This is a genomic window from Bacteroides sp. D55t1_190419_B8, from assembly GCF_015558905.1.
Lineage (GTDB): Bacteria > Bacteroidota > Bacteroidia > Bacteroidales > Bacteroidaceae > Bacteroides > Bacteroides vicugnae.
The window spans coordinates 57,672-115,342 of the sequence record NZ_JADMOU010000020.1; the positions used below are offsets into that span (position 1 = coordinate 57,672).

The following is a 57,671-nucleotide window of genomic DNA, read 5'->3' on the forward strand; positions in this document are numbered from 1 at the left end:
CAATCTGTTTAATGAAAAATATGAAAACAACGGCTGGGCGTCAAGTGACTACACCGATACGCTGGAAAATCGGGGAAACTATGCCGGATATGCCGCACAAGCAGGGACAAACGTTATGGGACATGTTTCTTTCCGCTTTTAATCAAACAGAGTTATGGAATTGAATTTTCTGGAAATATTCGGTACGATTGTCGGACTGGTCTACCTTTGGTTAGAGTACCGGGCAAGTATCTACCTTTGGATAGCGGGCATCGTGATGCCTGCCATCTACATCTTCGTATATTACAAAGCCGGATTGTATGCTGACTTTGGCATCAATATCTACTACCTGATAGCTGCCATCTACGGCTGGGTATTCTGGATGTGGGGAGGGGAAAAATCCAAAGATCTTCCTATCATACATACTCCGGGAAAATGTTACTTACCTCTTTTTCTGGTATTCGTCGTTTCTTTCCTCGGTATTGCATGGATACTGATAGCATATACGGATAGCAACGTTCCCTGGCTGGACAGTTTTACTACTGCATTAAGTATTGTCGGCATGTGGATGCTGGCGCGCAAATACATCGAACAATGGTTTGCCTGGATTCTTGTGGATATTGTCTGCTGCGGACTTTATATCTACAAAGACCTTTATTTTACTTCCGCCTTGTACGGACTTTACTCCATTATAGCTATCTTTGGCTACTTTAAGTGGAAAAAATTAATGAGCATACAATGATAAACGAACACTATACTCCCGAAGCCGTGATACTAGCCAATGGCGAATATCCCAGCCATCCTCTTCCCCTGCAAATACTGGAAGAAGCTAAATTCGTGATTTGCTGCGATGGAGCAGCCGATGAATATATCTTACGTGGACATACTCCCAATATTATTATTGGCGACGGAGATTCTCTTTCGCCGGAAAACAAAACACGCTTTTCAGAAATTATTCACCATATAGCCGATCAGGAAACGAATGACCAAACCAAGGCCGTCCACTTCTTACAAGAAAAAGGCTACCGGAAAATAGCCATCGTCGGTGCTACCGGAAAACGGGAAGACCACACATTAGGAAATATCAGTTTGTTGCTAGATTATATGAAAAGCGGTATGGAAGTACGAACCGTTACCGATTATGGTATGTTTATTCCCGCCAAAGACACGCAAGCTTTCGCCTCTCATCCGGGACAGCAAGTTTCTATTTTCAATTTCGGAGCGAAAGGATTGCAAGGAGATGGACTGGTTTATCCTCTTAGTGATTTTACGAATTGGTGGCAAGGAACGCTTAATGAAGCAACAGCTAATGAGTTTACTGTTCATTGTACGGGAGAATATTTAGTGTTCCTAGCTTCTATATAAACGATATGGCAATTACCCGGTTTATGCCACCCTATTGTCACAACTGTGCCACCTTGTTGGCACGACCGTGACACTTCGATGGCACAACCGTGCCAACAAGGTGGCACAAATTCATTCATAGGAAGAAAAGGATTAAAGCGTCAACAAGTACTTCTTGAAGTCCGCAAAGTCTTTTGTCATTTGCAAACTTTTCTTCTCGCCTTTCATAAATTCCTGCAATTTGGCAGGGATTTCTACCGCTTCTCCAATAATACTTTCCACTGTTTCGAGGAATTTGGCAGGATGAGCCGTTTCAAGGAATACACCTGTTTCTCCCTCTTTCAAACCTTCTACCAACGCACGATACCCACAAGCACCATGAGGATCAAGGAGATAATGATGTTCTTTCCAAGTTTCTTTCACCGTTTCACGGATTTGCTCATCGGTATAAGTTGTTCCTGAAATCTCGGCAGAGATATCAGCATGTGAACCGCTATATAAATCAAGTACGCGGGCAAAGTTACTCGGATCGCCTACGTCCATAGCATTAGCAATTGTTGCGACAGACGGACGGGGATTGTACTTACCTGTTTGCAGGTATTGATAGAAAATATCGTTGCGGTTATTGGCAGCAATGAAACGCTTCACAGGCAATCCCATCTTCTTACCAAACAATCCGGCGGTGATATTTCCGAAGTTTCCACTAGGCACACAGATCACGGCATTATCGGCTTTTCCGGCACGTTTCAACTGTGCATAAGCATAGAAATAATAGAATGCCTGCGGCAGGAAACGGGCTACGTTGATGGAGTTGGCAGAAGTCAATGATAGATGTTCATTCAATTCTTTATCCATGAAAGCAGATTTCACCAATGCCTGGCAATCATCAAACGTTCCGTCCACTTCGAGCGCAGTGATATTCTGTCCGAGCGTAGTGAATTGCTTCTCCTGTATTTCGCTCACTTTTCCTTTCGGATAAAGCACATATACATGAATACCTTCCACACCGAGGAAGCCGTTGGCAACAGCACTTCCCGTATCACCGGAAGTAGCTACCAATACATTGACATTCTTCTGTCCTTCTTTCTTAATGAAGTATCCCAAGAGACGTGCCATGAAACGACCGCCTACATCTTTAAATGCTAACGTCGGTCCGTGGAACAGTTCAAGTGAGTAGATGTTATCTGCCACCTTAACCAAAGGTACATCGAAACTTAATGTATCATATACAATCTGTTTCAGCGTATCGGCAGGAATATCCTCACCGAAGAAAGCATCGGCTACGCGATAAGCAATTTCCTGAAAGGATAAACTATCAATCGTATCGTAAAAGTCCTGTGGAAGAGGTTTGATAGACATAGGCATAAACAGCCCTTTGTCGGCAGCAAGCCCTTTTACCACCGCTTCTTGCAGTGAGGCAACAGGTGCTTGTTTATTCGTACTATAATATTTCATAATCTGTGGTGACTTATTTCATGAATTCTTTTATAAACTCGTCTTCTTTCAGAAGTCCGTAACTACCGTTGCAAGCGGCTACTTCATCATACGTCTGCACTTCGTCCGGCTCGATACCCGGATACCAGATAAGGAACGGAATGGGATCGGATGTATGGGTACGAAGCTCACAGGGAGTAGGATGATCGGGCAATACAGCGATGGCTACCGGTTCGTCCCAATCTTTCACTGCTTCGTAGATAGGACCTACGGCACGTTTATCGAGATTCTCGATAGTGAGAAGTTTCAAGTCGATGTCTCCCTCGTGTCCGGCCTCATCACTGGCTTCGATATGCAGATAAACAAAATCATCCGTCTTCAATGCTTCCAAGGCAGCGGCCACTTTGTTTTCGTAGTTCGTATTATAAAGTCCGGTGGCTCCCTCTACTGCGATGCGACGTAAATCAGCATAGTAACCGATTCCGTTTATCAGATCGACAGCCGAGATAACCGCTCCTTTTTTTACCTGCGGGAAAGTCTCGGAGAAAGTAGGCATCTGCGGACGGTAACCGGGGCTCCAAGGCCAAATACTGTTGGCAGGATCTTTACCTTCTGCCATACGTTTCAGGTTCAACGGATGATCTTTCAGCAGTTCCTGTGATTTCAGAATCAGGTCGTTAATCAGATCTGCTGTTTCTTGCGCTTCCGGAACCAATGGTTTTACCATTAACGGACGGAAAGGTTTCAAAGGTACATCATGCGGAGGTGTACAATCCAGTTCTTTATTACCTCCCTTGATAACCAACAGATGGCGGTACTGAACTCCTGTGTGGAAACGTACGCGGTCATTGCCCAGTTTTTCTTGCAGATATTGAATCAATACATCCGCTTCTTCCGTAGATATATGTCCGGAGGAGTGATTCTTCAGAATTTCTCCTTCCACACAAATCAAATTACAGCGCATTGCCATCTCGCCCGGTTTCAGATCCACACCGATACTGGCAGCTTCCAGCGGTCCGCGACCTTCATATACCTTTGGCAAATTATATCCCAACACGGACATATTGGCAACTTCACTACCCGGATGGAAACCTTCCGCCACAGTAATCAGGCGGCCGTTACGTCCCATGCGGGCTAGCTTATCCATATAAGGCGTCTTTGCATATTGCAGGAGCGTCTTGTCCCCTAATGACTTCACAGGCCAATCGGCCATTCCGTCTCCCAATATGATGATATGCTTCATAAATTGAAAATTGAGAATTGAGAATTAAAAAATGAAAGAAAGCCTAAGATCCGTTTCGGAATGGTATTTCTCAATTTTTAATTCTCAATTTTTAATTTATTAAACGTTTGCGATGCTCATGATGTCGGCAAATACTCCGGCAGCCGTTACGCCGGCACCGGCACCGTATCCTTGAATCATCATCGGATATTCTTTATAGCGTTCCGTAGTGAGCAGGATAATATTGTTACTGCCTTCCAGTCCGTAGAACGGATGGTTGGCTCCTACTTCCTGCAGGCCGACAGAGGCTTTTCCATTCTCCAGTTTGGCAACGAAGCGCCAGTGTTTGTTTTCTTTTTCCAATACCTGGCGACGGGCTTCAAAGTCTGCATCGAGACTTGGAACACGTTTCCAGAAATCTTCGAGAGAACCTTCGAAGAAGTCATTCGGTACAAAGAGGTTCTTTTCAACATCTTCCTGTTCCAGACGGTATCCGGCTTCACGTGCCAGAATCACTAGTTTACGGATCACATCTTTTCCACTCAAGTCAATGCGTGGGTCCGGTTCAGAGTAGCGTTCTTCCTGTGCCATTTTGATGGTACGGCTGAAAGGAATATCGGCACTGATTTTATTAAATATATAGTTCAGCGTACCGGAAAGCACCGCTTCAATCTTCAGAATCTTGTCACCGCTATGAATCAGGTCATTAATTGTATTGATGATCGGAAGACCTGCACCTACGTTGGTTTCGAACAGATACTTCACACCACGTTGGCGGGCAATCGTTTTCAGTTCACGGTAGTTTTCATAAGCGGAAGAAGCCGCAATCTTGTTGGCTGCTACCACAGAGATATTGTGTTGCAGGAAATCTTTGTAAAGCGATGCTATGTCAGCACTGGCCGTACAGTCTACAAATACGGAATTAAAGATATTCATTCCGATAATCTCGTCGCGGATGGTTTGCAGGCTGCTGTCCTTGCCCTTTTCCAGCAGTTCTTCACGGAAGTTGGCAAGGTCGAAACCTTCACGGCTGAACATTGCCTTGGAGGCATCAATGATACCTACCACATGAAGTTTCAGTCCGTTTTCCATCATCAGCTTCTGTTGCTGGCAACGAATCTGTTCTACCAAGCTGCCACCTACCGTACCGACACCACAGATAAAGAGGTTCAATACCTGATATTCGGAGAGGAAGAAAGAGTCGTGGATTACGTTCAATGATTTACGCAAGGATTTGAAATCGACAACAAAAGAGATATTGGTTTCCGAAGCTCCCTGTGCGCAAGCGATAACGTTGATACCATTACGTCCCAGTGTACCGAAAAGTTTACCTGCGATACCCGGTGTATGTTTCATGTTCTCACCTACGATAGCCACTGTTGCCAGATTTCTTTCCGCCAGAATCGGAGAAATCTCGCCCATCTCTATCTCTTTCGCAAATTCCTCGTTCAGCACTTCACAAGCCAGGTCGGCATCGGCATTACGCACACCGATAGAGGTACTGTTTTCCGAGGAAGCCTGTGACACGAGGAATACGCTGATTCCGTTCTTTGCCAATGCTTTAAAGATACGGTAGTTCACACCGATCACACCTACCATGCCAAGCCCTTGAACAGTAATCAGGCTTGTGTCGTTGATGGAGGAAATACCCTTGATAGCCTTGCTCTGCGGATTGGAAACTTCTTGTTTGATAACCGTTCCCACTCCATCCGGGTTGAATGTATTCTTTATTAGAATAGGGATATTCTTGTGACATACGGGATAGATAGTCGGCGGATAAACCACCTTTGCGCCGAAGTTACAAAGTTCGGTCGCTTCTACGTAACTCAATTCCGTAATGGTATAAGCAGTCGAAATGACACGTGGATCAGCCGTCATAAATCCGTCTACGTCTGTCCAGATTTCCAAGCTTGCCGCATCCAGCGCCGCAGCAATAATGGCAGCCGTATAGTCCGAGCCACCGCGTCCGAGGTTTGTTACATCCCCTGTTGTTTTATCCGAAGAGATGAATCCCGGTACCAGTGCTACTTTAGGAATAGAATGGAAAGCCTCTTTCACCAGTTTATTAGTCAATTCTGTATCCAGCGTGTGCTTGCTATGTTTTCTTTCCGTCTTGATAAAAGTGCGCGAATCAAACCATTTTGCTCCCTCAATCAGTTCGGTGACGATGATCGATGAAAGGCGTTCACCATAGCTGACGATTGTATCCGAAGTCTTCGGGGAAAGGTCTTTAATCAGGTAAATTCCCTGAAAGATATCCTTCAATTCGTTCAGCAGCTCGCCAACCTGACGTTGCAACGATACTTGCTTTTCTCCGGCAGGAATTACCTCCTTAATCATCTCCACATGACGGTAAACGATTTCGCGGAACTCACCCTCATAGGCTGAATCTCCCACTGCCGCCATCTTCGATGTATTTATCAATTTGTCAGTGATGCCTCCCAATGCGGAAACAACTACGATTACCGGCTCATTTGCCGACTCTACAATTCTCTTTACGCTTAAAATGCTGTTCACGGAACCTACGGATGTTCCGCCGAATTTCATTACTTTCATGAAGATACTTATTTAAATGCAATGTCCTGCAGTTTGCTTTTTACAGAACGATTGGTTGTTTACGAATAAAATTGAATTTGAATTTTGCCTGCTTATACAAGCGTGAATCACGTAGATACACAAAAACTATCCATTAACCCCTAAGGGTCATGGTACACATGGATGTGACTGTATGCGGATAGTACTTCATCATAGTCCTTGTTTCTACTCTTGTTTTTGATAAGTGTCGCAAAAGTAATAATAAAAACGTTCAATCTATCACTTTTTTCGGTTTTTTTCTGATAAAAAGAATCTTCCGCCTTTTCTTTATCCGGTCATTCGCCTTTACTTTTATGACATTTTGTTACTTATTTATCAAATCTATTCTTATATTTGCGAAAACAATCGCACAAAATCAGCTTATGAACCCATTAAATACTTCCGTATTGTTAATATACACCGGTGGAACAATTGGTATGATTGAGAATGCCGCGACAGGTGCTCTGGAGAACTTTAACTTCGAGCAACTGCAAAAGTATATCCCCGAACTGCAAAAGTTCAATTTCCCAATTGACACCTATCAGTTTGATCCTCCGATGGATTCGTCGGACATGGAACCGGATATGTGGCGGAAGCTGGTACGCATTATTCATGACAACTACAATCGTTACCACGGCTTCGTCATCCTGCACGGAACGGACACGATGGCTTATACCGCTTCCGCACTAAGTTTTATGCTGGAAGGACTGGACAAACCTGTTATCCTCACAGGCTCACAGCTTCCCATCGGCGTACTCCGCACGGACGGAAAGGAAAATCTGATGACCAGTATCGAGATTGCCATCGCACAAAACAAGGAAGGAAGGGCGCTAGTGCCGGAAGTATGCATCTTCTTTGAAAATCACCTGATGCGGGGAAACCGTACGACAAAGATGAATGCGGAAAACTTCAACGCGTTCCGTTCTTTCAATTATCCGGTATTGGCGGAAGCGGGAATCCATATTAAATATAATAATGTGCAGATTCACGGAAATGGGGAAGAGCGGGAATTGAAACCGCACTATTTGCTGGATACCAATATAGTAGTACTGAAGCTCTTTCCGGGCATCCAGGAAAATGTAATTGCCACCATTCTGGGGATTGAAGGTTTAAAGGCGGTGGTGCTCGAAACATACGGCTCGGGGAATGCTCCCCGGAAGGAATGGTTTATACGCCGGCTCTGTCAGGCGAGTGAGCGTGGAATTGTGATTGTCAACGTGACACAATGCAGCGCAGGAATGGTAGAAATGGAACGTTACGAAACGGGATATCAGTTGTTGCAGGCAGGCGTTGTCTCCGGATATGACAGTACAACGGAATCGGCAGTCACCAAATTAATGTTCTTACTGGGACATGGATATACCCCGGATGAGGTACGCGACCGGATGAACCGTTCGATAGCAGGAGAGATAACGCTGTAAATCTTCTATTTGTTTTATGCGTTGAACAGATTTAATCTGAATTTGTTTTGCACGTTGAACAAATTATGTCTATTTTTGTCTTCCATAGAAAACATATTAAGATATGGATACACTCATCAGAAGATACAAAAGGCTATTAACGGCTACTTCTACCGCATATATCAGGAGCTTGATGGATACAATCAACTGGGATAACCGCCTGATTGCTATCCGAGGAGCCCGTGGAGTCGGAAAAACTACTTTAATGCTTCAATACTTAAAACTTCATTATGCGAATGATAGCCAAAGTGCCTTATATACGAGTTTGGACAGTCTATATTTCACGCAACATTCTCTTAGCGAACTTGCCGAACAGTTTTACCTGAAAGGAGGAAAGTGCCTCTTTCTGGACGAAGTACACAAATATCCGTCGTGGAGCAAAGAAATCAAAAACATATATGATGAGTTTCCTGAACTGAAAATAGTATTTACCGGTTCATCCTTACTACAACTTCTGAATGCGGAAGCCGACTTATCCCGCCGATGCATATCATATAATATGCAGGGGCTATCCTACCGTGAATATCTGCACTTATTCCATCAGATTCAAATCCGCCCTTATACACTGGAAGAGATACTGGACAACAGTGATGGAATCTGTAATGCAGTAAATTCCCAATGCCGCCCTCTTGCCTATTTTGAAGATTATTTGAAACATGGATACTATCCTTTTTATCTGGAAGGAAATGCGGAATACTATACACGCATCGAAAATATAGCAAACCTGATACTTGAAATCGAACTTCCACAGCAATGTGGAGTGGATATCAGTAACGTACGTAAACTAAAAAGCCTGCTGGGAATCCTCTCCTCCGAAGTGCCCTTTATGGTGGATATCACCAAACTTTCCGCCATGGCGGAACTTTCACGGACTACTATTCTGGCTTATCTACAATATCTGGACAGGGCTAAATTAATCCACCTTCTTTATTCGGATAATGATTCTATCAAGAAACTACAAAAGCCGGATAAGATTTATATGGAAAATACCAACCTGCTTTATGCATTGACCTTTAAGGATGTAAACAAAAGTACATTGAGAGAAGTGTTCATGGTAAACCAACTCTCCTATCAACATCGTGTGGAATATTGCACACGCAGTGCAGACTATACAATAGACAGCAAATATACGATAGAAGTCGGAGGAAAAAGTAAAGACGGGAAACAGATAGCCAATAGTCAGCAGGGATTTATCGCTGCAGATGATATTGAATATTCCGCCGGAAACAAGATTCCACTTTGGACATTCGGATTTTTATATTGAAGGAGTAAGAATATGGCAAAAGAGAAAACCGTATATGTATGCAGTAATTGCGGACAGGATTCACCGAAATGGGTGGGTAAATGTCCGTCGTGTGGAGAATGGAATACGTATGTTGAGGAAATCGTACGGAAAGAACCCACTAACCGCCGTCCGGTGTCGGGCATTGAAACACAGAAGCCCAAGCCACTGGCGCTTAGCGACATAGAGGCAGACGACGAACCACGCATCAATATGCACGATGATGAACTGAATCGTGTATTGGGGGGCGGACTTGTACAGGGTTCTCTTGTCTTGATAGGCGGCGAACCGGGAATCGGTAAATCGACGCTCGTCATGCAGACCGTACTGCACATGCCGGAAAAGAAGATTCTTTATGTATCCGGTGAAGAGAGTGCACGACAGCTGAAACTTCGTGCAGACCGTCTCTCTGACACTTCCAGCGATTGCCTGATCGTTTGCGAGACTTCACTCGAACAGATTTATGTGCATATCAAGAATACGAATCCCGATTTAGTGATTATCGACTCTATACAGACTATTTCCACCGAAAGTATCGAATCGTCTCCCGGAAGTATAGCGCAAGTCAGAGAGTGTTCGGCGTCCATTCTTCGTTTTGCGAAAGAAACGCATACGCCTGTATTGCTGATCGGACACATTAATAAGGAAGGAAGTATTGCAGGACCTAAAGTGCTGGAACATATCGTAGATACCGTTCTTCAATTTGAGGGCGACCAACATTATATGTATCGTATTCTACGCAGTATCAAGAATCGTTTCGGTAGTACGGCAGAATTAGGTATTTATGAAATGCGTCAGGATGGGTTGCGCCAAGTGAGTAATCCTTCCGAACTTTTGCTAAGTCAGGATCATGAAGGGATGAGCGGGGTAGCCATTGCCTCCGCCATTGAGGGGATTCGCCCATTCTTGATTGAGACACAGGCTTTGGTAAGCTCTGCAGTCTACGGAAATCCGCAACGTTCGGCAACCGGTTTCGATTTGAGAAGAATGAATATGCTGCTGGCTGTTCTCGAAAAGCGCGTGGGATTTAAGTTGGCACAGAAAGATGTGTTTCTGAATATTGCCGGAGGACTGAAAGTGAATGATCCGGCTATCGACCTGCCGGTGATCAGTGCGATCCTTTCTTCCAATATGGATGCAGCCATTGAACCGGAAGTTTGCATGGCGGGAGAAATCGGTCTGTCGGGAGAGATACGTCCTGTGAATCGGATTGAGCAGCGTATCGGTGAGGCTGAAAAGTTAGGTTTCAAACGTTTCTTGTTGCCGAAATATAATCTGCAGGGGATTGATACTCAAAAGCTTAAGATTGAATTAGTGCCGGTGAGGAAAGTGGAAGAGGCGTTCAGGGCTTTATTCGGTTAGATTCACCACAGAGGACACTGAGGACACAGAGGAGTGATTAATCAAGTAAGTAAATGATGATAGAAGATATTAATAATTTAACGAGTAGAGTGCTGGGATTAGCTTTTGAGGTGCATACTCAATTGGGAGCAGGTTTGCTTGAAAGTACATACGAGAGCTGCTTATTTTATGAATTGAGAGCAAACGCCATAGATGTAGAAAGGCAAAAGAAATTACCTATAATCTATAAAGGAACCCAATTAGATACAGATTACAGAATAGATTTGTTGATAGATAATCAACTCATTATAGAACTGAAAAGCGTGGAAACACTGCAACCGGTACATTCTGCCCAATTACTAACGTACATGAAACTTAGTAACCTGAAATATGGATTATTACTAAATTTCAATGTACCCCATTTAAAACAAGGAATCAAACGTTTTATTATCTAAAAAATTAAACTCTGTGACCTCTGTGTCCTCTGTGGTAAAAAATATATGATACAAGAATACCAACTCCGTATACTTCCCGAAATTGCTGCAAACGAACAGAAATTAAAGGAATATCTTTCTAAAGAAAAAGGTCTGAATCTGCGTGACATCACCGCTACCCGAATTTTGAAACGGAGTATTGACGCACGCCAGCGGACTATCTTCGTCAATCTGAAGGTGAGGGCATACATCAAGGAAATGCCGCAAGAAGATGAGTACGAACATACTATATATAATAATGTAGAGGGAAAACCGCAAGTGATTGTCGTTGGCGCAGGTCCCGGCGGGCTATTCGCTGCCTTACGCCTCGTTGAACTCGGATTACGTCCTATTGTCATCGAACGTGGAAAAGACGTGCGCGAACGTAAGAAAGATCTGGCACAAATCAGCAGGGAACACACTGTTGATCCGGAATCGAATTACAGTTTCGGAGAAGGAGGTGCAGGAGCTTATTCGGATGGGAAACTCTATACCCGGAGCAAGAAGAGAGGAAATGTAGATAAGATTCTGAATGTATTTTGCCAGCATGGAGCTTCGACTTCGATATTGATGGATGCGCATCCGCATATCGGAACAGACAAATTGCCACGTGTCATTGAAAATATGCGGAATACCATTATCGAATGCGGTGGAGAAGTACATTTCCAGACACGAATGGATGCATTGATTATTGAGAACGGTGAAGTCAAAGGTATCGAAACAAATACAGGAAAGACCTTTCTCGGACCTGTGATACTGGCAACCGGACATTCGGCAAGAGATGTATATCGTTGGCTGGCTGCCAATAATGTGACGATTGAGGCGAAAGGAATCGCTGTCGGAGTACGTCTGGAACATCCGGCAATGTTGATCGATCAAATACAATACCATAATAAGAATGGACGGGGCAAATACCTGCCCGCTGCTGAATACAGCTTTGTAACACAGGCAGAAGGCAGAGGAGTATATAGTTTCTGTATGTGTCCCGGAGGTTTCATCGTTCCTGCCGCGAGCGGACCGGAACAAGTGGTAGTGAACGGAATGTCTCCTGCCAACCGTGGGTCACGGTGGAGCAATTCGGGAATGGTAGTGGAAATCCAACCGGAAGATTTGGAAAATGAAGAATTAAAAATGAGGAATGAAGAGTTGGCTGCGAAACAAGATGAGCAGCTAATGGTACTGAATCCGAATTTGAAAAGTTCACAACTTTCAGAGATTAATTCACAGTTACTATCTGTTCTTCACTTTCAAGAGGAATTGGAACGTCAATGCTGGTTGCAGGGAGGCAGACGACAGACTGCTCCAGCACAACGCATGCTGGATTTTACCCGCAAGAAATTGAGTTACGATCTGCCCGAGTCATCCTATAGTCCGGGATTGATTTCGTCTCCACTTCATTTCTGGATGCCATCATTTATTAATAAAAGGCTATCTCTTGGTTTCCAACAATTCGGACGAAGCAGTCACGGGTTCCTGACTAATGAGGCAGTAATGATTGGTGTGGAGACACGAACTTCTTCTCCCGTTCGTATCATACGCGATAAGGATACTCTGCAACATGTCACCGTTCGCGGATTATTTCCTTGCGGAGAAGGCGCAGGCTATGCCGGAGGAATTGTGTCTGCCGGGGTGGACGGCGAACGATGTGCAGAAGCAGTAGCCAACTATTTCAATCATTAATTAAAACTAGACTAAAATGAATTATCAACCCGAAATAGCAATTATAGAAGCAAACACATTGACCTCTCTCGGTCTGAAGGGAATCTTGGAGGAAATGATTCCTATGGCAACCATACGGACTTTCCATCACTTCAGCGAACTGATGGACGATACTCCGGATATGTATGCCCACTATTTCATTTCCGCACAGATTTACGTGGAGCACAATGCTTTCTTTCTCCCCCGGAAACGAAAAACGATTGTATTGGCAAGCGACAGTCCGCAATTCCAACTGTCCGGCGTACCTGTACTCAACATTCACGAATCCGAAGAAGAGCTGGTAAAAAATATATTGAAACTTCACCAACATGCTCACCACGACGGTTATCCGGTAAAAGATATGCCGCCCATGCCTCCGATGCAGCCTCATCAGGAAATTCTATCCGCCCGTGAAATAGAAGTGCTCGTACTGATAACCAAAGGATTAATCAACAAAGAAATAGCAGATAAACTGAATATCAGCCTGACTACCGTTATCACTCACCGAAAAAATATCACAGAGAAATTAGGCATTAAGTCTGTCTCCGGGCTGACTATTTATGCTGTAATGAACGGATATATCGAAGCCGACCGAATCTGATTCACCACAGAGGACGCAGAGGACAGAGAGGATATAAAATTTTAAGAATCATACCTCTGTGTCCTCTGCGTCCTCTGTGGTGAATCAAATCCTAATAAATGAGGATTGACCGTCATCTATATTTGCCGTTACTTTGCACCAGATAAATTAACAGCAGATGAAGACAAAGAAGATTATGATTGCCCTCATGCTCCTGACGACAGGGACAGCATGGGCTGAAGATTTCCCCAAAGACTCACTAAAAATAGTAGACATCGAAGAGGTGGTAGTGATTGCTACTCCGAAAGAAAACCGTAAACTGCGTGATCTGCCGGTAGCCGCCACCGTCTTATCACAGGAGAATATGCGCGCCAATCAGGTAAATTCCGTAAAGAACCTGACAGGTATTGTTCCCAATCTGTTTATCCCTGACTACGGTTCCAAACTGACTACTTCGATTTATATCCGCGGAATCGGCTCACGCATCAATACTCCGTCCGTAGGACTTTATGTAGACAATATCCCTTATATCGACAAATCCGCTTTCGACTTCAACTATGCTGATATCGAACGTATTGATATTCTTCGCGGGCCACAAGGTACCCTCTACGGACGTAACACGATGGGAGGACTTATCAAAGTGCACACAAAATCGCCTTTCACTTATCAAGGTACCGATATTCGCATGGGAGCAGCAACTTACAATAATTATAACGTTTCACTCACCCATTATCACCGTATATCCGACCGCTTTGCTTTTTCTACCGGAGGTTTCTACGAACACACGGGCGGCTTCTTTGAAAACTCTGCACGGAACAATGAAAAAGTCGACAAAAGCAACGCCGGAGGCGGACGTTTTCGTGGGATTTACCTGCCGACATCTAATCTGAAAATAGACATGACCGTGAACTATGAATATAGCGACCAGGGCGGGTATCCGTACTACTATACTGGGATTACTCAAAACGGCATAGCCAAAGCTAAAGAAAAGGGTAAAGAAATTACAGAGGACCGGGCAGACTACATCGGTAAAATTTCATATAACGACCGCAGCAGTTACCGCCGTGGATTGCTCAATTCAGGTGTCAACATCGAATATCAAGCCTGTAACTTTATATTGAGTGCCGTGACAGGTTATCAGAACCTGAATGACCGTATGTTCCTCGATCAGGACTTCACAGAAAGAGATATCTTTAATATCGAGCAAAAGCAAAGGGCAAATACCATTTCCGAAGAAATTGTCTTGAAAGCCAAACCCGGAAAGAGATGGCAATGGACTACGGGAGCTTTCGGATTCTACCAATGGCTACATACCACAGGTCCCGTTCTGTTCAAAGAAGAAGGAGTGAAAACGATGATTGAAAACAACGCCAATTCCGCTTTTGAAGAGATTGCCTCCAAACCCGGTGCACCTACTATGGGAATGACCGTACATAACCCGACACTAAGTGTAGGAGGAACCTTCGATACCCCGACTCTTAGCGGCGCACTTTATCATCAGTCTACTTTCAACAACCTATTTATCGAAGGACTGTCCGTTACAGCGGGACTCCGACTCGATTACGAAAAGATCAGTATGAAGTACAATTCCCTTAGTACTCCTGTAGACTTTGGCTTTGATTTTCACTTAGCTATGGGTCCCAACTCAATAAACTTGTCCGATCAGAATATGAAAGCTCCGGCCTCTTTCGTAGGCAAGCTATCGACTGACTATGTACAACTTCTCCCTAAATTCGCTATTCAATATGAATGGAAGAACCAAAATAATGTGTATGCCACCGTTACCCGGGGATATCGTTCGGGAGGATATAATATCCAGATGTTCTCTGACTTATCACAAACAGAATTGACCAACTCGATGATGAATGCCATTAAAGAAAGTCCGACAATAGGGCAAGATGCCACATGGGGGGCAACCATCATAAAAATGATGGACCAAATGGTACCGGCCAAAGAAATTAATGTGAAAACGTCTACTACGTACAAACCCGAATATTCGTGGAACTACGAAGTGGGCAGTCATCTTACGTTGTGGGAAGGTAGGCTTTGGGCTGATCTTGCAGCATTTTATATGGACACCCGCGACCAACAACTCTCTCAATTTGCAGAAAGCGGTTTGGGACGTATTACCATCAATGCGGGAAAAAGCCGTAGTTATGGTGCAGAAGCATCTCTTCGTGCCAGCGTGACTAAAGAACTTAGTCTGAATGCCAGTTACGGATATACCTATGCCACCTTTACTGATTATGTAATTACAGAAGGACAAAAAGATGGCAGTTCCAAAGTAACTGCGGATTATAATGGCAAATATGTCCCTTTCGTTCCCAAGCATACATTAAATATCGGTGGAGAATATGCGATCACCTGCAGCCCACGTTCTATCTTCGACCGGGTTGTGCTCCAAGCGAACTATAATGCTGCCGGACGTATCTACTGGACTGAACAAAACGACGTCAGCCAATCCTTCTATGGCACGCTCAACTGGAGAACGAATCTGGAAATCGGTGATGCAATGATTAGTTTCTGGGCACGCAACTTCCTGAATAAAGACTATGCTGCCTTCTATTTCGAAACAATGAACAAAGGTTTCATGCAGAAAGGACGCCCAATGCAATTTGGAGTAGATCTTCGCTGCCGCTTCTAATCATTTTTACTCATAAGGATATTATTTAGTCTTTTTATTGTCAGCCAAAGGTTTTTATCCATACAGAGCAATGATTTTCAGTACATTAACGGCTGACAATAAGCGCTGACAATAACCAAAAACAGGCTGACAATAAAAGATTCGGACTTTTATTGTCAGCCTGTCTCTTTGTAGATTAACAGCATAAAATACGGGATAGAAGAACGTATGTCCCTATGAAGTTTGCATTATAAAGCCGTTATACTTAATTTACCCAATCGGTATTGTTCTGTCAGACCTACGCTATCCTTAACTCTCCACAGCCGTGGTCGCATCTCTCCACGGCCGTGGGAGGATCTCGTCACGACTGTGGGAAGAAGTTACCACGACCGTGGGAAGGTAAAGATAGCGGCACCTTACCACAACTATACCGGCACCTTACCGGAACTTTATCAATGCTTCGGCATTAGTTTACCTACTGCTTGCTATCAGTTTGCTTATACCTAAGACTGCTTCGTTCATCATCCAACGTACCTGACCTATACTTCAGTACGATCAGATTCCTCCACCCCACCATGCAAACGCTTCATCTGATAAGCAATACGTTCCGTCCCATTCTTAACATAAATGATGCCGCAACGTTGAAAGCCATACTTCGTCAGTATATGTTGCATGACCTTATTATCCCGATGAGTATCTACCCGGACATTAGGCCAACGTTGAAAACACCAGTCCAGACAAGCTTCCGACACCCCTTTCTGCTTTCCGTTCGTTGCCAATCGGTGAATTACTCCATAAGGTTCGTCATTGAGCCATGCACCTTCATAAATCTGTTGGTAAGTAGGATCCTCACCTAGTATGAAACAAAAAGTTCCCAAGATTTCTCCTTGTTCACCGACACAGACAAAGCTATGGCTCTCTTCAATTTCCTGACGAATCAATGCTTCAGACGGATAGCCGTCAATCCATTGGGTCGTGTTCCCGGTTGCACGCATAAAAGCACGGGCATAGTCATAAATCTCCATCACTAAAGGGAGATCTTTTATTTCAGTAGACCTGATTTTCATCATTTGAAAAGTTATTCAGAAATAAAACAGATAATAAAATCACTCGTTAATCGCTCCACAATGGGGGCATATACCTTTTTGCTTCATTTTTTCCCCGCAACGTCCACAACGATACTTATACCCAATGTTCCGACAGACTTTCTTCGCAAAAACCAGCATAAAAAAGGCAAGAAACAGATAACCGATATAAATATGTGTCATCAGGATAAAGAAGAAATAGCAGAAAATACAGCAGGACATCAACCCTAGCAAATAAAAAATAGCCGCAGCGGGAGTCAACTGTCGAAACAAATCATCTAGCACCGCCAAAGCGACTATCAAAAACAACCAGATGCTCAACAAGAAGACAGAGAGAATAAAAGGAACTTTGAATGGCGACAAAGTAGGATTGAAATAAAAATGCTCCCACGTTTCCGGCACAAAGACCTGCATTGATTCGTAAATCGTTGCACTGAAAGCCATCAACAAACAGAGAAATAATGGATAAACACTATCTATATCATTAAAATAGACCATCTGCAACTGCTTTCGACGAAAAGCACGAAACAGATATACACCAACGAATAAAGCGAAGATAATAATAAAATAAGAAGCATGCGTATCACTGAAAAGATGAATGGCCTGCGAAATACTATCAGTCGGCACAAATGATGTTTTGAGTTCTTTTTCACGTATCCAGCCCTGTTCATCCTGTGTATGAGCCAGCTTCACCCAAATACTGTCTACACTATCGGCAGGATGAACCGCAAACTCTGCCACCACTACCCTATCCCCTTTATTCAACTGAATAAAAGTATCTTTTATCGGAAGACATTCCAAAGAGATGGAATCATCGACTACTTCCAGATTTGTATTCCAAGTATAATGCCGCTCGTACAAGTAGGTCAACGAGTCTTTCGTCTTCTTCGACAGTTCTTCCGAATCCAGAGCCGGGGCTTTATAATAACAGGATGAGAGCAAAAATAAACATAGTAGTAAGTTCATCACAGTTTTCATCACAGTTTTCACCACAGAGGACGCAGAGGACACAGAGGGTAAAAGGGGGAAAAAAGGGAAAGAGAGAAACTTTCTACACTTTTTCCCAAAAACACGCAAACAGTCTGTATCAGAAGAATGAGTGAAGATGTTACCTTCACTATATCCTCTGTGTCCTCTGCGTCCTCTGTGGTGAAAAATGATTCTCATTGCGCAGCCTTTACTTTCATTTGACAATTCTTACAATCAAATTCCAGACGAAAACGTTTGCCGTCATTCGATACCAGATAGTAAGGCTCTTTATAAGGTGAACGTACCCGTTGATGGATAGGACACCAGCCCATGCTATAACGCAAACAATGTTTGCAGAACATCAGTACCGCATCTTCCACTGCTTCTTTTTCGTACGCTGCGGCTACCTGTTGTACCCCATGCTCCTGATAGAAAGAAGCTGCACGAGTATTCATTACATTCCCCAGATATGTTAATGTCGTTTGCGGGAAAGCATGACTCGTTGGCTTCCATACTGCCAATTCCTGACGATAATTGATTCGACGGGCAGTTATTAACCGGTCGATTGCCTGTCTGCGGAAATCAGCTAACACTGAAGCCGGCAAAAACCAGTTCCCGGTAAAGGATATTTCTATTTCTTTTGCTTCAAAAGGTGTATTCCCCAGTTTGGACAGTTGCGTTTTCAGATTGTCCGTCTGTGGAGTCCGGGCAAGTTCTTTCTCACGAGGGAGAGTGATTGTAACGCTATTATCATCTTCGTCAGTCAATGTCAGAGAGAAACCGAAATTGTTGTCGGCAAGCAAGATTTTCACTGCGATCTTCCTTTCTGCAGATTTGCGGGAAAGGATTCGCTCAAATTCCTGGTCGAAATTACGGTATAGCGTAGTGCGGGGTTTGATACGGGGCATTTCCTGCGGATAGAGTTTGTTGCTGTCCACCCGGTTGATGCGGAAACCCTGCAAACGTCCCTGTTCGTCGATATAGCAGACACCGTCTCCATTGTTAAAGGATTTAAGTCCGGCAACTGTCAGATAGTTGCCACGGGACTCCTTCATGGTTCCCATCTCTTCGCCCAACGACTTAGGAGTGTCGAAAGAGAAAATCTCTTTATCACGTCCGTGCAAGAAATAATGAGTAAATCCACGACTAAAACTCTTGTCGAGTTGTGGTTTAAATTCGAAACTACACGTACCCGAAGAAGCACGTACATATTCCGGACGACGGGCAAAGATTGCATCCAGCTTCTGACGATAAGCGGCTGTTACATTCTTCACATAAGACACGTCTTTCAGCCGTCCCTCTATTTTAAATGAAGAAGCTCCGGCATCCAGCAGTTGCTCCAGTTCGTCGCTTTGATTCATATCTTTCAGGGAAAGCAGATGTTTGTCTTTAACAATCACTTTCCCGTCCGCATCTACCAGACTAAAAGGTAGACGGCAGAATTGTGCACACTCTCCACGATTGGCACTACGACCGAAACAGGCCTGACTGACATAGCATTGCCCGCTATAGCTGACACAAAGCGCCCCATGTACAAATACTTCCAAAGGTACTTCCGGACAGCTTTCATGAATCTTCTTTATTTCACGCAACGATAACTCCCGCGCCAACACCACTTGACGGAAACCTGCTTCCCAAAGGAATTTCACTTTTTCCGGCGTACGGTTGTCCATCTGCGTACTGGCATGAAGCGGTATCGGAGGAAGGTTCAGTTTCGTGATCCCCATATCCTGTACAATCAGTGCATCGACACCAATCCGATAAAGTGCATGAATCATCTCCTCCGTCTCTTTCAACTCCTCTTCTTTCAGAATCGTATTGACCGTGACATAAATACGTACATTATACAAATGAGCATGCTGCACCAATGCTTCAATATCTTCCAATGAGTTCACAGCTGCCGCACGGGCTCCGAATTTCGGAGCACCGATATATACAGCATCTGCACCATGGTTGATAGCCTCAATACCACATTCCAGGTTTTTCGCCGGAGCGAGAAGTTCTATTTTACGCTGCTTTATCATTTAATATCATTGATGTTGTAAGGTGTTTCCTGATAAACAAAGTAGTTCAACCAATTGGAGAACAACAAATTGGCATGGGCACGCCAACGTACCAACGGGCCTTTTTCAGGATCATCGTCTATATAATAATTGCGAGGGATCTCTATTGGCAGGCCTTTATCCAAGTCACGGCGGTATTCCGCATCCAGTGTCAGCGGAGAATATTCAGAGTGTCCCGTGACAAAGAACTCACGTCCGCCCCGTGCCATTGCCATATAGACACCGGCTTCTTTCGATTCGGAAAGCAACGTCAGTTCCGGAACTTTCAGAATGTCTTCCCTGCGCACTTCCGTATGACGGCTATGCGGCACATAGAAACAATCGTCAAAACCACGGAAGATGGAATGGAAAGGTTCCAGTACGCGATGTTCAAAGATGCCGAACATCTTCTTTTCCAACGGGTATTTTGGAACTCCATAATGATGATACAATCCGGCCTGTGCAGCCCAACATATATATAAGGTAGAAGTGACGTGCGTGCGTGCCCAATCAAAGATTTCCGTAATTTCATCCCAATAGGTCACCTCCTCGAAGTCCATCTGTTCTACAGGGGCTCCGGTGATAATCATACCATCATACTTCTCATGACGCATCTGATCGAAATCCGTATAGAACGTTTTCATGTGTTCTATCGGCGTATTCTTCGACGTGTGGCTCTTGATCTTCATAAACGAAATCTCCACCTGAAGAGGGGTATTCGAAAGTAAGCGCACCAAGTCTGTTTCCGTCGTAATCTTCAACGGCATCAGGTTCAGAATCACAATCCGTAGCGGACGAATATCCTGCTGCGTAGCGCGGGAAGTGTCGATCACGAAAATATTTTCTTCCTTCAAAAGCTCTATCGCAGGTAGTTTATCGGGTAAATTTAAAGGCATAATCGCTATATATTAGTAATTTGAATGCAAAAATACGAAAAATATAGCAGATAATAGGGAGGTTGCTTATTTAGAAGACGTACAAATTAAGTCAATTTAATCATAGAAGCATAACAACTAATCAATAAAAGCCTTATTTTTGCCGAAGAAATTAGTACTAATAATTTAAATCTTAGAAAAATGGCTTACGTAATTAGTGACGATTGTATTGCTTGCGGTACTTGTATTGACGAGTGTCCGGTAGAAGCTATCTCTGAAGGTGATATCTATTCTATCAACCCAGATGTATGTACTGACTGTGGTACTTGCGCAGACGTTTGTCCGTCTGAAGCAATTCACCCGGCTGAATAATACAAGCTACAAAAAATGTACAGGCTGCTTTCTACGGAAGGCAGCCTTTTTTTTCACCACAGAGGACGCAGAGGACACAGAGTAAAATAGTTTGGGGATGTGTCACAACTCTCCTTTCAGTGAAATCCCCCTTGCTACAAAGCATTTGTGGCAAGGGGGATTTCTAATTTATATAGGTGATGACACATCCTTTCATTGTTTCTTCTCTGTGTCCTCTGAGTCCTCTGTAGTGAACTCTTATTTCAATTTAGCTAATGCTTCCTTGATACGACGAATAGCCTCTACGATATTTTCATCGCTTGTAGCATAACTCATGCGGATACATTCAGGAGCACCAAAAGAAGCACCACCTACACAAGCCACGTGAGCTTCTTCCAGCAAGTACATTGCCAAATCATCAGAATCTGCAATCTTACGTTCGCCGTTGCTCTTTCCAAAGAAAGCATCACATTTCGGGAACAAGTAGAAAGCACCCTGCGGAACGTTTACTTCAAATCCCGGAACTTCCTTAGCCAATTTCACAATCAGGTCACGACGGCGTTCGAATGCTTTTTGCATCTCTTTTACCGGTTCCTGTGTTCCTGTATATGCAACTTCAGCAGCTTTTTGAGAAACGGAACAAGGACCTGAAGTGTACTGACCTTGCAATTTGTTGCACGCTTTTACAATCCATTCCGGACCGGCAATAAAACCGATTCTCCATCCTGTCATAGCGTAAGCTTTGGAAACACCGTTTACAATCACTGTACGTTCCTTCATTTCAGGGAATTGAGCGATACTTTGATGTGCGCCGATGTAATTGATATGTTCGTAAATCTCGTCAGCAATTACGATCACCTGCGGATGTTTAGCCAATACAGCAGACAGTCCGGCCAATTCTTCTTTTGTATATACCGAACCTGTCGGGTTGGACGGAGAACAAAGAATCAAAGCTTTCGTTTTCGGAGTAATAGCAGCTTCCAGCTGTTCCGGAGTAATCTTGAAATCTTGTTCGATACCTGCCGAAACGATTACAGGAGTACCTTCTGCCATTTTCACCATTTCCGGGTAGCTTACCCAGTAAGGAGCCGGAACGATTACTTCGTCACCCGGATTTACCAATACAAGGATTGTATTACAAACAGATTGTTTTGCACCATTTGCACATGAAATCTGGGCGGCTGTATATTCAAGACCGTTTTCTTTTTTCAGTTTCTCAACAATAGCATTGCGCAAAGCCGGATAGCCCGGTACCGGAGAGTAACGGGAAAAGTTATCATCTATGGCTTTTTTCGCAGCTTCTTTGATGTGGTCAGGAGTATTAAAATCAGGTTCTCCTACACTTAAGTTAATAACATCAACACCCTGTGCCTTGAGCTCGTTACTCTTTTGAGACATGGCAAGCGTCGCCGACGGCGACAAGCTGTTCAAACGATCTGATAATTGATTCATTTTGTATCTATTTTATTGTTGTTGAGTGAAAATCGTTGCAAAATAAACGATAATATTTGATATATGGAAACAAATTGGCAATTTACTTATTAAAATGTAAAGTATGGCCCATTCTTTCTTTCTTCGTTCTCAAGTATCGCTCATTATACGGATTAGGAACTGTTTCAACAGGTACATTTTCTACAATCTCCAATCCATAGGCTTCCAAACCAACACGTTTTACCGGATTGTTTGTCAAAAGTCTCATTTTGTGTACGCCCAGTTCACGAAGAATCTGTGCACCTACTCCATAATCACGTTCGTCGGCAAGGTGTCCCAGACAAATATTTGCGTCAACGGTGTCCATTCCGTCTTCCTGAAGTTTATATGCTTTCATCTTTTCCATCAGACCGATGCCGCGTCCTTCCTGATTGAGGTAAACCACCACACCTTTTCCTTCTTTTTCGATCATTTCCATCGCTTTATGCAACTGTTCGCCACAGTCACAGCGCTGCGAACCAAGGATATCTCCTGTAGCACAAGATGAATGGACACGCACCAGGATAGGCTCGTCTTCACTCCATGTACCTTTAAATATAGCCATATGCTCCAATCCGTTTGATTTCTGGCGGAAAGGTATCAGACGGAACTTTCCGTATTCGGTAGGCATATTTACTTCCACTCCTTTTTCTACAATGGATTCCTGTTTCAAACGATAAACAATCAGGTCATGAATAGAAATCAGTTTCAGTCCGTGTTCATCTGCCATCTGGCGGAGTTCGGGCAAACGTGCCATTGTTCCATCTTCGCTCATGATTTCCATCAAAGCACCTGCCGGGTAAAGTCCTGCCAGACGAGCCATGTCAATCGTAGCTTCCGTATGTCCGGCGCGGCGAAGCACTCCTTTTTCTTGTGCATATAACGGATTGATGTGTCCGGGACGACCGAAGGTTGCCGGTGTAGAAGCAGGATCGGCCAACGCCTGAATAGTAGCAGCACGGTCGGAAGCAGAAACACCTGTTGTGCAGCCTTCCAGTTTGTCAATGGTAACCGTAAAAGGAGTTCCCAACACGGAAGTATTGTCACTTACCTGATGCGGCAAATCCAACTCCTTGCAACGAGACACCGTGACAGGCGCACAAAGCACCCCACGCGCATGTTTCAACATGAAATTCACTTTCTCGGGAGTTATCTTTTCAGCTGCAATAATCAAGTCGCCTTCATTTTCGCGGTCTTCATCATCCACTACTATGACAAACTTGCCTTCTTTGAAGTCGGCAATCGCATCTTCTATTCTGTCCATTTTAATAGTCTCTTTCATAACACTTATTTATTGATTTTCTGTATGATGAATTGAATTTGTTCATTGTTCTTTATAATCCGTTCCATATCCTTAGCCAGACGAACGCGGAACGCCCAGATGCGGAAATAGAAAAATAAACCGATAGGGAAAATGACTCCGGCTACCAAATTCAACCAATATATATGGAACGGGCGCACATGAGCAGAAACGGAAATAACCGGATAATTGTTTAATGCACCAATCAAAGTGGCAGATTTCGTATTGGACATTTCTTCAACCAACGCTTCCAGCTTTTCATTGATAGCTATTACCTCATTATCATCTTCGCTTGACATCCATAATTTGAAATAGTTCGGCGCTTTTTCCAATCGTTTCTCGGCAGCATACGCCCTACACTCTGCAGTGAGTTGTTCCAAATCACCGGTCAGACGCGTGTAATCAGGATCATGGATAATCACTTCTTTCTTAAATATATGACGTACACTACGAATTCCCGCAATCTTTTTGAACCAGTTAATATAAGCATCTGCATTAAGTACCACAGAGTCCTTATTCGATTTATAGGTAAGGAAAACTCCTAATGGGGCAAGAACCGCACTACTTGTCCACATTCCCATCCATACTATCCACTTACCGTCACGGGCCATTTTATATCCTGTATTATCAATGATATAGTAAATGATAAATACCAGCACTGATACAATTACCGGCATCCCCAGACCTCCTTTGCGGATAATCCCCCCCAATGGAGCTCCGATAAAGAAGAACAACAGACAAGAGAGTGAAATCGTTATCTTCTTATGCCATTCCGTCTTATGCTTGCGAATACTATAATCGTTGTTCTCCATCGTGAATTTCTTGAATCCAAGATCGTTAGCCACATTCTCCGCCCGACTGACAGCAGAAGAAAGTACCTTCTGTTTCTGCGTTAAAGAGGCTACCTCATAAAGGCTGTCCACATTATATTCACGGATATCCGCCTTTTCTATTTTAACCGTATCTTCCTTTGTCAATCCATAAGAAGCACGGAAATTCCCTTCTGCCACTTCCCTGTAATATTGCCGTCCGATACTATCTCCCACTACCGTCATTGAGTCAATAGAACTTTGCAACTGCGCCATATCCTTAGCACTGGACTGCTTGCCCATAATGTCGCCATCAACCATATTGAAATCGGAGTTAAATTCAATAATGGTATGTTTTTCCCGGAATGACTCACGCCGATAAGGCACATTCTGCGATTTCAGGCTTTGTGCTTTCAGGTTCTCGAATAAATCGCCACTATATAAATGCAACCAGAGATGTTGTTTATCTGCAGTCATCTCCAGACGTCCGGAGTCGGCATATATAATATGTGCGTTTTCGAATCCATCCTTCATATTATAAATCAGCACATCATATAGCATACCGGTCTTCCGGTTCTTCTTAGCTACCTTTAAATTATAATCCTTTATTTCAGAATAGAAAACTCCTTCCGGAATATCCAACTCCGGAGATTTCTGTTTCATCGAAAGAATCAGAGTTCCCAGCTTAGCCTGAGCGATAGGACCAACTACATTTTGGAAATAAAATGAGACACCGACAAGTCCGCAAACAAAGAAAGCGAGCGGACGCATGATTTTAAGTAGAGAAATACCCGCAGCTTTCATTGCAAGTAATTCATAACGCTCGCCAAAGTTACCGAAAGTAATCAAAGAAGCCAGTAACACTGCTAATGGCAACGATACTGGCACTAATGTTAATGCAGAATAAAAGAAGAATTGAGCCATAACGCTCATCTCCAACCCTTTTCCGACCAATTCGTCTACATATCTCCACAGGAACTGCATCATGAATATGAACAGACAGATGAAGAATGTACCAATAAAGAGCATCAAAAAACTCTTTACGATGAATATATCTAATTTCTTTATGCGTAGCATCTTAATAGGTTCGTGCAATTAGGATGCAAAATTAGCACAAAAAAAGGAGCATCGAAAATTTTTAGTTGAAAGTTAACTAAAAACCACAAGTTCTTCTTAATTTAGCGACTTGTGACTCCCACAATTCTTTCATATCGCCTACTTCATCCGGCTCTGCGAAATCGGTAATTTCCAACACATAGTCACTAGTCAGCTCATTATAAGTCATCTTGATTTCAAAATAATCGCGTTCGTTTTCATCATCCTGCCAACGGAAGCGGATAAAAGAGAAAGAGCGGATGGCAATAATCTCTGCTTTCCTCTGTTCTGTCTTGCCCCAATGAAACTCTACTATTTTATCGTCAGAAACAACTTTGTCGGCAAACCAGTCCTCCAACCCGGTCGGTGTACTAATAGCTCCCCAAAGAATATTTTTAGACGTTGCATTCAACAAATACTCCAAATGAATCTTTTCCTTTTTCATAGCAATTTCGAATTGTTTTTACGTGTGCCAAGATAAATACTTTTTTCTAAATACATCGCATAAATCAGACACTTTATTTAATTATTCTTTCATTATCGAGCCTCAAACTCCCTGTTTATAGGGAAAATCAGGACCCTTCTTAAAGAAAAAACACAAAAAAGTTATGAATTGTTTTGGAGATTATAAAAAATCATCTATCTTTGCACCCGCAATCGAGAAATGATGGCGGGATAGCTCAGCTGGTTAGAGCGCATGATTCATAATCATGAGGTCCCCGGTTCAATCCCGGGTCCCGCTACAAAGCCGAAAGGCTTTAAAATTAGGCAATTAGGAGGCTTCCACTCTTGGTTGTCTTTTTTCGTTTTTAGAGCATTTGCACACCATTTGCACACAGCTACTTCAAAAGGATGAAAATGGATGAAAAAAGGGAGAATACAATTCATTATTGTGCTTCTTTCATACCTACTACCCTTGCAAGACCCTCAGCCCCCTTCTATGAAATATAGGAGTTTCTTTTTCACTGATTCAAGAAATTTAAAAGTTTGTCAGGCAGTTAATCCATTCATTCAAACCTCAAGATTGTGACAGTATGAAATCATTAGTTGACTCGATACCTATCATTACTTGCGCGGGAAAGAACAAAGTAGGAAAGTTCGCCACTGAGATTACTTCCAAGGATATTGTTCAACAAAGAACATGTATTACTTCGGACTAAAACTCCATGCAGTGGCTTTCCGTAGAAAAGGAACTATACCTTTTTCTGAAATGCTCATACTTTCCGCTGCTGATGAAAATGACTCCACTGTATTCAAAAGAGAATGTGTGGGAAATCTGAACAATAGAGATATGCCGATAAAATATATTCGGATATATCATTCTATAAAGAGACACAAGAATCCAAAAAGCTCGAGCTATTTACTCCTGTAAAAGCTATCAAAGGAGAATCACCTGAAATAACAAAAAGGGAGAAAGCGGCAAGAGACTTGGTTTCAACGGCAGTCTCAAAAGTCAGACAACCCATTGAATCATTATTCAACTGGTTGAATGAAAAAACAAATATTCAAAGAGCGATGAAAGTCAGATCTACATCTGGACTTCTGGTACATACGATGGGAAAAATTGCCATCGCATTAATTACTCTAATTTTTAACTAAGAATCAAATACTGATTCGCATTATATATAAAAAACAATAACACGAGCCTTGATAAGCTTACAAACTTCCGGAAAAATCCAAGCCTTCATCTACATGGAAAATCAAAACCTACAAATTAGATTAATCCTAAACACTATTATCCCAAAACAACACAATTAGTCCGGGATCTAAAGAGTAAAGAAACACTTTTTTCGAAAGTACTTTTATCTTGAGTAATAAAACAGTAGCCTACTCTCCAAATTAATTACACTGTTAGCTATACTTTTTAATTCTCTCTCCAATTACAGTACAGCTTTCTCAATAATATTTGCTGCTTGTAACTCAACACACGGTCTAAAGTTCCCTGAATACCGCTATATTTATCATATATAGCATCTTCTTGCACATATGATGTTAACCCCTCAACCAAAATTATCGGTACAACATATTCTCTAGCGACCTCGTCATTATTAAGTTCCACGACTAACATCTGATTTACTTTATTGAGAGCTTCTATTGGTTTGGAGAATTACTAAGTCCATCTGAAGAAGAGAAATTCAGATATAAATTGCAATCATAAGCTAAAAAAGTTTATTCTCTAAAACAAAAAAATAATCAATATATGACAAGGTAAGTATATTTGGCATTAAATCAATAAAGTATTATCTAGTTGGAGGAAAAAAGAATAAAATAAATAGAAACTACTGTGCTTTCAAAAAAAATGACATCGCGGGTACGTAAATAATATTTTAAGCTCGAAATCTGCACTTTCCCAATTATTAGTAGCTTCTCATCAAATACAATTTTCTTTTAATTAAACGACAATAAACGATATTTCACTCACAGCTTAAGTCGCCCTAAGTCTAGTCCCAACTGCCTGGTATAAAGCCAAGGCTGCATTTTGTCAAAGAATAGACTAATTTGTTTTTTACTTTCTAATAATATATGAAGGTGCATCGTCCATTACGATATACCTTCATTGCTATAGGTGTATAAGCAGTCTTTCATCTTCATTGTACTACTTAATTGACTGCATGCAAGACCATTGATGATATTTCCTTAGAATGTTATTTTTTTAAAAGATAAAGATGATTCTATTCCTAATGTCTTTTTTTTACTATGTGTTTTCATTTTTAATAACCCTCATTGGGGGGACAAACCGTATTTTAGAAGAATACTTGAAAATATAAAAAGACAACTAATTTTCAATGAATCAGTTGTCTTTTTTTATGAATATCCTTAAAGATAATTCAGGCTCATGGAAAGCAGCTTCTGTTTGAAGAGTAAGTAACCTTTTACTCAATAATGAATGGTCGTCCGTTGATATTTCTCAATCGTTCACCTGATACTTGTGTTGGATAGTTCATAACTTTTCTGCAGACAAACGAATCAGACCTGAAAATCACTTTAATGACTTTTACAAAGTCATCCTTAAGGTTGGAAAGCTCCAATGGCAGGTTTTTCTGTTGCAGAAACAATATTTCCCCAAAAGTCGAATCCACCGTTATTTAAGATAAATATGCCTGTACCGATTGCAGGAGAACTATCTTTCAGTTGGTAACCGTCTACCGTATTCATACCATCGCTTCCATTACCTCCAGATACAAATTGGGGATCCGCTACGATGGCACTTTGGTCTGCTTTTGCTTTCTCTCCTTGATGGTACAGATTGTTCTCATATCTGATATGTTCCTGATCATCAAATTGCAGGACTGGAGCCGAGAATATATTATTCTGAAACTCGATGCCCGGCAAGATGGCATTATTTGTTCTTTTCTGTACTGATATCTTCACATCGTTGTAAAATACATTATTGTACACATAGATAGGAACTTGTTTACCATTGGGATGTCCGTGTAACTCGAAAGTACGATAATCAAATTCGGGGTGACCATCATTTTGACTGATGTTATAACGTATAATACCATATTCAAAATCCGGTCCCGGATCTCCCATGCTTAGGAAGAAACCTCCTTCGTTATCATGACTATAATTGTATTGGATAATTTGATAGCCTGGGCTGTTAAAGTCAATATCGAAAGCTTCAGAGTCCATTTCCGAACGATTGGCCGGATTGGTAAGCCGCGTGTATGCCACTTCATTATGTTGGATGATTACGTCTTTCGCATTTCCCCAAAGGCCAGCTAATACCCCATCCAACTTATCTAAAGCATAAGCGCCAGCATGAAATATTTTGTTATATTCTACTAATACCGTTTTTGAATTCTTGGAAAGAAGGATACCTTCTAATGCTGTATAACTGATGTCATTATTACGAATTATTATGTTATCATTGTAATAATCATAGGTCCTTGCTTGACCATTATCTCCAAATAATATTCCTCTTGAAGAACAACGTTCAAATTTATTGTCTTCTACCACAAAATTTTTGAAATAACCTTGAGTGTGCTCGGGGCGGACAAATAGTCCGGCTTGCATATGACGATTCGTAATAGGCTGACCTTCAATGTCGTGTATATAGTTATTCTTTATAACGACATTGGGGTAGATACCTGCTGACTTTATCGTAATATAAATACCGCGTTTGGTATCTTTGGGTGGCATGGTTGTGCTACGGTTGGAAATATCGAAATTCTCAAAAGTCACGTTTTTAGGATTCTGTAGAAGGACTGTTTGTGCGGTATTTCCCACCAGTTTTGGTTGCTCACCACTGCCATAAGCGCTGAACGTAATTCTGTCGGTTTCTGTTCCAGTGACATTATTCAAAGATAATTGTCCAGTCCATGAACCACCGCGTTTGAAAAGAATATAGTCTCCCGGGACAAATGTCGTGTTGTTTACTTTGTCCAAAGACTTCCATGCGGTAGCGGGAGATAACCCGTCGTTATCATCATCTCCATCTACATTGTCAATGTAATATTTGGACGTTGTTAAAAGTTTCCACTTGGCATAAAATATTATTTCTTTGGACACGCTGCTTACAACATAAGGAAAGGTTATTTTATTTGTCAGCTCTTCCTCTTTGTACCATCCATCGAAACTATTACCGACTTTTACTGGAGTATTGGGTTCCACAAGTGTGCCATCTTGTTCTATTTGGGTTACATAGTTGTATCCGTCAGTCCAGCTACCACCGTTTAATTTCCATTTAATCTGTACATATTCAGTAGTATCGCTATTTGTTACAACTTCCTCTTCGGATTTTGAACAGGCCAAACAAGTGCAAGTAGATCCAAGTAATAGAGTCAGCCAACAGATATAGTACAAGTATTGTATCGAAAATGATTTTTTCTTTTTCATGTAAATAAGATTAGTTTGAAGTGATAAAATTCAAAAGATAGAAGTTGCTTTGATTCCAAACAGGCGGAATCAAAGCAACACTCTTAATGTATAAAATTTACGGTACAAATATTTGTTCTATGGTCGAGCAGTTGAATTGTCCCATACCCGGATAATTAGTAGTGGCATTTCCGGCTGCGGTTTGGCAGTTCATTCTCACGCGCACCCAGTAATTAATTCCATTATACTTCAAGGGTCTCGATGTCCGAAAGGTGATGTCTTGCCCTTCTTCGTTATTGTTTAATACACGGGCTGTTGGGAATAGGTTACCGTCAGACGCCGAGGCGTTGATGGTTCTTGATACCGACAAATAGGCTTCCTTTACATCTGGCATACCGAATCCCTCCTTTCTATTCCGTTTGAAGCGGACTGTACACTCCAGATAATTGTCGGGAGTGACTGTTGGCTTTTTCACCCATTCAATCGTCAGATAAGGTATGACAGTAAAGTCTTTAGTGGTCGTACCTGATATTTTTACTAGTTCACCAGCTTCATCACCGTCTTTGACGGGATCGTCAGCATCCCAATAGGGATAGAAATTACCATTGTAAGGGAGCATGAGATATTCTCCTGCGAACTGCTTAGTGTTACGGTAAGTTCCGTTCTGTTGTATTTTTAATGAACGGTTGCCTATGTAGTTATTTCCATCTCCCCAGCTAATCTCTCTCATGCGGATGTAGGATACTCCGTGGTCGACTTGCAACGGTTGGCCATTGTGGTCATAAATAGTACCTTGTATCGTAACGTCGGGAGCTTCATAATTGTCGATTTCGCAAGATACCGTCATAAAACAGCCGACAATAATCGTTATGTATGCTAATAACTTTTTCATATTCTATTTCTTTATCATTATTGATTTCTGTTTTTCTGCAACAAAGGATTGGATTTTAACTCATTCGTTGGAATACCTTCGTAATAATCATTCACATTGAAGGATAAGAAAGAATTGCGATGCTCTGATGTCTTAGAGTCATAAATATATTTGCCGTCGGGTATTCCGCCATGTTCATTATCTACCGTGGCACCCTTAGCAAACATGAACGGATATAATCCTCGTCTACGGTAATTATTTATTTGGGTATCGAATGTAAACCATCTGCGTAAATCCCAGTAAATTTTGCTTTCAAAAGCCAATTCTTTATAGCGCTCTATGCGAAGAATTTGCAAAGCGCGATTGGGAGCCTCTACAAATCCTCCTTGCCCTTTGGGACCTGGTTTCGACCAATTGGTATAAGCTGCGTCCGTAGAGAGTGCACTGGTTGATGTAAGCAATGTTGCTCCTGCACGATCGCGCACATCGTTAATACATTCAAGCGCATCTTGTAACATATTAATCCCTTGATAAGTAGTCTCTCCGCTCTGTGCCAATTCAATGGCGGCTTCAGCACGGTTGAGTATAATTTCCGCATATCGCATTTCTATCCAAGGTTGGGTACTCTCATGAAGTTTGAGTTGTTCCTTAGGCATACTCAAGTTCAACCATTTACGCATGTGGAGTCCACTGGAGGTGGCTTGTTCACTACCCAAGGATGGTCCGTCTAATCCTTTCTTATACAGTTTTATATCATTGTTCACAACATAGAGGTTAGTCTGAGCTGTGGGAGTTTCTGTGGTCCACCATACGATGGAAGGATTGTCCTGCGGCATAAACGGACTATTGCTATAATTTCCCTTATTCCAAGTGGTATTGAATCTTTCTCCATTGGCACCATCGTCAATAGTGAATTTTTTGAACTTATCCACTTCTGGGTCGAACTTCTTATCGATAATACCGGCGCGGATATCATACTTAGTTTCCCAGTAAATATTTCCGGGAATCAACAAATTTGCTTTTAGTCGAGGTTCGAATCCGTCAAATAATTCATGGCAATTGTTGTATACTATGTAATTGCCGTCGTCATCGAAAGCATTAAAATGTCCTTCATTGTTCAAAGGAACTCCTTCAAACAATTCCACCCAATCGAGTGTAGGATTACTACGACTGCCATATTCGGTTGTCTGCATGCGTTTGGGGGCATACATCGCATCTACAGAATGAACAAAATTGCCATAAGAAAATAGGCGAAGCCATATCGATTCTTTATTACTTTCGGCTTTTTCCCAAATTTCAGCGTAATTATTCGTTTTGTCGGCATTTCCCCGATGAAGTTCGTAAGGGCCACCATCAAAAATTCTAGTGGCTTCCCAAGCTTGTTTGAAATAGCCGTTGGCGAGTTCTGAAGGAATTCCTTGTAACAATACGCCATCAATTTCCCAGTCTTGGAATTTCCGGGAACCATAGCGGGCGGTAGTAGCTGCATATAGTGCGGCACGGCTTTTTATTCCGGCAGCTATGTATCTGTTTGCACGACCTGTTTCGCTGGTCACAGGTAGATCGGCAATAGCATCGTCCAAGTCTTTCAGAATGAAGTTGTAAGTGTCCGCATGACTTTCACGGGCTACCCAGACAGACGATTCGTCATTGGGATCCAGATACTGCGGTTCCAGTATTTTAGGCAATCCACCATACCGTTTTGCCAATTGGAAATAGACATATGCCCTCAGGAATTTAGCTTCTGCTATCCATGCTTTTGATTGTTCTCTTAATTCCGGATAGTTAGGCAAGTCATGGATTAGAGTGTTGAGTTGACGGATGATTTTGAATCCTTCTCCCCAATAACCTTTCGCAAGCATATTATCTGAATTCAGGTTGGTATCTTGGCCAACCATCTCACCAGTATATCCCCAAAGCGGTGCTTGGCCTGTTCTTGAGAAATAGCCAGCATATGACTCGCTAGGAGTATATCGGTTTAGGGTACTGTACTTGAAATCCTCCATCGGTAATTGGCAATATATTCCAGCCATATAAGCTCGGATGCCTTCTTCGTTGTATATAGCCTCACCGGTGATGATTGTAGTAGGTGTGATATTTAAATCTTCGCAGGATGTCATATGCGATAATAAGAACATCGCCGTTGTCACTGCTATAAATATTCGTTTCATTTATTTCTATTTTTTGTTAGTACTATAATTATTAGAAAGTTAATGTTCCACCAAAGTTGAACACACGGTTTAATGGGTACATATACCCATTATGCTCTGTCGGTTTCTCGGGATCTAGGTCTACAATCTTGGTGATGGTAAACAAATTGTAGGCATTTACAAAGAGTCGGAGATTAGAGACATTCAACTTTTTCGTTACGATATTTTTGGGTACAGTAAATCCAAGTTCTATGTTTTTCAAACGAACGTAAGCACCGTTTTGGATGTTAAACTTCGAGTTCATATCTGCACGGACGAAACCATAGGGAAAGCGTCCGGAAATCCACTGGGCAGAAGGATCATAGGGGTCGATGTCTGGATTAGCTGGACGCCAACGATCCAACAAAAGTTCAAGTGCATTAGTATCTTCCCTGAACGGAGCAATTAACTGTTCGCCGTATGAAACGTACGACATGGCTGCCCCTTGGAATTGTACGTTTAGGTCGAACCATTTATATTGTGCGCCAAAGCTCAGAGCGAAATTCATCAACGGATAATTTCTTTTGCCATCCCATGATGAACCGGCATTGGTGGTAGTTGCGATCGGATGCATATCATCTCCGTCAATAACACCATCCCCATTCCAATCTTCATAAATCGGGTCACCGGGGAGGCTTCCGGAATTAGCATAGATACTATTGGATATTTGATCCCATGAATGGTAGATACCATTTTCTCCATACGCAAACCAAATGTCTTGATAGCGGTTTAGTGGATTGTTACGCCAGTTATCCCATGAATTGCTGTATGTCATTTGGTTTCGTTTTGTAACCATGCTGCGTGTCAGTGAAACGAATCCCGTGATGTGGTAATTGAAGTTTTTGTTAACACGGTTGTAATGCCTTAATTCAATTTCAAATCCTTTGGTACGGTCACCATTCAAGTTTGCCTGAGAGAAGCCGGTGCCAAATGTTTGAGGAGCTTCTGTTATGGGATTGGCCAGCAAACCGTCACGATCACGTTGGAAAAGATCGACTGAAATTCCTAAAAGTCCATTCCACAAATCTGCATCTAAACCGATATTTTTCATCTTTGAGGTATACCATGTCAAGTCCAAATTGGGAGCGTTGCGGAACCCGATGCCGTTAACAAAAGTTCCTCCGAATACAGCGCCTGCCGGTTTCATATTAGCAGCGCCTGATACCGGGTAGTCATAGCCTTCCACGAATTGGAACTGTGAAGCGCCGTCGTCACCGAGTTTTCCCCATGATCCTCTAATTTTCAAGTTATTGATAAACGGAATTTTTTCTTTGAAAAACGCTTCTTCAGAAATACGATAACCTAATTGGACGCTTGGGAAGAACCCCCATTGTTTTCCTTTGGGAAACTTGGAGGAACCATCGTAACGGAAGGTGAATTCAAATAAATATTTATCTTTGAAATCATAATTGATACGACCTACTAAAGCCTTGTTTGCTTTTTCCGTCAATCCGCTACCGGTTGCAATTTGTCCGTCAGCATCACCTGCAAATAAGTAGGGAATCGGAATAGACATATATCTGCTGCCACTAAGATCATATCCTTGGCTATAACTTTCCTCCCACAGCAGCATTGCGTTGACATGATGGCGGTCGACAAAAGTGTTTTCATAATTTATCGACCAGTTCCACAATCTGGCAAAACTTGTGGAGTAAAAACGGTCTAATTTTGTCTTGCCATTCATTGGATATGTGTTATAAGTATCGTTTGCCTCATTATAAGTATACTCATTATATCCTTTTGTAAAGGTTGAATTGTCATTAAAAGTTTTGTCATAACTGAACATAAAATTGGTAGACAATCCCTTGATGAACGGCAGTTTGTAATTTAGTGCCAGATTCGATTGCAACATGGTTTTTTTATTGCTTACTTCACCGCTTACTTCAGGATGAATCAAAGCTGCAACATTATGTGCGACATTGGCGCTAGCGGGGTGATTGTAGTAAGGCGCTTTATTGTTCGCATATATAGGCTCAATAGGCAATGAACTCCATAAATCTTTAAAGATAACATCTGAGCCGGTTGCCTGCCGTTTTGTTTCATCCATAATGAAATTTAACTTTACTGCTACTTTCAACCCTTTGATGACTTCCGCATCAAGGTTTGTGCGCAAATTATATCTTTTATAATTGTTAGAATTAGTTTTCCAGAAACTTTCCTGACTGTTATAGCCGCCATTGATGTAGTAGCTCACCTTGTCAGTACCGCCTTTTACCGAAATATTGTGTTGTTGTTGTGGTGCCGTGTTTCTCATAATTGCATCATACCAGTCTGTATCGGGCATAAGTCCGTTAGCCAAGTCCTGAAACCATTGGTCGCTGTATTTTTTGGAAGGAGTATTAATGTTACGCATACTTTGTTCATTTCTCAATGTCCCGTAATTATATGCGTTCACAGGTTTCAATATTTCTGCTGGTGTCTGAATACCGTAGTAACCGTTGTATTCTATAGAAGCTTTTTGTTTGGCTCCGGTTTTAGTCGTGATGAGTACTACACCGTTAGCAGCTCTGACGCCATAGATGGCGGCTGAGGCGTCTTTTAAGATAGAGATACTCTCGATGTCATTTGGATCTAAACGTGCGAATTCATCACGAGGAACACCGTCTATTACGAACAAGGGACTACCCAGTCCACGAATATCAAACATATTGGTAAATTGTCCGGGTTCAGAAGTGTTTTGCACTACGCGTAATCCTGGAAGCTTACCGGTCAACATATTTTGTATGTTAGTTCCTTTGGTAGTCATAAGTTGTGTGTTGTCGATTGCAACAACCGAGCCTGTCAATGAGGCTTTCTTTTGCGTTCCATACCCTACTACGACCACTTCTTCCAACTGTTCCACGTCTTCCCTCAAAACGATCTCTAGTCCTTTGTTTGATTGGATTACATTTACCTTCTGAGTGATAAAGCCAAGATAACTGAAAGTCAGTTCGGAAGGTATTTTACTTAACGAGATGGTAAAATTCCCGTTCATGTCTGTTATTGTTCCGTTCGTTGTGCCTGTTTCAACTACAGAAACTCCTGCCAGGAGTTCATCCTGCGCGGAAACGACAGTACCTTTTACTGTCACTTTTTGTGCACCCGCCTGTAGTATTCCTACGACGAACAGCCAAAACATTAGTACGATAGTACTTCTGATACATGTTTTCATTGTTGATTTTTTTAAAGTTAATACACTAAGTTTGTTAATTCATGGTTAATATATTTTGAATAAGAATTGTCTTTTTTCATTTTTCTACACCAAATTCAACTTCGTTGGCCCAATGTTCTTTCCAGTCTGGATGGAATGCCTTAGAGTTCTTTTTCGAGACGCTTCGTCCACGTGCTATTTCCATACAGGCTGCGCTGGCACCATCGTCATTGATGCGAGCCGAGAATTTTATTTTATCTCCTTTTTCAATGGCTTTTTTCACTTCCGATATTTCCGACCAAGGAATGGCACATTCGTAATACAGCGTGTTGCCTTTGCGTATAGTCACTAGTTTTCCGTCTTTCACGGCCCCGTCATAAGGTGATTTGGGTTGGCGAGGATAGAAATGTTTGCGTGGCATACCTGGAACAAGCATTCTCCAAATTTCAAATCCGCCGCCGTATTTAGGAGCAACTGTATTTAAGGCATATTCGTAATCTGTGCATTTGTATCCGATATAACGGGGCATGGTACCTTTGGTTTCGGCTTTCATTCCGTCTTGTCCTATAGGAATCACGTTGAAAGCAATCAATATATTGTCTGTTCTTTTTCCTGTTACTCCGTCTGGAAGCACACCTGTTTTGCGATATGAGAATCGTCTGATGCCTTTAGGCCATACTAGAGGTACAAGATCATCTGCGGAAACGACTTCACATTTGATGTCATTGGGCAATTGAGATTCCGCTCCTGCCAAATAATAACCGATTTTACCGTATTGGTCAATCCAGTTTCCCAATATGTTAAAATCTTTTGTTACTAAATGGGCGGATGCTCTCCCATTTTTAGTATTGGGTACATTATCCGACAAGTCAAAAAATAGTCCGGCCAATTTAACTGTGTTTCTCCATGAATCCCAAGTAGAAGTAGAGCAACGCACTCTTATCCTTCCTGCTAAATCTAATGTCAGGTAGGCTCCATTCCAAACTTTATCCACAACTGTCTGAAAGATTTCTTTTCCATCGTTTCTGTCATATACGGTTACGGTAACATTTCGTTGGTTTATATTAGGAAAGTAAAAGGACGTACGGGTATATTTGTCTGAAGGCAAATCTAAATCTACACCTATGGCTTTCGTTGTATTTGTATTCTCATAATAGCTGAGGACTCGCCCTTTGGCTGTAGGTAATTGCAAAGCTCCTTGATCTGATTCTGATACGGATTTATTTACTAGTACGGCATGCATGGCATTTATTGTTTGCATATAAGCTGTGTCTGGATAGAAGAAATCGTCATCATTGCGGGTTTCAAATCTAAGTGTTCCTTTGTTTGGGGATTTATCTGCTACCTTAGCTGCAAAGTAGAAGTAATCGTCATCATAGGCTTGATAGGTATATGCCAATCCTTCTGCATTGTTGTCAAACTGTTCATAAGGATGCCATGCAGCTTCCGTCAGAGAGATACTGCCTTTGGAAGAACCTTTGATGACTTGCGGAATAGCATCTTTCCATTCGTCCAAATTACCATCCACTTCTACTTTTTTCTTTGCAATGTAATTGACATGCATATTTTCCCAATGCACGGCGAATCCATCTTTTCCAGCATTGAAACGAACTTCAAGCGGATAGTTATTGTCCACAGTGGCAGTTCCGTTTGTCACTTTCGCTCTGATAGTTTTTGTCTCATTGGGCTTAAACGATACATTCTGCGGGTAAGATATATCCAGATTACCAATAGAAACAGATAATACACCTTTCACCGGACGATTGAGGATATTGGTCAGTTGAAGTTCCATTTCCGGTTTGCTGGCAATGGGCGACGTAAAGTCTTTAGCTATGATTTCAAGTGGTTCATACCCCAAGATTTCCGCTTTGTTAATAGCGGAAATAAGTTTGTCGAATGTGCCCTTTTTGTTTACGCGCATATAATATCCTTGATAATTTAAAGGAACTTCGTAGATGCCCTTTTTAGGGGTAATCACGTTTCCATAAAAGTCATAGAGTAGGAAGGAAGGATCTGCTTTCAGTATCATTTTCCCGTCAATAGGATCATATGCATTCAGCTCTTCTTCTATTTTTTCACGTTCAGCACAGCCAATAGGCAGTAGTTTTAACTTATCACATAATTCCATTTCTTTTTTCGCTTCACTCAAACTGCGTACTTCTCGGAATAGAATATTTTCTGTACCGAACGCTTCGCCCAAATCTCCTGCGATGACAATGGTTCCATCGTCTTTATTATTTTCATACCCATCGAAAATCATTACCCATGGAAGGCCATTCTTGAAAAGTAGCTTATTGAACTCCCGTTCCCCAATCATGCTTTGTGCTGCGCCCATAGCAGCTGCAGTTGACCATGTATTGTGCAATTTGAGCACTTTTTCTTTTCCTTTCTCTGTACGGATTTCTATGTTACGTACTGATCGATTCGGATCGCCCGAATACATATATCCACCAAATATTCCCATTGACCTATCGTATCCGGCAGAGCGGTTTACTGCAATGACAAGTCCTATGCGGTCATCCGTATTCCCAACCCAGCTTTCTGTATCCCATATCTTCACACGTCCTTTATAGTGCTTACGATTATTCCATTCAGGATATAACACTGGTGATTCCATACCTTGATAGTGTATGGACAAGAAATCAAATATAGGTAACATATCCATAGTGCCATCTGCAAAAAATTTATCTAAAGCATTTGAATTGGAATCGCCTCCTCCTACAAGGACATCAATGCCTTCTTCACGGGCTTCAATCACCGCTTCAGCCATTTTCGTATATATCTCTTTGTACCTTATCATATCAGCCTGCCAACCGGATATGGAAGTTCCTTCCCAAGGTTCATTCCATAAACAGACAGCTGTTACCGGTCCTTTGGGCCAGCCGAAATCAAGGCATAGTTCTTTCACATATTCCTTAAAGTCCTCATCCAATTCTGGAAGCCATACCAAGTCTTGTTTCGTGCGAAGAAATACTGCATTTTCGTCCAAATGTGGGCGGGCAATACCTAACGGCGTTGATTGGGCAACACGTCCTTCGCCAAACATCAACATGACTGTGATATTACTGTCTGCGAAATCCTTCATCAGTTGTGTTAAATCTTGTTTAAATATTTGATAATCAGGATTAGTCGTTGAAACGAAAGGAATGCCATAACGAATGGATTGCACACCCACTCGATTTAAGAAATCTACACCTAAATAATCTAAGGACTGTTTGGGATATTGCATCTTTACTGACGAAGGTTTCATGCTGTAAGCAAAGCTTGTTCCTAGCATACGGCCATGATTTCCAAGATCAAACACAACAGCATACCCTCCGAAGTCCTTAATATCATCCACTATTATAGATGTGTTGATATAACCATTAGGTGCAATCGATAGGTGTGTCGGGATGATCTTTTCGTAGTCATATTTGACAATTTTGGGCAGCCAAATATCATTTGGAATACCTTTCGTTCCATATCGGAATACGTGTACTTTAGCATCTACATCTATCTGCATTGATGTATTGTTAACTAATTGGAATTTCAGCCGGATATCGTCTCCAGGCCAAAATACATTAGCCGGTGCCGATGATTCTATCAAGTTCACATTAAAGTCATAAGACCTTAATCCATTTTTTACACCCATGACTTCTTCATAATCTATCCAGTCCTCAGGAGCTTTCATTTGTGCAGTTAAGGTTGATATAGCAGCAAAAGTTCCAACTATGAATGTAAGTACTTTCTTTTTCATATTATTGATTTAATAAGTTAACGCCTTGCTCCATCATCCGCTGCACCTCTAAACCTGCAAAAATAACAGCAAATACACCGTGTGTGTCATCATCGTAAAACGGGCGATTCATGTAATAATTAATATCTTCAGTACACATAGTTCCTATACAGATTTTATGCACCGTTCCATCATCTCCAATTTCAGAGGCCACGGCGTTCCATCCTTTTAATGCGATTGGAGTAAATTTCTTTTTATCAATCCATCCGTATCTAACCCCACGGGCTATAGCCATCGTAAAGATGGCCGTACCCGAAACTTCTTCGGGAGAGTCATTTCGTTCGATAACATTGTGCCAGAAACCTTCTTTATTTTGATATTTGATCAAAGAATTAACAAATTCCCGATACTGCTGGAGGATGGCTTTATATTTAGGATGACTCTTGGGTAACATCATCAACACATCCGACATGGCCCAAATAGCCCATCCATTAGCACGTGACCAATGAGGAAGTTTCACATCTGGACGAGAAGTATAATTGGCGTGCATATATAGTTTGGAGTCTTTATCCCACACGTGTTTCGTGAAGTCCAGAATTTGATTAGCTGCATCGTCAAAAAAGACTTTCTGTAATTCCGGAGAGTCACTGTATGCTCCGGCTTGTATCAAAAAGGGAATTCCCATAAACATATCGTCCACCCATACAGTATATTTTTCTGGAGTGTCTCGGGTATAATTGCTCATACCTTCGCTTCTAATTTGCCCGAAACGGGCATAATTGATCATTTTATCTATGTAAGCTTGGTAAACCTCTCGGTTCTTAAACTCCTTCTCCATACGCAAACGATATAGGATAGGTAATGAAGGGGCTAATGTGAAATCGAGCAATGTGGAGTTTATCACCAATGCATTGGCTGAATTATAGCCACGTAACGTATTGACTTGATAGTCTACAAAAGGTATTCCTTCCATTTGGAAGTCGCAATAATCAATTGCCCACTTTGTATATTTAGATTCTTTGGTCTGTTCGCCAAGTAATTGCATGGCCCAAGCTACACCGCTATTGTGATAATTCCACTGGTAAGTAGTTCCCCATGGCTTAGGGTCTATCATGTCGCCTAGTATTTCTACTTTGGGAATTGTCCAGGTAACCGCTCCTTTAAGCCCTTGGTACATACGACCAAACTTAAATTCATGTTCGGGTTCGTATGCGATATCAATATCACCCTTGAATGGGCCGACAACAAGCCAATTAGTAAGTTCGGATAGTTGCTGATCCACATTTTTTAAATTAGTGAGTCCAATTTGGGGATAACTCCGAGCCGTAAGCAGTACTGCGTCATTGTCGCTGGGTGGTTGAAGGAACACACACCATTCCTTGCCGATGGTTGCTGACTTTATCAATATATCGTTATTACCTTTTTTTAGTGGAAGTTGGAATGAGGAAGTTAGTTTCATACTTCTTTCTCCCCGATCTATCCGAATGTCTCGTTTTCCTTTATATTTATAAACAAGTTTTCCGTTGCACCAAATTTTGCAAGCGTCGTTATGATCTGTTTCTACAGAAATCGTTGTGTCACGTGGAAATGAGAGTTGTGTATAAGCGTAAGCCACCGCCTTTTGCCCCAAACCGAAAGTACGTCCAAAATCCACAAAAGTCAATTTACTAAAAGTTTGGTTTTTGGAGGCAGGTTTTAATTTATAGGCAAAAGGAGTTTCTCGAATTAGTTTGTCACCAACCTTTTTTACCTTCTCAATTGGTAATTCCTGTTTTTGTTTGGGAAAGAGAGTGCCTATACCCAGCAATACAGTCAATAATAAACATATCCATTTTTTCTTTTTCATTGCGTATTATTAGTTAGATAATATGATTTTATTTATATCCGCAAACATACTCGAAATAATGTATATAAATAAAAACAAAAGAATAAAAAAGCAGGAACAAAAGCGATACAAAACAGGAATAAAAGTTTATAAGTTACTGTAAAACAATGCATTGTTTTTTTCTAAAAAAATAGACACTCTTGGATGCCTTTTTCTTTTTTAGCTCCGGTTTGCGCTATGGTTTGCGCTAGCGTCAAATTCAATGTAACATGGTTCAACAAATTTTATCTCTACAAAGATACTATTTTACTTTCAAATTTTAATTGAAAAGATTAATAATACAATTGTACGACATTGCTATTCTATAAAAAACAGCAAATGAATTTCTTCAAATAGCGATAACCATGTTAGTTACCACCATACCAAAGAGATATTTAATTCAAAATGTCAAAGTTACATTTATAGGATAATTACCAATCATCATTACTTGTTTGCAATGGCTTCTTTAGAACTGTATCAATTTTGTCTACAAGGATTTTATAACATGATAGTGAATAAACAAAAGCTCGTGATGAGGTTACTTTAGGATGTTGTCTGTTTTCTGTAAATGGAAAGCAATCAGAAAGTGCCCATATTTGGGTATCTTTAGTAACGCCATTACCTGTTACACCAAAACCACCACCAAACATTATGACATATCCACTATCGTCATTTATCTTCAATACCTCATAGTTCTGTAAGGTATATGTCATTCGAATACGTTCTTCTTTAAAATCAAATTTAATAAGTGGTCGAATACTTACTCTATATGAGTTATCTCCCATAGTCCGTTTTGCAATATTAGGCAGATAACAACGTGCTATGATTGTTCTTTCTTCCTCATTTGAAACCTGTATAGCTGACTTTGCATCAGAAGACATAGATTATAATGTTGAGTTGGAAAAACGATCGAAGTTTTCCCAAAAAAATAGAAATACGTCATTTACTATATCTTTCGCAGTCTCTTCATCTTTCATAAAACTGAGAGCATGCTGATATAATTGCTGATAATGTTTCTCAAATAACATTTTGAATGTTTTCTCTTTTTCTATATCCATTCTGCTATTATGAATGCACCTTTAATTATTGCAAAATAAAGAAATTATTTCTATTTATGTGTAAGGTAATCACATCAAATTTTGAATAATCTTTTGAGATGCTTCATATTATCCAACAACACTAGATAGGATAGACTGCATGGACTTCGGGAGATTTGACTGGTTATTCATAAATATCTGTATATAAATATTGTTTTTAGGATTAAATTCCAACAACTTATCCCTACATCTGTTGGACAAAAGGTACGGTGAGGAGTTATAAAGCTGTTTGAATCTATTATATATTTCATAATCTTGGATAAAAAAAGGGGAATTCAAGATTTTGTGAAATGTATCGCCTTTCAAACCCGTCAGACGATAAGCATCCATGTGAAGCAACATATTCCTATTTAACGCATTATTTACATGACTTAGAAAAGTGCAACTACTTTTTTTGATCGCAGAAGGATAAAAATTACCGCCCTGATTATTATCTCTTTTTATTTTCGGTTCATTTTTCCAAATATTATATAATTGAAAAGATACTAAAGATGACGACAAAGTCAATCTGTCCAAAATCCATTCTACGAAGATATTCAGAAAGCCACTCTTGACGTTCCTTCATCTCGATTATAATATCGTAAACATTGATGTTATGGGCTCTGTTTTCTTTTTTACCCAAAAAGGTATGGGAAAAGTTTCTTGATTTTTTTAACATATATCCCAGTGGTGCATAAAATTTACGAGTAAACTATTCTATATTTTTAAAAGTGGGAAGCTTCGTTACATCTAACCATTGCTGAAACTTAGGATTTTCCAAAACATATTCATCTACAGTTTTTCCCATTCGTTCAACTGCCCAAACAAGATACTAAATGGTGCGCATAAGCTTCAAATAACATAAAACAATTTCCAAGTTGTTCCGAAATCAAATCCAATATAACATAGTTCAACAAAAGCTCAATTACATTTCTGTCAGAAGCCAATGTTAAACAATAAAAATAGCCTCAACTTACTATAAATTGAGGCTATCGAAATATCATTTAAAAAATCTCTCTATTCCCATTCTATAGTCGCGTTAGGTTTCGGTGACATATCATAACAAACGCGATTTACATTCTTCACTTCTTTCAGGATACGGTCTGTTATCTTCATCAGGATAGGCCATTCTATCGGTTCGATAGTAGCCGTCATAGCATCTACCGTGTTGACAGCGCGAATAATCACCGGCCAATCAAAAGAACGGGCATTATCACGTACACCAACAGATTTAAAATCGGGTACTACCGTAAAGTATTGCCATACCTTTTTATCCAATCCGGCAATCTGAAACTCTTCACGCAAAATAGCATCGGACTCACGTACAGCCTCCAAACGGTCACGCGTAATAGCACCTAAACAACGTACGCCCAAACCTGGACCAGGGAAAGGTTGACGGTAAACCATCTCATAAGGCAATCCCAACTCCAAGCCACAAGCACGAACTTCATCTTTAAATAATTGGCGCAATGGCTCCACAAGCTCGAACTTAAGGTCTTCAGGCAGACCACCTACGTTATGATGAGACTTCACCATTTTAGCTGTTTTCGTTCCACTTTCCACAATATCCGGATAAATAGTACCTTGACCCAAGAAGTCAATACCATTCAGCTTACGTGCTTCTTCTTCGAACACACGAATAAACTCACCACCAATAATTTTACGTTTCTGTTCCGGATCTTCCACACCTGCCAGTTTATTCAGGAAACGATCGGTTACATCTACATAAATAAGATTTGCTTTCAACTGGTTGCTGAATACCTCAACCACATCTTCAGACTCTCCCTTACGCATCAAACCATGATTAACATGTACGCAAACCAGATTGTTACCAATTGCCTTCAGAAGTAAAGCTGCTACCACAGAACTGTCAACTCCGCCCGACAAAGCCAGCAAAACTTTCTTATCACCTACTTGACGCCTAATCAACTCGATCTGGTCATTAACAAAATTCTTCATGTTCCAGTTAGCTTCAGCTTTGCAAGCATCGAAAACAAATGATTTCACTGCTGCCTTTATAGCCTCAATATCATCTGTAAATTCTGCCAACTTCACTTCGCAAGTTGCTTTATCGTGACCTGCAGCCATGACGGGAATCCCCAAAGTATAGATAGCCGGATTTACATCAATGGCAACGCCATCAATTACATTATTCGGTCCACCATTGATAATAATACCCTTTACATTGGGCAATGCTTTCAGTTCTTCCACTGTGATATCGTGAGGATAAATCTCACTATAAACTCCTAATGCACGGATGGCGCGAGCCAATACCGTATTCTCATGACTACCCAAGTCAAGGATAACAATCATATCCTGCTTCATCTGATTTTGGTTGTTTTTTAAGTTATTGTATTGTTTATTATTCACTATCGTTTCCAAACGGTCTGCAAATATAAAGATTTTTAGAGAGACTATAATACATTGATTCTCTAAAGTTTCAGAACAGAGTCACGTTTTTTTGCTGTTATAGTATTCAATTCAACAAAGAATTAAAACAACATAGGAAGTAGATAGCAATAACCCAATTCTTTCATAGACTCCTTCAAAACTATGCCTTCAACCGCATCACAAACCGACTTCCCTTCCCCAATTCACTCTCTACCGTCAACGTACCGCCATGAGCTTCCACAAAATCCTTGGAAATAGATAATCCCAATCCACTGCCTTGCACTTTCGTTCCGGGCACACGGAAATAACGGTCGAAGATACTTTTGTGATAACGCGGATCAATCCCCTTTCCAAAATCCTGAACATAGAGTTCGATCCTATTTTCATCCTGTTTGGCACCGATAATCACACGTCCGTTTTCTTTAGAATAACGGATAGCATTACTTAGCAAATTCGTCAATACCCAAGCAATCTTTTCACTGTCGACAAAGAGCTTGCCTATTTTCTCTTCCGGATATTCCACTTCTATCTGGATATTAAACTTATCCGCTTGCACCTGATTAGCTTTGATCGCATATTCGATCAACTCAATCGGTTTGGTGATCTTCGGCATAAACTGTAGTTTTCCCGCTTCCACCTGGGTCATGTTAAGCAATTCTCCGGTGATACTCAACAAACGCTCGCTATTCTCCTTGATACTCTTAGACAACTGCTCCTGTTCATCATTCAATGCACCGACACGCTTATCTTCCAACAACTGGAGGCTCATCATAATAGCAGCAATCGGAGTCTTCAGTTCATGAGATATCGTCGAGATAAATGTAGTCTTGGCAGAATCCAGTTCCTTAAATTCCGTGATATTCTTCAATAAAATAACATCACCCAGTTTGCGGGGTTCCCCTTTTTCAGCCTCCGTATTAATGATAGGGACATAAGAGGCCTTAAAGTAACTCTCTTTATCGTCAGCATATATTTTCAACGGTTCCTTCTGCTCACTTGGCGTCACCAATTCACGGATCAACCGCCGCAACAGGTCATTCTTCAAAGCCAGTTCCTCCGCCGATTGACGAATCACCTTCTCCCGTTTCAGATTCAAGATATTGAGTGCTTCCTCATTGATAAACAAAATCTCACGCTCCATATTCAGTCCGATCACCGGATCATCGATACTGTTTACAATTGCTTCAATAAATTTCTTTGCAGAAAGAATATCCGACAAAGTACTGGCACGATATTCGGTCAAACACTCCGCCATCCGGTTAAAACTATCCGCCACATCCCGGAACTCTTCATTATTATCCATTTGCAAACGCTTCTCATAATTATGATTAGCTATTTCAAGAATTCCCTCTTTCAGCTCTTTAATAGGCTTGCTGATAGAACGAGGCAGCCAATAAAGCAATATCAGTCCGGTCAAAATACAGATTCCTCCCGTTATGGAAATCCATAATAATGCACGTTCCAATGCAGGCATGGCAGCGGGACTATCAGGTTCTGTCGCTGTCAGGATTTGAAGATTCACTACTGAAAGTGTAACCAACAAAATAATCATTCCGGCCAGCATTCCGATACCAAGAATCAGTTTCGTTTTAATATTCATAACGTTCATACGATTAATATTATGCAAGTATAATCAAATCTACATTAACTTGTGACAAATTATTCAAAAACTTTCTATATCCCAGTATAGAACAAATAGCGTATGGCAACCTTAAATTAGGAGTTCCCATGCAAACTGTCGATATCTGTTTCTCTTTACAAACCTTGACGATACTCCCCAAAATATCCTTCGACTGCACCTGTACCACCTCTCCCCCAAGTTCCGCCACGAGCTTAAAATGGTTCAACAGATACCGTTGACTGGCTAAATCGATTCTATCCATACTCTCTTTCGGAGTCTGAACATACAGGGCTATAAAAGTGGTGTTATACCGGGTTGCCAACTTTGCCGCCTTTCTGATAATCCGCCGGGGTGTTTTCTCGTGACTACTGATACAAGCCATAAACTTCTCATGCCGGAGTCCGACGGCTACTCCCATCACCACCTCATTCTCCACCTTTTTTTCTACCCGCAACGCTACTTCCTTCAAAGCCAACTCACGTAACTGAAGAATATTCTCTGTCCGAAAGAAATTATCCAATGCCGTCTGAATCTTTTCCGGACGATATATCTTACCCGCTTTCAAACGTGCAATCAGCTCCTCTGCCGTCAAGTCAATATTCACCACCTCATCCGCTTCCTGAAGAACACTGTCGGGCACCCGTTCTTTCACTTCAATACCCGTAATCTCCTGCACTTCTTCATTCACGCTTTCAATGTGCTGAATATTGATTGCCGAAATCACATTGATTCCCTCATCCAGCAAAGTGATCACATCCTGCCAACGTTTCTCGTTCAAGCTACCTTCTACATTGGTATGAGCCAGTTCATCCACAATTACAATTTCCGGATGGACACGGATAATCGTATCCAGATCCATTTCTTCCAATTCTTTCCCCTTATAGAAGATTTTACGACGCGGAATGACAGGGAGCCCTTGCAGTAGTGCTTCCGTCCCGGCGCGTCCATGAGTTTCGATATAGCCGATTTGCACGTTCACACCGTTCTCCAGCAGTTCATGTGCCTCCTGAAGCATGCGATATGACTTTCCCACACCGGCTATCATACCGATATAGACCTTGAATTTACCCCGGTGGGACTTCTTTATCAGATCCAAAAAATACTGTACACTATGTTCTCTATCATCCATTACGTCAATCTGTTATTTTAAACATCCTAACCCGTAGTAATCATCACGATCACCACGGGTTTCACAAAAATTCATGAGTTTATTTTATGGCCTTAAAGTTACGCCAAATACTAAATGGGCGTCCTCCAGACGTGGATTCCATATAGCCTGTACAAATATAGGCAATGAAAACTTATCATTAAAATTTATTGCTTTCGTTGCTTTCAAAGCTAGGTTCGTCACTGCAAACCCATTCACATTATACTGCGGAGTCTTATAAGGAACCACTCCACAAGTAGCATTCAGATCAACTCCTTTCACACTGAACGGATAATTCAGTTCTACGTAAGAAGAGTATGCCTGCTTTTCTTCCCCCTCATCAGTCGTTTTTCTGTCAGCACCGGCAAACATGGTATACCATGCGATAGATAACGGGAACTTTTCAATAGGAATCGTATAAGCTAACCCTGCTTCAAAATGGTGTCCGGTGTCTCCACTTTTAAAATGAAAATAATTATTGGTAAGTTCTCCATTGGCCACATCAGCTTGTCCGTCCCACCAAAGAGTGGCTACAGAAAGCGTCGGTCCTGCTTCACCGAACTTATAAGCTGCGGTCAGGTCAATTTCTTTATTACTCTCACTCAAACTGGTTGAGCCCCATGCAGTAAGCGAGAAATTACCTACGCTAAATCCCAAAGTCGGCTGAAAGGAAGCAGCTCCCCCCTGATAAATACCACGCCATACATACGAACTTACCAAATCACCTTGTATAGTAAACTCTTGTGCTTGTGCATTAACTGTTCCCAACATACAAACGGCTACTACAGCCATTGTTCCTAAAAAACTCTTTTTACTAAAAAAACTTTTCATACTTCTTATCTTATTCTATTTTATGTTTCCGTAAAAAAGCAGCGCCCTATCCAACCCTGTTAATTTGAACCGCGGCATAACCCAAACGGTCCGGACAGGAACGCTGCTCAATCTTCATCTACTTATTGCTTTCCTCTAAAGCGATATTCAATTTCAATACATTCACCTTTTCTGTTCCCAACAACCCCAAAAACGGTTTTTCTATGCTTTTATCAACAATCGCTCTCACCTGTTCTTCTCTCAATCCACGTGCCTGTGCCACTCTTTTCACCTGCACATACGCACATTGAGGAGTAATATTAGGATCCAGTCCCGAAGCACTGGCTGTAACCATTTCGGCAGGCACATCCGCCCGATTCAAATAAGGATGATGTACAAGGAAAGTATCGATACGCGCTTTCACTTCATCCAGATATTCTTGATTCGTAGGCCCTTTATTACTACCTGCGGAACTCGTAGCATCATATCCGTCTCCGGCAGAAGATGGACGTCCCCAGAAATAAATATCTTTTGTAAACATCTGACCTACATTAGCCGCTCCCACTACTTTCCCATCCAGCGTAGCTACTTCGGCATTTCCTTTATTAGGACCCGCTACCTGTGCGAACACCCACAGGATAAGGATATAGAACACGGAAAAAAAGACACAAAAAGCAAGTGTTATTTTTAATGACTTCAATAAAGTTTTCATTGCTATTGTTTTTTAATTAAAAGAATAAACCTACTACTAAATCTATCAATTTGATTCCCACGAAAGGAGCAATCACACCACCCACACCATAGATCAGCAGATTACGGCGAAGCAAAGCACTCGCACCTATCGGCTTGTATTGCACACCACGCAAAGCCAACGGAATCAGAATCGGAATAATAATCGCATTAAAAATGACTGCCGAAAGAATAGCACTTTCAGGACTATGCAGATGCATGATATTCAGAGCAGCCAGTTCGGGAATGGCGATCATAAACAAGGCCGGAACGATAGCAAAATACTTCGCTACGTCATTGGCGATAGAGAAAGTAGTCAGCGTACCACGTGTCATCAGTAATTGTTTACCGATTTCCACAATCTCGATCAACTTCGTCGGGTCGTTATCCAAGTCGACCATATTACCAGCTTCCTTCGCTGCCTGTGTACCGCTATTCATGGCTACGCCCACATTGGCCTGTGCCAAAGCAGGAGCATCGTTCGTTCCGTCTCCCATCATTGCAACCAATTTACCAGCCTGCTGTTCCTTCTTGATATATTCCATCTTATCTTCCGGTTTCGCTTCAGCGATAAAATCATCCACACCGGCTTTTTCAGCAATATATTTTGCAGTTAACGGGTTGTCACCTGTCACCATTACCGTCTTTACTCCCATCTTACGCAGACGTTCGAAACGTTCCTGAATACCGGGTTTGATAATATCCTGCAGTTCAATAACACCAGTCACCTTTCTGTTTACACATACTACCAGCGGTGTACCACCATTGCTTGAGATAGAAGAAATAATCTCTTCCACTTCTTTCGGAAATTCATTCCCGTCACTTTCCACCATCTTACGGATGGCATCAAAAGCACCTTTACGAATCTGCGTTCCATCTGCCAGGTCTACTCCCGAACATTTGGTTTCAGCCGTAAACTTAATCATACGTGCTCCTGTTGTATTCAGATTACGCATACGAATGCCCGACTCACGTCCCAATTCTACGATAGACTTACCTTCCGGCGTTTCATCGGATAAGGAAGACAACAGACAAGTTTCCACAAAATCGTGCAGATCGACACCCGGAGCTGTATGGAAATGAGTTGCTTTACGATTACCAATGGTGATAGTACCCGTTTTATCCAGCAGTAATGTATCAATATCGCCCGCAGTTTCAACCGCTTTACCGGATTTAGTAATCACGTTAGCGCGAAGTGCACGGTCCATACCGGCAATACCGATGGCAGAGAGAAGTCCACCGATAGTTGTCGGGATCAGACACACAAACAAAGAAATAAGCGAAGCAATAGTGATGACCGTATTACTATAATCGGCAAACGGTTTCAAAGTCACACACACAATGACGAAAACAAGCGTAAAACCTGCCAGCAAAATAGTCAATGCAATCTCATTCGGGGTTTTCTGGCGGGAAGCACCTTCCACCAATGCGATCATCTTATCAAGAAAACTTTCTCCCGGTTGGGTAGTCACCATCACCTTTATATGATCGGACAGTACTTTCGTGCCTCCTGTTACCGAACTCTTGTCGCCACCTGCCTCACGAATGACCGGAGCAGACTCACCGGTAATGGCACTTTCATCGATAGAAGCCAACCCTTCAATAATCTCACCGTCGGAAGGAATCACATCTCCTGCCTCGCAGACAAACACATCCCCTTTCTTCAACTGTGAAGAACTGACAGTAACGATTTTATTGCCTTCCACTTTCTTTGCCGGTGTCTCTTCACGAGTCTTACGCAAACTGTCGGCCTGTGCTTTACCACGTGCCTCTGCAATAGCTTCGGCAAAATTGGCAAACAGCAAAGTGATAAACAGAATGATAAACACGGCAATATTGTAAGCAAACGAACCCTGTGAAGAATTAACAATGGAGTAGAGCGTCACAAGCAGCATGACTACCGTAGCCACCTCTACCGTAAACATAATCGGATTCTTTATCATCATTCGTGGGTTCAGTTTCACGAATGATTGTTTCAAACTTTCTATAACTTGCTCCTTTAGAAACAAAGAAGCTGATTTATTATCTTTCATATCTTCTCTAATTCAGTATTACAAACTTAAATGTTCAGCAATCGTGCTCAATGCATGTACCGGGAAGAATGACAGAGCGGCAATAATGAAGATAACTACAAATGTCATTACTCCGAAAGTCAATGTATCCGTCTTCAACGTACCGGCACTTTCCGGTATGAATTTCTTCTGCGCCAGCAGCCCGGCAATGGCAACCTGTCCGATAATAGGAAGGAAGCGACTCAGAATCAAAACGATACCACATGTCCAGTTCCAGAAATAAGTATTATCACCCAAGCCTTCGAAACCGGAACCGTTATTGGCGGCACAAGAGGTGTACTCGTAAAGCTGTTCACTCAAACCGTGGAATCCTAAATTGTTCAACCACCCACCTTCACTTTCCACAAAATCTGGATGGTGTACATAAATATAACTTGAGATTGCCGTAAACACCAAGATTACAAACGGATGAAGCAGAGCTACAATCGTAGCGATTTTCATTTCGCGGGCTTCTACTTTCTTACCGAGGAATTCCGGTGTACGTCCCACCATCAAACCGCTGATAAACACTGCAATGATAATGAATGTATAGTAGTTCATCCACCCTACACCTACACCACCAAACCAGGTATTAATCTGCATATTCAACATTTCCATCATACCGGACAGAGGCATAGTAGAATCATGCATACCATTCACAGAACCATTGGAAGTTACGGTCGTTACAATACTCCACAACGCGGTTGCTCCGGCTCCCAAACGCACTTCCTTACCTTCCATCGCACCATTGTCCTGTGCAATTCCCAGCTCATCGATGCGCGGATTACCCCCCATTTCCTGACTGACATTAATGCACACACCGACCAGAAAAGCGAAAAGCATTACTCCGAATATACTGTAAGCCAACTTCTTTCTGCGGGTATAGAAACCCAGTGCAAATACCATCGCCATCGGGATAATCAAGATAGACCAACATTCTACCATGTTAGAAAGATAAGTCGGATTTTCCAATGGATGAGAGGAGTTCACGCCAAAATATCCACCGCCATTCGTACCCAACTGTTTAATAGGAACAATTGCGGCCGTAGGACCTTGAGAAACCATCTGTTCCTGACCTTCAAGAGTAGTGACTTTCATCTTACCGTCAAATCCCATCGGAGTTCCCTGCAGAATCAGGATAAAACCTACAATCAGAGAAAGAGGTAATAAGATACGCGTACAACTTATTACCAAAAATTGCCAGAAGTTACCAATCGTTTTGGTTGTTTTTGCAGCAATACTCTTCATAATACCTGCCATAGCAGCCATACCTGTTGCTGCGGTAATAAACTGGAAAAGCATGATGACGAACAATTGAGTAAAATAAGTCAGTCCGCTTTCACCGCTATAGTGCTGTAAGTTACAGTTCACCATAAAACTAATACAAGTATTGAATGCCTGATCCGGAGTCTGCGGTCCGTTGCCGTCCGGGTTTAAAGGCAACCATCCTTGTGAAACCAAGAGTACCATTCCCCAGAAAAACCAGAAAGCATTCAAAATCAACAATGCTTTCAGGAATTGTTTCCAGTTCATTTCTTCATTGGGGTCGATTCCACAAACTTTATAAATGACTCTTTCGATAGGAGCCATAAAATCAGACCAGGTCTTTTCTCCTCTGTAGACCTTGGCAATGTATTTTCCCAGTGGATAAGCCAGAATCACCATCAAGGCTATCTGAACAACCACGCCTAAAATTTCTGTATTCATATACTTTTTACCTTAAACTGTGTGTGTTACTTTAAAACTTCTCGGGTTTGATGAGCACATACATCAAATAACCGAAGATTGCAATACCTAATACGAATAATGCTGTGTACATAATCAATTCTCCTTTTTTCTTTAAATATTCTCAAACCAGTCTACACATTTCCAGAACAGCCAGAAACAAGCGAAACCGCTCAACAGGCAGAAAATAAATGATAGTGTTATTCCCATGTTTTTACCTTTTAAATGATTACTATAAATTTTTACTTGCCATTCTTCATGCCAAATGCGTGCCACAAAAAACAAAGAATACATAATGAGCTAACATTCAAATAGATACAAACAAGCTATTACTTTCTTTCCATCCGACATACCCTTCCATTTTGAAAAAAGGATTCCATTTTGAAAAGACAAAAGGAGGATACTACATTTTCATAATCAGTTGATAATAAACGGCTAAGCATCAACATAAGTCAATTGGTACATGCTTTGCGAAGAAATAGATATGAAACTTTATATTATTGCAAACAGATTACCTGTCAAAGTAGCCGGCACAAACGGCAAATTCGTATTTTCGCGTAGCGAAGGCGGACTGGCAACAGGTTTAGATTCTCTCCAGACTTCTTATGAGAAGCACTGGATAGGTTGGCCCGGAATATGTACAAATGAAGAGAAGGACCAGCAGGAGATTAACGAGAAACTACAGGAAATGAATTTTCATCCGGTTTTCTTGTCGGAAAAGCAAATTGAAAACTACTACGAAGGATACAGTAACAGTACTATCTGGCCTTTGTGCCATTACTTTTATGCTTATACCTTATATAAGAACTGTTTCTGGCAATCCTATCAACAAGTCAACCGACTCTTCTGTGAGGAGATTTGCCGGCTGATACGTCCCGGCGATAAGGTATGGATACAGGATTATCAACTGATGCTACTTCCCGGAATGTTGAGGAAAATATATCCGGAACTAAGTATCGGTTATTTCCATCATATCCCGTTCCCTTCTTACGAACTCTTCCGTATTCTTCCGGAGCGTGCCGAGATTCTGAAGGGTCTGCTGGGAGCAGACTTCATAGCTTTCCATACTCATGACTATATGCGTCACTTCATCAGTGCCGTAGAACGTGTGCTGCATCTCGACTTCAAACTGGATGAAGTACAGATCAACAACCGGATGGTCAGAGTAGAAGCATTGCCGATGGGAATCAACTATGAATCCTATCATCAGGCTTCAGAAAATAAAGAAGTACACCAGGCCATTGAACGAACCCGGAAACTTTTCGGCGAGCATAAACTGATCCTGTCAGTAGACAGACTGGATTACAGCAAAGGCATATTGCACCGTCTTCGTGGCTTTGCCACCTTCCTCGAACATCATGCCGAATATCACGGTAAAGTTACATTGGCAATGGTCATTGTCCCTTCACGCGACCATGTAGGTAGCTATGCGGAACTAAAAACAAAAATTGACGAAGAAATCGGCTCTATCAACGGACGTTACTCCACAATGAACTGGACTCCCGTATGTTATTTCTATCATGGCTTTTCACTGGAAGAACTGACTGCCATGTACTATGTGGCCGACATAGCCCTCGTCACTCCACTTCGGGACGGAATGAATCTGGTAGCCAAAGAATACGTAGCTACCAAATGCGACAATCCCGGTGTACTTATCCTTAGCGAAATGGCAGGTGCCGCCGTAGAATTGACGGACGCTATCCAAATCAACCCGAACGATACGGAACAAATAGAAAATGCTATTTGCCAGGCACTTGAAATGCCCGAAGAGGAACAAAAACAACGCCTGCAACGTATGCAAAACATTCTGTCCGTACAGACAGTCAACAAATGGGCAGCCGACTTTGTCAATGAACTGAACGCGACATGTATGAAAAACGATATGTTACGAAAAAAACGTATCGTAGCCGCTAGCATTGCACAAATCAAACTCAAGTATAACCATGCCAAACAACGCCTGATTCTGCTGGACTATGATGGTACACTGACGGCTCTCAAACCACGTCCCGAGGATGCACAACCTACACCGGAACTCATTTCTATTCTACAACGACTGGCTAGCGATCCCGCCAATCATATTGTTATCAATAGCGGGCGGGATCACTTTACATTAGAAAAATGGCTTGGCACCCTTCCTATTTCTATGGCTGCCGAACATGGGGCTTTCTATAAAGAAAACGGAGTCTGGCATAAAAACATAAAAAAGATAGAATGGGGAGCAGGTATTCTCTCTATCCTTCAAATGTTTGTAGACCGTACTCCCCGTTCCCATCTGGAAGTGAAGGAAACTGCCCTGGCCTGGCATTATCGTGAAAGTGACGCATGGCTCGGCACATTAAGAGCCCAACAACTCGTCAACACGCTGATTTCGCTCTGTACCCGGCAGAAACTACAAATTCTGCAAGGAAATAAAGTGATCGAAATCAAATCACCGGATTGCAATAAAGGTTCGGAGGTAGGGCGTCTGCTAGCCAACAGACGTTATGATTTTGTTATAGCGATGGGAGACGACACTACAGATGAAGATATGTTTCAGGCATTACCGATGAGCGCTATCACCATTAAAATAGGTAGCGTATCCGAAGCCGCCAACTATCACCTGTCTGCCCAATCTGACGTACTTCCTTTCTTACGGTCTTTACTAGGCAAACAAAAAACTGCCACAAAAGAAGGAAGTATTAAGAATCGCCTGACTTTCGCTTTCGACTTTCTCAAAGATCTATTAAAAACTCAATAAAAAGCAATCAATATGAATAATTTAAATTATGGAGTGATAGGTAACTGCCGAACGGCAGCTCTCATTTCGCAGAACGGAAATATCGAATGGCTCTGTTTTCCCGATTTCGATTCTCCTTCTATTTTTGCCAGTCTGCTCGACCGCGAGAAAGGAGGAGCTTTCGGATTCGAAGTTTCCGGAGACTATCGCATCACACAAAGTTATGTCCCCCACACCAATATTCTTTCTACTCAATTCTCCTCCGATGAAGGAGAATTCGTAGTGCTCGACTATATGCCCTGCTATCGTTCCCAAGACGAAACAGGGCATTATTTACCTGCCGAATTATACCGCTACATACATTGGATAAAAGGAAAACCGCGTTTCAAGATCAACTACCACCCGGCTCCGAACTATGCACAGGGACAAGTGATCCTTAATATCACTCCACAGTATATCGAATCCTACTGCTCCTTTGACAACAAGGACAGACAATATTTATATGCTTCCCTGTCTCTTCAGGACATCAAAGAGAAAAAAGAAATCATTCTTGAGAAAGACGAATTTCTCCTGCTCTCCTATAACGAGAAAGTGATCCCAATCGACATAGAAAGGGAGAAAATAGAATATTGCCGTACGCTGGTATATTGGCTGAACTGGACAGACAGAAGCAAGAAATACACTCTATATAATGACGTAATCGAACGGAGTTTATTGGTTCTGAAACTAATGTCCTACCACAACGGAGCTGTGCTGGCAGCACTAACTACAAGCCTACCGGAAGCTGTGGGAGAAGTGCGCAACTGGGATTA

At 41.7% G+C, this 57,671-nt stretch carries 39 protein-coding genes, 1 tRNA gene and 1 pseudogene (2 of these 41 cut by a window edge); 14 read left to right on the plus strand and 27 right to left on the minus strand.

What is annotated here, in order from left to right; genetic code table 11:
- The 3 genes in view from I2I13_RS16395 to I2I13_RS16405 are tightly spaced (at most 12 nt apart) and all read left to right on the plus strand, a layout consistent with a single transcriptional unit that may run on beyond the window.
- A protein-coding gene (locus tag I2I13_RS16395) for a TonB-dependent receptor (RefSeq protein ID WP_195650000.1) crosses the window boundary here: on the plus strand, positions 1–142 show its 3' portion. The gene continues 2,108 nt to the left of window position 1, outside the view; 142 of the gene's 2,250 nt are visible here — the last part of the coding sequence; its start codon lies off the left edge, out of view; it ends in the stop codon at positions 140–142.
- A 12-nt stretch (positions 143–154) separates the two neighbouring features.
- Complete coding sequence (gene pnuC, locus I2I13_RS16400) at positions 155–721, plus strand: nicotinamide riboside transporter PnuC (RefSeq protein ID WP_148365783.1); 567 nt, start codon at positions 155–157, stop codon at positions 719–721.
- Entirely contained in the window at positions 718–1,344 is a 627-nt protein-coding gene (locus tag I2I13_RS16405; RefSeq protein WP_195650001.1) for a thiamine diphosphokinase, read from the plus strand. Before pnuC ends, I2I13_RS16405 begins: the two co-directional genes overlap by 4 nt.
- 132 nt (positions 1,345–1,476) lie before the next feature.
- Here I2I13_RS16405 and thrC read toward each other — a convergent pair whose 3' ends face one another.
- From thrC to thrA, 3 genes are all read right to left on the minus strand, one after another.
- Positions 1,477–2,778 carry a threonine synthase gene (gene thrC / locus I2I13_RS16410; protein ID WP_099146748.1) on the minus strand — a complete coding sequence of 434 codons (1,302 nt, stop codon included), beginning with the start codon at positions 2,776–2,778 and terminating at the stop codon, positions 1,477–1,479.
- Positions 2,779–2,791: 13 nt separating this feature from the next.
- Positions 2,792–4,000: a cofactor-independent phosphoglycerate mutase gene (locus I2I13_RS16415; RefSeq protein WP_148365786.1), complete on the minus strand. Its 1,209-nt coding sequence runs from the start codon at positions 3,998–4,000 to the stop codon at positions 2,792–2,794.
- A 99-nt stretch (positions 4,001–4,099) separates the two neighbouring features.
- Positions 4,100–6,535: a bifunctional aspartate kinase/homoserine dehydrogenase I gene (thrA, locus tag I2I13_RS16420; RefSeq protein ID WP_148365787.1), complete on the minus strand. Its 2,436-nt coding sequence runs from the start codon at positions 6,533–6,535 to the stop codon at positions 4,100–4,102.
- Positions 6,536–6,936: 401 nt separating this feature from the next.
- Between thrA and I2I13_RS16425 the strand changes: the two genes are divergently transcribed.
- From I2I13_RS16425 to I2I13_RS16455, 7 genes are all read left to right on the plus strand, one after another.
- A complete protein-coding gene (locus tag I2I13_RS16425; protein WP_195650002.1) occupies positions 6,937–7,974 on the plus strand; it encodes an asparaginase in 1,038 nt (345 codons plus the stop codon).
- Between the two features lie 103 nt (positions 7,975–8,077).
- Positions 8,078–9,277, plus strand: coding sequence for an ATP-binding protein (locus I2I13_RS16430; protein WP_148365789.1), 1,200 nt, complete (start codon positions 8,078–8,080; stop codon positions 9,275–9,277).
- 12 nt (positions 9,278–9,289) lie between these two features.
- The gene (radA, locus tag I2I13_RS16435) at positions 9,290–10,657 is read left to right on the plus strand and encodes a DNA repair protein RadA (protein WP_008777372.1); all 1,368 of its coding nucleotides are present in this window, start codon (positions 9,290–9,292) and stop codon (positions 10,655–10,657) included.
- Between the two features lie 59 nt (positions 10,658–10,716).
- A complete protein-coding gene (locus I2I13_RS16440) occupies positions 10,717–11,091 on the plus strand; it encodes a GxxExxY protein (RefSeq protein WP_195650023.1) in 375 nt (124 codons plus the stop codon).
- Between the two features lie 45 nt (positions 11,092–11,136).
- On the plus strand, positions 11,137–12,789 hold the full coding sequence (locus I2I13_RS16445; protein WP_195650003.1) for an NAD(P)/FAD-dependent oxidoreductase: 1,653 nt from the start codon (positions 11,137–11,139) through the stop codon (positions 12,787–12,789).
- Positions 12,790–12,805: 16 nt separating this feature from the next.
- A complete protein-coding gene (locus tag I2I13_RS16450) occupies positions 12,806–13,408 on the plus strand; it encodes a LuxR C-terminal-related transcriptional regulator (RefSeq protein ID WP_148365791.1) in 603 nt (200 codons plus the stop codon).
- 157 nt (positions 13,409–13,565) lie between these two features.
- Complete coding sequence (locus tag I2I13_RS16455; protein ID WP_167511805.1) at positions 13,566–16,031, plus strand: TonB-dependent receptor; 2,466 nt, start codon at positions 13,566–13,568, stop codon at positions 16,029–16,031.
- 518 nt (positions 16,032–16,549) lie between these two features.
- On the opposite strand, the gene I2I13_RS16460 is transcribed toward I2I13_RS16455, so the two are convergent.
- From I2I13_RS16460 to metA, 4 genes are read right to left on the minus strand one after another with little or no spacing between them, the layout of a single operon-like run.
- Positions 16,550–17,077: a GNAT family N-acetyltransferase gene (locus I2I13_RS16460; protein ID WP_074560550.1), complete on the minus strand. Its 528-nt coding sequence runs from the start codon at positions 17,075–17,077 to the stop codon at positions 16,550–16,552.
- Positions 17,078–17,116: 39 nt separating this feature from the next.
- Positions 17,117–18,262, minus strand: a complete 1,146-nt coding sequence (locus I2I13_RS16465) for a zinc ribbon domain-containing protein (protein WP_195650004.1) — start codon at positions 18,260–18,262, stop codon at positions 17,117–17,119.
- Positions 18,259–20,088, minus strand: coding sequence for a U32 family peptidase (locus I2I13_RS16470; protein ID WP_195650005.1), 1,830 nt, complete (start codon positions 20,086–20,088; stop codon positions 18,259–18,261). The genes I2I13_RS16465 and I2I13_RS16470 overlap by 4 nt, the downstream gene beginning before the upstream one ends.
- Positions 20,085–21,002 carry a homoserine O-succinyltransferase gene (gene metA, locus I2I13_RS16475; RefSeq protein WP_074559981.1) on the minus strand — a complete coding sequence of 306 codons (918 nt, stop codon included), beginning with the start codon at positions 21,000–21,002 and terminating at the stop codon, positions 20,085–20,087. The genes I2I13_RS16470 and metA overlap by 4 nt, the downstream gene beginning before the upstream one ends.
- Before the next feature lie 180 nt (positions 21,003–21,182).
- Between metA and I2I13_RS16480 the strand changes: the two genes are divergently transcribed.
- Positions 21,183–21,353, plus strand: coding sequence for a DUF362 domain-containing protein (locus I2I13_RS16480; protein ID WP_002559159.1), 171 nt, complete (start codon positions 21,183–21,185; stop codon positions 21,351–21,353).
- Between the two features lie 237 nt (positions 21,354–21,590).
- On the opposite strand, the gene I2I13_RS16485 is transcribed toward I2I13_RS16480, so the two are convergent.
- The 4 genes from I2I13_RS16485 to I2I13_RS16500 form a co-directional block, all read right to left on the minus strand.
- Positions 21,591–22,784 carry a pyridoxal phosphate-dependent aminotransferase gene (locus I2I13_RS16485; protein WP_148365794.1) on the minus strand — a complete coding sequence of 398 codons (1,194 nt, stop codon included), beginning with the start codon at positions 22,782–22,784 and terminating at the stop codon, positions 21,591–21,593.
- 82 nt (positions 22,785–22,866) lie between these two features.
- Positions 22,867–24,084, minus strand: a complete 1,218-nt coding sequence (locus I2I13_RS16490) for a bifunctional 3,4-dihydroxy-2-butanone-4-phosphate synthase/GTP cyclohydrolase II (protein WP_148365795.1) — start codon at positions 24,082–24,084, stop codon at positions 22,867–22,869.
- A 5-nt stretch (positions 24,085–24,089) separates the two neighbouring features.
- Positions 24,090–25,988 (minus strand): LptF/LptG family permease, encoded by a 1,899-nt coding sequence (locus I2I13_RS16495; protein ID WP_195650006.1) that lies wholly within the window; start codon positions 25,986–25,988, stop codon positions 24,090–24,092.
- 76 nt (positions 25,989–26,064) lie between these two features.
- Positions 26,065–26,451, minus strand: a complete 387-nt coding sequence (locus tag I2I13_RS16500; RefSeq protein WP_195650007.1) for an START-like domain-containing protein — start codon at positions 26,449–26,451, stop codon at positions 26,065–26,067.
- Between the two features lie 224 nt (positions 26,452–26,675).
- Between I2I13_RS16500 and I2I13_RS16505 the strand changes: the two genes are divergently transcribed.
- Positions 26,676–26,749 (plus strand) — tRNA-Met (locus I2I13_RS16505).
- Positions 26,750–29,015: 2,266 nt separating this feature from the next.
- Here the strand turns inward: I2I13_RS16505 and I2I13_RS16510 are convergent.
- The 16 genes and pseudogenes from I2I13_RS16510 to kdpF all read right to left on the minus strand — a co-directional run bounded on the left by I2I13_RS16510 (position 29,016) and on the right by kdpF (position 54,237).
- On the minus strand, positions 29,016–30,845 hold the full coding sequence (locus I2I13_RS16510; RefSeq protein WP_195650008.1) for a right-handed parallel beta-helix repeat-containing protein: 1,830 nt from the start codon (positions 30,843–30,845) through the stop codon (positions 29,016–29,018).
- 97 nt (positions 30,846–30,942) lie between these two features.
- Positions 30,943–31,716, minus strand: a complete 774-nt coding sequence (locus I2I13_RS16515; RefSeq protein WP_195650009.1) for a DUF3823 domain-containing protein — start codon at positions 31,714–31,716, stop codon at positions 30,943–30,945.
- A gap of 17 nt (positions 31,717–31,733) precedes the next feature.
- Positions 31,734–33,866 carry a RagB/SusD family nutrient uptake outer membrane protein gene (locus tag I2I13_RS16520; RefSeq protein ID WP_229128658.1) on the minus strand — a complete coding sequence of 711 codons (2,133 nt, stop codon included), beginning with the start codon at positions 33,864–33,866 and terminating at the stop codon, positions 31,734–31,736.
- Positions 33,867–33,897: 31 nt separating this feature from the next.
- Positions 33,898–37,035, minus strand: coding sequence for a TonB-dependent receptor (locus I2I13_RS16525; RefSeq protein ID WP_195650010.1), 3,138 nt, complete (start codon positions 37,033–37,035; stop codon positions 33,898–33,900).
- A gap of 76 nt (positions 37,036–37,111) precedes the next feature.
- Positions 37,112–40,750 (minus strand): hypothetical protein, encoded by a 3,639-nt coding sequence (locus I2I13_RS16530; protein ID WP_195650011.1) that lies wholly within the window; start codon positions 40,748–40,750, stop codon positions 37,112–37,114.
- Between the two features lies 1 nt (position 40,751).
- Positions 40,752–42,575 (minus strand): glycoside hydrolase family 105 protein, encoded by a 1,824-nt coding sequence (locus I2I13_RS16535; protein WP_195650012.1) that lies wholly within the window; start codon positions 42,573–42,575, stop codon positions 40,752–40,754.
- A gap of 449 nt (positions 42,576–43,024) precedes the next feature.
- Positions 43,025–43,477: pseudogene (locus I2I13_RS16540) on the minus strand (hypothetical protein); the annotation flags it as partial.
- Positions 43,478–43,651, minus strand: a complete 174-nt coding sequence (locus I2I13_RS24730; RefSeq protein WP_195650013.1) for a sigma factor — start codon at positions 43,649–43,651, stop codon at positions 43,478–43,480.
- A gap of 1,035 nt (positions 43,652–44,686) precedes the next feature.
- The gene (gene guaA, locus I2I13_RS16550) at positions 44,687–45,994 is read right to left on the minus strand and encodes a glutamine-hydrolyzing GMP synthase (RefSeq protein ID WP_143260029.1); all 1,308 of its coding nucleotides are present in this window, start codon (positions 45,992–45,994) and stop codon (positions 44,687–44,689) included.
- Positions 45,995–46,220: 226 nt separating this feature from the next.
- The gene (locus tag I2I13_RS16555; protein ID WP_195650014.1) at positions 46,221–47,660 is read right to left on the minus strand and encodes an ATP-binding protein; all 1,440 of its coding nucleotides are present in this window, start codon (positions 47,658–47,660) and stop codon (positions 46,221–46,223) included.
- Between the two features lie 19 nt (positions 47,661–47,679).
- Positions 47,680–48,810, minus strand: coding sequence for a sensor protein KdpD (locus I2I13_RS16560; protein ID WP_195650015.1), 1,131 nt, complete (start codon positions 48,808–48,810; stop codon positions 47,680–47,682).
- 84 nt (positions 48,811–48,894) lie between these two features.
- The gene (locus I2I13_RS16565) at positions 48,895–49,659 is read right to left on the minus strand and encodes a hypothetical protein (RefSeq protein ID WP_195650016.1); all 765 of its coding nucleotides are present in this window, start codon (positions 49,657–49,659) and stop codon (positions 48,895–48,897) included.
- 118 nt (positions 49,660–49,777) lie between these two features.
- On the minus strand, positions 49,778–50,350 hold the full coding sequence (locus tag I2I13_RS16570; protein WP_195650017.1) for a K(+)-transporting ATPase subunit C: 573 nt from the start codon (positions 50,348–50,350) through the stop codon (positions 49,778–49,780).
- Positions 50,351–50,366: 16 nt separating this feature from the next.
- Positions 50,367–52,400: a potassium-transporting ATPase subunit KdpB gene (gene kdpB / locus I2I13_RS16575; protein ID WP_195650018.1), complete on the minus strand. Its 2,034-nt coding sequence runs from the start codon at positions 52,398–52,400 to the stop codon at positions 50,367–50,369.
- A gap of 18 nt (positions 52,401–52,418) precedes the next feature.
- Positions 52,419–54,125 carry a potassium-transporting ATPase subunit KdpA gene (gene kdpA / locus I2I13_RS16580; protein ID WP_008777345.1) on the minus strand — a complete coding sequence of 569 codons (1,707 nt, stop codon included), beginning with the start codon at positions 54,123–54,125 and terminating at the stop codon, positions 52,419–52,421.
- Between the two features lie 31 nt (positions 54,126–54,156).
- Positions 54,157–54,237 carry a K(+)-transporting ATPase subunit F gene (gene kdpF, locus I2I13_RS16585; protein ID WP_032849815.1) on the minus strand — a complete coding sequence of 27 codons (81 nt, stop codon included), beginning with the start codon at positions 54,235–54,237 and terminating at the stop codon, positions 54,157–54,159.
- A 369-nt stretch (positions 54,238–54,606) separates the two neighbouring features.
- Between kdpF and I2I13_RS16595 the strand changes: the two genes are divergently transcribed.
- Both I2I13_RS16595 and I2I13_RS16600 read left to right on the plus strand, forming a co-directional pair.
- Positions 54,607–56,880 carry a bifunctional alpha,alpha-trehalose-phosphate synthase (UDP-forming)/trehalose-phosphatase gene (locus tag I2I13_RS16595; RefSeq protein ID WP_195650019.1) on the plus strand — a complete coding sequence of 758 codons (2,274 nt, stop codon included), beginning with the start codon at positions 54,607–54,609 and terminating at the stop codon, positions 56,878–56,880.
- Positions 56,881–56,892: 12 nt separating this feature from the next.
- A protein-coding gene (locus I2I13_RS16600) for a glycoside hydrolase family 15 protein (protein WP_074638913.1) crosses the window boundary here: on the plus strand, positions 56,893–57,671 show its start. It continues 1,012 nt past the right edge of the window; 779 of the gene's 1,791 nt are visible here — the first part of the coding sequence; the start codon lies at positions 56,893–56,895; the stop codon falls past the right edge of the window.

Coding starts and splice junctions, on each gene's coding strand:
- pnuC (WP_148365783.1), top strand. CDS start 155: ATGGAATTGAATTTTCTGGAAATATTCGGTACGATTGTCGGACTGGTC.
- I2I13_RS16405 (WP_195650001.1), top strand. CDS start 718: ATGATAAACGAACACTATACTCCCGAAGCCGTGATACTAGCCAATGGC.
- thrC (WP_099146748.1), bottom strand. CDS start 2,778: ATGAAATATTATAGTACGAATAAACAAGCACCTGTTGCCTCACTGCAA.
- I2I13_RS16415 (WP_148365786.1), bottom strand. CDS start 4,000: ATGAAGCATATCATCATATTGGGAGACGGAATGGCCGATTGGCCTGTG.
- thrA (WP_148365787.1), bottom strand. CDS start 6,535: ATGAAAGTAATGAAATTCGGCGGAACATCCGTAGGTTCCGTGAACAGC.
- I2I13_RS16425 (WP_195650002.1), top strand. CDS start 6,937: ATGAACCCATTAAATACTTCCGTATTGTTAATATACACCGGTGGAACA.
- I2I13_RS16430 (WP_148365789.1), top strand. CDS start 8,078: ATGGATACACTCATCAGAAGATACAAAAGGCTATTAACGGCTACTTCT.
- radA (WP_008777372.1), top strand. CDS start 9,290: ATGGCAAAAGAGAAAACCGTATATGTATGCAGTAATTGCGGACAGGAT.
- I2I13_RS16445 (WP_195650003.1), top strand. CDS start 11,137: ATGATACAAGAATACCAACTCCGTATACTTCCCGAAATTGCTGCAAAC.
- I2I13_RS16450 (WP_148365791.1), top strand. CDS start 12,806: ATGAATTATCAACCCGAAATAGCAATTATAGAAGCAAACACATTGACC.
- I2I13_RS16455 (WP_167511805.1), top strand. CDS start 13,566: ATGAAGACAAAGAAGATTATGATTGCCCTCATGCTCCTGACGACAGGG.
- I2I13_RS16460 (WP_074560550.1), bottom strand. CDS start 17,077: ATGAAAATCAGGTCTACTGAAATAAAAGATCTCCCTTTAGTGATGGAG.
- I2I13_RS16465 (WP_195650004.1), bottom strand. CDS start 18,262: ATGAGAATCATTTTTCACCACAGAGGACGCAGAGGACACAGAGGATAT.
- I2I13_RS16470 (WP_195650005.1), bottom strand. CDS start 20,088: ATGATAAAGCAGCGTAAAATAGAACTTCTCGCTCCGGCGAAAAACCTG.
- metA (WP_074559981.1), bottom strand. CDS start 21,002: ATGCCTTTAAATTTACCCGATAAACTACCTGCGATAGAGCTTTTGAAG.
- I2I13_RS16480 (WP_002559159.1), top strand. CDS start 21,183: ATGGCTTACGTAATTAGTGACGATTGTATTGCTTGCGGTACTTGTATT.
- I2I13_RS16485 (WP_148365794.1), bottom strand. CDS start 22,784: ATGAATCAATTATCAGATCGTTTGAACAGCTTGTCGCCGTCGGCGACG.
- I2I13_RS16490 (WP_148365795.1), bottom strand. CDS start 24,084: ATGAAAGAGACTATTAAAATGGACAGAATAGAAGATGCGATTGCCGAC.
- I2I13_RS16495 (WP_195650006.1), bottom strand. CDS start 25,988: ATGCTACGCATAAAGAAATTAGATATATTCATCGTAAAGAGTTTTTTG.
- I2I13_RS16500 (WP_195650007.1), bottom strand. CDS start 26,451: ATGAAAAAGGAAAAGATTCATTTGGAGTATTTGTTGAATGCAACGTCT.
- I2I13_RS16510 (WP_195650008.1), bottom strand. CDS start 30,845: ATGAAAAAGAAAAAATCATTTTCGATACAATACTTGTACTATATCTGT.
- I2I13_RS16515 (WP_195650009.1), bottom strand. CDS start 31,716: ATGAAAAAGTTATTAGCATACATAACGATTATTGTCGGCTGTTTTATG.
- I2I13_RS16520 (WP_229128658.1), bottom strand. CDS start 33,866: ATGAAACGAATATTTATAGCAGTGACAACGGCGATGTTCTTATTATCG.
- I2I13_RS16525 (WP_195650010.1), bottom strand. CDS start 37,035: ATGAAAACATGTATCAGAAGTACTATCGTACTAATGTTTTGGCTGTTC.
- I2I13_RS16530 (WP_195650011.1), bottom strand. CDS start 40,750: ATGAAAAAGAAAGTACTTACATTCATAGTTGGAACTTTTGCTGCTATA.
- I2I13_RS16535 (WP_195650012.1), bottom strand. CDS start 42,575: ATGAAAAAGAAAAAATGGATATGTTTATTATTGACTGTATTGCTGGGT.
- I2I13_RS24730 (WP_195650013.1), bottom strand. CDS start 43,651: ATGGATATAGAAAAAGAGAAAACATTCAAAATGTTATTTGAGAAACAT.
- guaA (WP_143260029.1), bottom strand. CDS start 45,994: ATGAAGCAGGATATGATTGTTATCCTTGACTTGGGTAGTCATGAGAAT.
- I2I13_RS16555 (WP_195650014.1), bottom strand. CDS start 47,660: ATGAATATTAAAACGAAACTGATTCTTGGTATCGGAATGCTGGCCGGA.
- I2I13_RS16560 (WP_195650015.1), bottom strand. CDS start 48,810: ATGGATGATAGAGAACATAGTGTACAGTATTTTTTGGATCTGATAAAG.
- I2I13_RS16565 (WP_195650016.1), bottom strand. CDS start 49,659: ATGAAAAGTTTTTTTAGTAAAAAGAGTTTTTTAGGAACAATGGCTGTA.
- I2I13_RS16570 (WP_195650017.1), bottom strand. CDS start 50,350: ATGAAAACTTTATTGAAGTCATTAAAAATAACACTTGCTTTTTGTGTC.
- kdpB (WP_195650018.1), bottom strand. CDS start 52,400: ATGAAAGATAATAAATCAGCTTCTTTGTTTCTAAAGGAGCAAGTTATA.
- kdpA (WP_008777345.1), bottom strand. CDS start 54,125: ATGAATACAGAAATTTTAGGCGTGGTTGTTCAGATAGCCTTGATGGTG.
- kdpF (WP_032849815.1), bottom strand. CDS start 54,237: ATGTACACAGCATTATTCGTATTAGGTATTGCAATCTTCGGTTATTTG.
- I2I13_RS16595 (WP_195650019.1), top strand. CDS start 54,607: ATGCTTTGCGAAGAAATAGATATGAAACTTTATATTATTGCAAACAGA.